The 55,759-nt window shown below is 60.6% G+C and carries 52 protein-coding genes, 1 pseudogene and 1 other annotated feature (2 of these 54 cut by a window edge); of the genes and pseudogenes, 33 read left to right on the top strand and 20 right to left on the bottom strand.

All coding sequences use genetic code 11. The features are described from left to right. From hemB to J3A65_RS07085, 5 genes and pseudogenes are all read left to right on the top strand, one after another. Positions 1 to 832: the 3' portion of a porphobilinogen synthase gene (gene hemB, locus J3A65_RS07105; RefSeq protein ID WP_244474015.1), read on the top strand. The gene continues 179 nt to the left of window position 1, outside the view; only the last 832 of its 1,011 coding nucleotides appear in the window; its start codon lies off the left edge, out of view; it ends in the stop codon at positions 830 to 832. A 76-nt stretch (positions 833 to 908) separates the two neighbouring features. After that, entirely contained in the window at positions 909 to 1,367 is a 459-nt protein-coding gene (locus J3A65_RS07100; protein ID WP_062453284.1) for an RDD family protein, read from the top strand. Between the two features lie 121 nt (positions 1,368 to 1,488). Next, positions 1,489 to 2,250 (top strand): arginyltransferase, encoded by a 762-nt coding sequence (locus tag J3A65_RS07095; protein ID WP_209900541.1) that lies wholly within the window; start codon positions 1,489 to 1,491, stop codon positions 2,248 to 2,250. A gap of 75 nt (positions 2,251 to 2,325) precedes the next feature. After that, positions 2,326 to 2,548, top strand: a pseudogene (locus tag J3A65_RS07090) (AbrB/MazE/SpoVT family DNA-binding domain-containing protein). Beyond that, positions 2,548 to 2,934 carry a type II toxin-antitoxin system death-on-curing family toxin gene (locus tag J3A65_RS07085; protein WP_092661935.1) on the top strand — a complete coding sequence of 129 codons (387 nt, stop codon included), beginning with the start codon at positions 2,548 to 2,550 and terminating at the stop codon, positions 2,932 to 2,934. Before J3A65_RS07090 ends, J3A65_RS07085 begins: the two are co-directional and overlap by 1 nt. 45 nt (positions 2,935 to 2,979) lie before the next feature. On the opposite strand, the gene parC is transcribed toward J3A65_RS07085, so the two are convergent. Continuing rightward, positions 2,980 to 5,247 carry a DNA topoisomerase IV subunit A gene (gene parC, locus J3A65_RS07080; RefSeq protein ID WP_062579939.1) on the bottom strand — a complete coding sequence of 756 codons (2,268 nt, stop codon included), beginning with the start codon at positions 5,245 to 5,247 and terminating at the stop codon, positions 2,980 to 2,982. A gap of 232 nt (positions 5,248 to 5,479) precedes the next feature. Between parC and J3A65_RS07075 the strand changes: the two genes are divergently transcribed. Further along, the gene (locus J3A65_RS07075) at positions 5,480 to 6,670 is read left to right on the top strand and encodes a hypothetical protein (RefSeq protein WP_209900539.1); all 1,191 of its coding nucleotides are present in this window, start codon (positions 5,480 to 5,482) and stop codon (positions 6,668 to 6,670) included. A gap of 82 nt (positions 6,671 to 6,752) precedes the next feature. Here J3A65_RS07075 and J3A65_RS07070 read toward each other — a convergent pair whose 3' ends face one another. From J3A65_RS07070 to aspS, 3 genes are all read right to left on the bottom strand, one after another. Next, positions 6,753 to 8,243 carry a SulP family inorganic anion transporter gene (locus J3A65_RS07070; RefSeq protein ID WP_062579937.1) on the bottom strand — a complete coding sequence of 497 codons (1,491 nt, stop codon included), beginning with the start codon at positions 8,241 to 8,243 and terminating at the stop codon, positions 6,753 to 6,755. 75 nt (positions 8,244 to 8,318) lie between these two features. Continuing rightward, positions 8,319 to 8,376 (bottom strand) — a sequence feature (sul1 is cis-regulatory element that is thought to sense ions involved in sulfur or methionine metabolism; They are found in Alphaproteobacteria). Between the two features lie 175 nt (positions 8,377 to 8,551). Next, positions 8,552 to 8,872, bottom strand: a complete 321-nt coding sequence (locus J3A65_RS07065) for a DUF1236 domain-containing protein (RefSeq protein ID WP_062579936.1) — start codon at positions 8,870 to 8,872, stop codon at positions 8,552 to 8,554. Positions 8,873 to 9,047: 175 nt separating this feature from the next. Continuing rightward, entirely contained in the window at positions 9,048 to 10,838 is a 1,791-nt protein-coding gene (aspS, locus tag J3A65_RS07060; RefSeq protein WP_209900536.1) for an aspartate--tRNA ligase, read from the bottom strand. A 260-nt stretch (positions 10,839 to 11,098) separates the two neighbouring features. Between aspS and J3A65_RS07055 the strand changes: the two genes are divergently transcribed. The 3 genes from J3A65_RS07055 (at position 11,099) to J3A65_RS07045 (ending at position 15,202) form a co-directional block, all read left to right on the top strand. Further along, a complete protein-coding gene (locus tag J3A65_RS07055) occupies positions 11,099 to 12,367 on the top strand; it encodes an MFS transporter (RefSeq protein WP_209900534.1) in 1,269 nt (422 codons plus the stop codon). Positions 12,368 to 12,457: 90 nt separating this feature from the next. Continuing rightward, positions 12,458 to 13,603, top strand: coding sequence for a ribonuclease D (rnd, locus tag J3A65_RS07050; protein ID WP_062453294.1), 1,146 nt, complete (start codon positions 12,458 to 12,460; stop codon positions 13,601 to 13,603). Positions 13,604 to 13,843: 240 nt separating this feature from the next. Next, the gene (locus J3A65_RS07045; protein ID WP_209900532.1) at positions 13,844 to 15,202 is read left to right on the top strand and encodes an esterase-like activity of phytase family protein; all 1,359 of its coding nucleotides are present in this window, start codon (positions 13,844 to 13,846) and stop codon (positions 15,200 to 15,202) included. 143 nt (positions 15,203 to 15,345) lie between these two features. On the opposite strand, the gene J3A65_RS07040 is transcribed toward J3A65_RS07045, so the two are convergent. The 5 genes from J3A65_RS07040 to J3A65_RS07020 form a co-directional block, all read right to left on the bottom strand. Beyond that, positions 15,346 to 16,632 (bottom strand): HEAT repeat domain-containing protein, encoded by a 1,287-nt coding sequence (locus J3A65_RS07040; protein ID WP_209900530.1) that lies wholly within the window; start codon positions 16,630 to 16,632, stop codon positions 15,346 to 15,348. Between the two features lie 118 nt (positions 16,633 to 16,750). Next, complete coding sequence (gene ppx, locus J3A65_RS07035; RefSeq protein ID WP_209900528.1) at positions 16,751 to 18,271, bottom strand: exopolyphosphatase; 1,521 nt, start codon at positions 18,269 to 18,271, stop codon at positions 16,751 to 16,753. A 29-nt stretch (positions 18,272 to 18,300) separates the two neighbouring features. Then, on the bottom strand, positions 18,301 to 20,514 hold the full coding sequence (locus tag J3A65_RS07030) for an RNA degradosome polyphosphate kinase (protein WP_062580250.1): 2,214 nt from the start codon (positions 20,512 to 20,514) through the stop codon (positions 18,301 to 18,303). A gap of 100 nt (positions 20,515 to 20,614) precedes the next feature. Next, positions 20,615 to 21,322: a DnaA regulatory inactivator HdaA gene (gene hdaA, locus J3A65_RS07025; RefSeq protein WP_113167306.1), complete on the bottom strand. Its 708-nt coding sequence runs from the start codon at positions 21,320 to 21,322 to the stop codon at positions 20,615 to 20,617. Positions 21,323 to 21,329: 7 nt separating this feature from the next. Further along, positions 21,330 to 22,508, bottom strand: a complete 1,179-nt coding sequence (locus J3A65_RS07020) for an AI-2E family transporter (protein ID WP_062453299.1) — start codon at positions 22,506 to 22,508, stop codon at positions 21,330 to 21,332. A gap of 247 nt (positions 22,509 to 22,755) precedes the next feature. Here J3A65_RS07020 and purM point away from each other — a divergent pair, with 247 nt between their 5' ends. Continuing rightward, entirely contained in the window at positions 22,756 to 23,829 is a 1,074-nt protein-coding gene (gene purM / locus J3A65_RS07015) for a phosphoribosylformylglycinamidine cyclo-ligase (RefSeq protein WP_209900526.1), read from the top strand. Then, positions 23,826 to 24,464, top strand: a complete 639-nt coding sequence (gene purN, locus J3A65_RS07010; protein WP_209900524.1) for a phosphoribosylglycinamide formyltransferase — start codon at positions 23,826 to 23,828, stop codon at positions 24,462 to 24,464. The genes purM and purN overlap by 4 nt, the downstream gene beginning before the upstream one ends. A 54-nt stretch (positions 24,465 to 24,518) precedes the next feature. Here purN and J3A65_RS07005 read toward each other — a convergent pair whose 3' ends face one another. Then, positions 24,519 to 25,346, bottom strand: a complete 828-nt coding sequence (locus J3A65_RS07005; protein ID WP_209900522.1) for an alpha/beta hydrolase — start codon at positions 25,344 to 25,346, stop codon at positions 24,519 to 24,521. 150 nt (positions 25,347 to 25,496) lie between these two features. On the opposite strand from J3A65_RS07005, the gene J3A65_RS07000 reads away from it, so the two are divergent. Beyond that, on the top strand, positions 25,497 to 25,772 hold the full coding sequence (locus J3A65_RS07000; protein WP_113167310.1) for a type II toxin-antitoxin system Phd/YefM family antitoxin: 276 nt from the start codon (positions 25,497 to 25,499) through the stop codon (positions 25,770 to 25,772). After that, positions 25,748 to 26,179: a type II toxin-antitoxin system VapC family toxin gene (locus J3A65_RS06995; RefSeq protein ID WP_209900519.1), complete on the top strand. Its 432-nt coding sequence runs from the start codon at positions 25,748 to 25,750 to the stop codon at positions 26,177 to 26,179. Before J3A65_RS07000 ends, J3A65_RS06995 begins: the two co-directional genes overlap by 25 nt. On the opposite strand, the gene J3A65_RS06990 is transcribed toward J3A65_RS06995, so the two are convergent. Next, positions 26,176 to 26,763, bottom strand: coding sequence for an NUDIX domain-containing protein (locus tag J3A65_RS06990; RefSeq protein WP_184654883.1), 588 nt, complete (start codon positions 26,761 to 26,763; stop codon positions 26,176 to 26,178). The two genes, J3A65_RS06995 and J3A65_RS06990, sit on opposite strands and share 4 nt — an antisense overlap. Beyond that, positions 26,760 to 28,898 carry a molybdopterin oxidoreductase family protein gene (locus tag J3A65_RS06985; protein ID WP_209900517.1) on the bottom strand — a complete coding sequence of 713 codons (2,139 nt, stop codon included), beginning with the start codon at positions 28,896 to 28,898 and terminating at the stop codon, positions 26,760 to 26,762. The genes J3A65_RS06990 and J3A65_RS06985 overlap by 4 nt, the downstream gene beginning before the upstream one ends. Positions 28,899 to 28,981: 83 nt before the next feature. Between J3A65_RS06985 and J3A65_RS06980 the strand changes: the two genes are divergently transcribed. From J3A65_RS06980 to J3A65_RS06965, 4 genes are all read left to right on the top strand, one after another. Then, positions 28,982 to 29,848, top strand: coding sequence for a 23S rRNA (adenine(2030)-N(6))-methyltransferase RlmJ (locus tag J3A65_RS06980; protein ID WP_209900515.1), 867 nt, complete (start codon positions 28,982 to 28,984; stop codon positions 29,846 to 29,848). A 113-nt stretch (positions 29,849 to 29,961) separates the two neighbouring features. Next, entirely contained in the window at positions 29,962 to 30,585 is a 624-nt protein-coding gene (locus J3A65_RS06975) for a ribonuclease (RefSeq protein WP_245341629.1), read from the top strand. A 57-nt stretch (positions 30,586 to 30,642) separates the two neighbouring features. After that, entirely contained in the window at positions 30,643 to 31,239 is a 597-nt protein-coding gene (locus J3A65_RS06970; RefSeq protein WP_209900510.1) for a glutathione S-transferase, read from the top strand. 181 nt (positions 31,240 to 31,420) lie between these two features. Continuing rightward, complete coding sequence (locus J3A65_RS06965; RefSeq protein WP_062579906.1) at positions 31,421 to 32,431, top strand: tripartite tricarboxylate transporter substrate binding protein; 1,011 nt, start codon at positions 31,421 to 31,423, stop codon at positions 32,429 to 32,431. Positions 32,432 to 32,532: 101 nt separating this feature from the next. On the opposite strand, the gene J3A65_RS06960 is transcribed toward J3A65_RS06965, so the two are convergent. Continuing rightward, positions 32,533 to 33,171 (bottom strand): outer membrane protein, encoded by a 639-nt coding sequence (locus J3A65_RS06960; RefSeq protein WP_062453311.1) that lies wholly within the window; start codon positions 33,169 to 33,171, stop codon positions 32,533 to 32,535. Between the two features lie 741 nt (positions 33,172 to 33,912). Here J3A65_RS06960 and uvrC point away from each other — a divergent pair. The 4 genes from uvrC (at position 33,913) to J3A65_RS06940 (ending at position 37,412) form a co-directional block, all read left to right on the top strand. After that, positions 33,913 to 35,967 carry an excinuclease ABC subunit UvrC gene (uvrC, locus tag J3A65_RS06955; protein ID WP_209900508.1) on the top strand — a complete coding sequence of 685 codons (2,055 nt, stop codon included), beginning with the start codon at positions 33,913 to 33,915 and terminating at the stop codon, positions 35,965 to 35,967. Between the two features lie 129 nt (positions 35,968 to 36,096). Beyond that, positions 36,097 to 36,687 carry a CDP-diacylglycerol--glycerol-3-phosphate 3-phosphatidyltransferase gene (gene pgsA, locus J3A65_RS06950; RefSeq protein ID WP_062453313.1) on the top strand — a complete coding sequence of 197 codons (591 nt, stop codon included), beginning with the start codon at positions 36,097 to 36,099 and terminating at the stop codon, positions 36,685 to 36,687. Continuing rightward, complete coding sequence (moaD, locus tag J3A65_RS06945) at positions 36,684 to 36,938, top strand: molybdopterin converting factor subunit 1 (RefSeq protein ID WP_184654879.1); 255 nt, start codon at positions 36,684 to 36,686, stop codon at positions 36,936 to 36,938. Before pgsA ends, moaD begins: the two co-directional genes overlap by 4 nt. 15 nt (positions 36,939 to 36,953) lie before the next feature. Next, positions 36,954 to 37,412, top strand: a complete 459-nt coding sequence (locus J3A65_RS06940; RefSeq protein WP_209900505.1) for a molybdenum cofactor biosynthesis protein MoaE — start codon at positions 36,954 to 36,956, stop codon at positions 37,410 to 37,412. A 3-nt stretch (positions 37,413 to 37,415) separates the two neighbouring features. On the opposite strand, the gene J3A65_RS06935 is transcribed toward J3A65_RS06940, so the two are convergent. After that, positions 37,416 to 38,312 (bottom strand): branched-chain amino acid ABC transporter permease, encoded by an 897-nt coding sequence (locus J3A65_RS06935; protein WP_209900503.1) that lies wholly within the window; start codon positions 38,310 to 38,312, stop codon positions 37,416 to 37,418. Between the two features lie 67 nt (positions 38,313 to 38,379). Here J3A65_RS06935 and J3A65_RS06930 point away from each other — a divergent pair, with 67 nt between their 5' ends. Beyond that, entirely contained in the window at positions 38,380 to 38,943 is a 564-nt protein-coding gene (locus tag J3A65_RS06930) for a CGNR zinc finger domain-containing protein (protein ID WP_209900501.1), read from the top strand. Beyond that, positions 38,940 to 39,458: a hypothetical protein gene (locus J3A65_RS06925; protein WP_209900499.1), complete on the top strand. Its 519-nt coding sequence runs from the start codon at positions 38,940 to 38,942 to the stop codon at positions 39,456 to 39,458. The genes J3A65_RS06930 and J3A65_RS06925 overlap by 4 nt, the downstream gene beginning before the upstream one ends. Positions 39,459 to 39,531: 73 nt before the next feature. On the opposite strand, the gene ndk is transcribed toward J3A65_RS06925, so the two are convergent. Both ndk and J3A65_RS06915 read right to left on the bottom strand, forming a co-directional pair. Next, on the bottom strand, positions 39,532 to 39,954 hold the full coding sequence (gene ndk / locus J3A65_RS06920; protein WP_062453319.1) for a nucleoside-diphosphate kinase: 423 nt from the start codon (positions 39,952 to 39,954) through the stop codon (positions 39,532 to 39,534). Positions 39,955 to 40,035: 81 nt separating this feature from the next. Then, complete coding sequence (locus tag J3A65_RS06915) at positions 40,036 to 40,725, bottom strand: glutathione S-transferase family protein (RefSeq protein WP_062454742.1); 690 nt, start codon at positions 40,723 to 40,725, stop codon at positions 40,036 to 40,038. Between the two features lie 152 nt (positions 40,726 to 40,877). Between J3A65_RS06915 and J3A65_RS06910 the strand changes: the two genes are divergently transcribed. After that, the gene (locus J3A65_RS06910; RefSeq protein WP_209900497.1) at positions 40,878 to 41,393 is read left to right on the top strand and encodes a DinB family protein; all 516 of its coding nucleotides are present in this window, start codon (positions 40,878 to 40,880) and stop codon (positions 41,391 to 41,393) included. A gap of 174 nt (positions 41,394 to 41,567) precedes the next feature. After that, the gene (locus tag J3A65_RS06905) at positions 41,568 to 42,617 is read left to right on the top strand and encodes a GGDEF domain-containing protein (protein ID WP_209900495.1); all 1,050 of its coding nucleotides are present in this window, start codon (positions 41,568 to 41,570) and stop codon (positions 42,615 to 42,617) included. A 91-nt stretch (positions 42,618 to 42,708) separates the two neighbouring features. On the opposite strand, the gene J3A65_RS06900 is transcribed toward J3A65_RS06905, so the two are convergent. Further along, complete coding sequence (locus J3A65_RS06900; RefSeq protein WP_062453322.1) at positions 42,709 to 43,431, bottom strand: hypothetical protein; 723 nt, start codon at positions 43,429 to 43,431, stop codon at positions 42,709 to 42,711. 206 nt (positions 43,432 to 43,637) lie between these two features. Between J3A65_RS06900 and J3A65_RS06895 the strand changes: the two genes are divergently transcribed. Next, positions 43,638 to 44,351 (top strand): Crp/Fnr family transcriptional regulator, encoded by a 714-nt coding sequence (locus tag J3A65_RS06895; protein WP_092661890.1) that lies wholly within the window; start codon positions 43,638 to 43,640, stop codon positions 44,349 to 44,351. A gap of 78 nt (positions 44,352 to 44,429) precedes the next feature. Here the strand turns inward: J3A65_RS06895 and J3A65_RS06890 are convergent, their stop codons facing one another. Continuing rightward, on the bottom strand, positions 44,430 to 45,272 hold the full coding sequence (locus J3A65_RS06890; RefSeq protein WP_209900493.1) for a hypothetical protein: 843 nt from the start codon (positions 45,270 to 45,272) through the stop codon (positions 44,430 to 44,432). A 242-nt stretch (positions 45,273 to 45,514) separates the two neighbouring features. On the opposite strand from J3A65_RS06890, the gene J3A65_RS06885 reads away from it, so the two are divergent. From J3A65_RS06885 to J3A65_RS06870, 4 genes are all read left to right on the top strand, one after another. After that, on the top strand, positions 45,515 to 47,398 hold the full coding sequence (locus J3A65_RS06885) for an ABC-F family ATP-binding cassette domain-containing protein (protein ID WP_209900491.1): 1,884 nt from the start codon (positions 45,515 to 45,517) through the stop codon (positions 47,396 to 47,398). Positions 47,399 to 47,469: 71 nt separating this feature from the next. Further along, positions 47,470 to 49,512 (top strand): prolyl oligopeptidase family serine peptidase, encoded by a 2,043-nt coding sequence (locus J3A65_RS06880; protein ID WP_209900489.1) that lies wholly within the window; start codon positions 47,470 to 47,472, stop codon positions 49,510 to 49,512. Positions 49,513 to 49,582: 70 nt separating this feature from the next. After that, entirely contained in the window at positions 49,583 to 49,885 is a 303-nt protein-coding gene (locus J3A65_RS06875; RefSeq protein ID WP_209900487.1) for a type II toxin-antitoxin system VapB family antitoxin, read from the top strand. Beyond that, on the top strand, positions 49,872 to 50,261 hold the full coding sequence (locus J3A65_RS06870; protein ID WP_174195936.1) for a type II toxin-antitoxin system VapC family toxin: 390 nt from the start codon (positions 49,872 to 49,874) through the stop codon (positions 50,259 to 50,261). Before J3A65_RS06875 ends, J3A65_RS06870 begins: the two co-directional genes overlap by 14 nt. Here J3A65_RS06870 and J3A65_RS06865 read toward each other — a convergent pair whose 3' ends face one another. Together J3A65_RS06865 and J3A65_RS06860 are read right to left on the bottom strand one after the other, a co-directional pair. Next, positions 50,262 to 50,711, bottom strand: coding sequence for a DNA polymerase III subunit chi (locus tag J3A65_RS06865; RefSeq protein ID WP_209900484.1), 450 nt, complete (start codon positions 50,709 to 50,711; stop codon positions 50,262 to 50,264). It abuts the gene before it with no gap. After that, entirely contained in the window at positions 50,711 to 52,204 is a 1,494-nt protein-coding gene (locus J3A65_RS06860) for a leucyl aminopeptidase (RefSeq protein ID WP_209900482.1), read from the bottom strand. The genes J3A65_RS06865 and J3A65_RS06860 overlap by 1 nt, the downstream gene beginning before the upstream one ends. 277 nt (positions 52,205 to 52,481) lie before the next feature. On the opposite strand from J3A65_RS06860, the gene J3A65_RS06855 reads away from it, so the two are divergent. The 3 genes in view from J3A65_RS06855 to J3A65_RS06845 are tightly spaced (each overlapping or abutting the next) and all read left to right on the top strand, a layout consistent with a single transcriptional unit that may run on beyond the window. After that, positions 52,482 to 53,663 (top strand): LptF/LptG family permease, encoded by a 1,182-nt coding sequence (locus J3A65_RS06855; RefSeq protein WP_062453329.1) that lies wholly within the window; start codon positions 52,482 to 52,484, stop codon positions 53,661 to 53,663. Continuing rightward, positions 53,660 to 54,748: an LPS export ABC transporter permease LptG gene (lptG, locus tag J3A65_RS06850; protein WP_062453330.1), complete on the top strand. Its 1,089-nt coding sequence runs from the start codon at positions 53,660 to 53,662 to the stop codon at positions 54,746 to 54,748. The genes J3A65_RS06855 and lptG overlap by 4 nt, the downstream gene beginning before the upstream one ends. Further along, positions 54,748 to 55,759 carry the 5' portion of an LPS-assembly protein LptD gene (locus tag J3A65_RS06845; protein WP_062453331.1) on the top strand. Its footprint extends 1,322 nt past the window's final position, so only the first 1,012 of its 2,334 coding nucleotides appear in the window; the start codon lies at positions 54,748 to 54,750; the stop codon falls past the right edge of the window. Before lptG ends, J3A65_RS06845 begins: the two co-directional genes overlap by 1 nt.

The following is a 55,759-nucleotide window of genomic DNA, read 5'->3' as shown; positions in this document are numbered from 1 at the left end:
GGTCAACCGGATGAGCGTCGACAAGGCGGTGGAAGCCATACGGGAAGCGGCCGATCTCGGCATTCCAGCTGTTGCGCCCTTCCCCGACATCGAGATGAACCTGCGCGATGAGACGGGATCAGCGATCCTCGATCCGAACAACCTCATCAACCAGTTCACCATCGCCGCGAAGAAAGCGGTGCCCAATATCGGCGTCATCACCGACGTGGCGCTCGATCCATTCACCAGCCATGGCCATGACGGCATCCTGCGTGAGGGCATCATCGTCAACGACGAGACGGTTGATCAGGTGATCAAGGCGGCGGTCCTGCAGGCGGATGCAGGTGCCGACATCATCGCGCCGTCCGAGATGATGGACGGTCGCATCGGCGCCATCCGCCGCGGGCTCGACGCTGCCGGTCACCAGGATGTCGGCATCATGTCCTATGCGACAAAGTTCTCCTCGGGATTTTACGGTCCGTACCGTGAGGCGATCAATACGAGCGGGCTCCTGAAGGGCGACAAGAACGCCTATTACATCTCGCCCGCCAACGGCACCGAAGCGATGCGCGACGCGGCACTCGACGTGGAAGAAGGCGCCGACATGCTGATGGTCAAGCCGGGTATCGCCTATCTCGACATCTGTTGGCGCGTGAAGGAAGCTTTCGGCCTGCCGACCTACGCCTATCAGGTCTCCGGCGAATATTCGCAGATCAAGGCGGCGGCGATGAACGGCTGGATCGACGGCGACCGGATCATGATGGAGACGCTGCTCTGCTTCAAGCGCGCCGGCTGCGACGGCATCCTGACCTACTTTGCGATCGAGGCCGCGAAGAAACTCGGCCGGGTTTAAAGCCTATGGTGGCAAACCTTGCTGTTGGGCTTGCCACCTCTTATATCGGGTTTGGTACAACTGGAGAACCACGCGAATGAGCTTCGAACCGAACCCGACCTATGCCGCACCGGACAATTGGCGCGCCTATAGCGGCGTTCTGTCACGCCGGATCTTCGCCTTCGTCATCGATTACCTGTTCGTTCTTCTGCTGTGCATCCCTGCAGCGGTGATCGTGTTCTTCTTGGGAATTCTGACGCTCGGGCTTGGCTTCATGCTCTATCCCGCGTTGTTCTTCATTGTCGCCCTCCTCTATTTCGGCCTGACGCTCGGTGGCGCCAGCCAGGGATCTCCGGGCATGCGCGCCATGGGGCTTGCCATGACACGGGTCGACGGGCGCCGGATGGATTTCCTGACTGCCATGGTTCACACGGTACTGTTCTGGGTGATCAATTCGGTACTGACGCCGCTGGTGCTCCTGGCCGGCCTGTTTATCGAGCGCTCGCGGCTGGTTCACGATCTCCTCCTCGGCACCGTCGTCGTCCGCAGGTCGTAAGACCGCAACAGTGATCCAGGGATGCGTCAACCGGCAAATGCGCCAGTTGACGTTTCCGCGTTATGCGCCATGCTAGGATCAGTAGCGCCACGAGCAAGACGACGGACCGGGCTGCACCTCCATGAACACACAGACAACGCCATCACCTCAGTTCTACCTGACGGCACCGGCGATTTGTCCGTATCTATCGGGTGAAATGGAACGCAAGGTGTTCACGCATCTCGTCGGTCCTCGCGCGGCGGAGATGAACGACCTATTGACCCAAGGCGGGTTTCGACGGTCCCAGAACATCGCCTACCGGCCAGCCTGCGAAGCGTGCCGTGCCTGCGTTTCTGTTCGAATCCTTGCAGGCGACTTCCAGCCGGCGAAGTCCATGAGGCGCGTTCTCGCGACCAACAGCGACATCATTGCGACCCTTGGTCCAGCGCAGCCGTCGACCGAACAGTTCTCCCTGTTCCGACGGTATCTCGACAGCCGTCACCAGCGCGGCGGGATGTCGGACATGTCCGCCCTCGACTACGCGATCATGGTCGAGGATTCGCACGTCAACACCCGCGTCATCGAATACCGCCGCCGCGAGCCGGGAGACGGTATCGCCGGCACGCCGAGGGGCGAATTGCTCGCCGTGGCGCTGACCGACATGATGAGCGACGGGCTGTCGATGGTCTATTCCTTCTTCAATCCCGATCTCGAAAAGCGCTCTCTCGGCACCTTCATGATCCTCGACCATATCAACCGCACGAAGACGCTCGGACTGCCGCATGTCTATCTCGGCTACTGGGTGAAGAACTCGCCCAAGATGGGCTACAAGACCCGCTACCAGCCTCAGGAACACCTGACGGCCCGCGGATGGGAACTTGCCGATCCGGCGCGCGACGTCTGACGCCCCCTCTCCCGACGGCATTGCAAATCGGCCATCCTCATGTTGTAACTCGCGTTGCAACACGAGGATACGCGCATCAAGACCACCATCCGCAAGATCGGCAATTCTGAAGGCATCATCATCCCGAAGGAGATTCTGGAGCGGATGGGGTTTGCGCGCGGGAGATAATATCGATCTTAGCGAAGAAGCAGGGAAGCTGGTCTTGAAGCCGCTCGATGACGATTTCAACCATCAGCTAGAGCATGCGGAGCGCTTCATGGACAGATACAAGGTTGCCCTCAAGAAGCTGGCCGAGTGATGGCCATCCAATTTCTTTCACGAGCGCTGGTTGAACGCCTCCACCTGCGCCAGATCGAAAGATTCGGTGGGGCTTATGGTTTGCGCGATGAGGGCGCGCTGGAATCTGCGCTGATGCTTGCCGTCAACAAGGTTGCATATGGATCGACAGACCTCATCGAGCTGGCGGTAGCGTATCTTTACGTTCTTGCAATGAACAATGCTTTTATCGACGGAAACAAGCGGATCGCGATCGTCTCAGCCGGTGTCTTCCTGATGGACAACGGGTATGCCATCGATACCGATGACGCCACGCTCTACCAATTCATCCTCTCCGTCGCAGCCGGCGAGATCGACGAGGATGGTGCAGCGCGGTTCCTTCGCGATCACACGGTCCCCTACCCCTGAACCGGTCCGCCCATCAGGGCGAACCGTCTCAATCCAAAGGCCTGATCAGCCGGCGAATTTGCCGCTGCGCGGAAAGCCCTTCGGAACGGTGCGGCCGGCGGAGGCGCGGTCACCCATCCATTCGAGAAGCTCATCCTTGCTGCGGTTGAAGGCGCGTCCGGCACTGTCTTCCCAGGCAAGCCCGGTATCGATTGCGAAACACTTGATGTCGGAGATGCCGCCGTCCTTGTAGCGCTGCAGGCGCACGCCCTTGCCGCGTGTCATTTCCGGCAACTGGTCGAGCGGAAAGACCAGCATCTTGCGGTTCTCGCCGACAATCGCGACGTGATCGCCCTTGACCTGAACGACAAGCTTTGCCTCGTCCGGCATCGAGACGTTCATGACTTGCTTGCCCTTGCGGGTGTTGGCCACCATCTCGCTTTCGGCAATGACAAAGCCATAGCCCGCTGTCGACGCGATCACCATCTTGCGGCTGGCGTCGTGGACGAAGGCGGTCAGGATGTCCTGGTCGTTCTCCATGTCGACGATGATGCGGATCGGCTCGCCATGGCCGCGGCCGCCCGGCAGCTTATCGGCGCCGAGCGTGTAGGCCTTGCCGCCTGTTGTCACCAGCAGCAGCTTGTCGGTCGTCTGCGCCGTGAACGCGATCTTCGGTCCGTCTCCTTCCTTGAAGACGAGGCCCGACGTATCGGTCACATGCCCCTTCAAAGCGCGGATCCAGCCCTTCTGCGAAATCACGACGGTGATCGGTTCCTTTTCGATCATCGCCTGTTGGATTGCTTCCAGATTGGCTTCCGGCGCATTGGCGAACTGGGTGCGCCGGCGGCCGAGCTCGGTCGCCTTGGCATACTGTTTCTTGACCTCCTGGATCTCCCAGGCGACGGTCTTCCACTGCTGTTCGTCGGAGGCGAGAAGCGCTTCGATCTCGCCCTTTTCCTTGGTCAGATTATCGTGCTCGGTGCGGATCTCGAACTCTTCGAGCTTGCGCAAATTGCGCAGCCGCATGTTGAGGATCGATTCCACCTGCAGGTCGGTCAGAGACCAGCGCGCCACCATGACAGGCTTCGGCTCGTCCTCCTCGCGGATGATGCGGATCACCTCGTCGATGTTGAGGTAGGCGATCAGCAGGCCGCCGAGGATTTCCAGCCGCCGGTCGATTGCTGCCAGACGGTAGCGGGAGCGGCGAACCAGCACGTCCTTGCGATGCGCCAGCCATTCGAGCAGCACCTCGTTCAGCGCCATCACCCGCGGCACGCGCCCCATCGAGAGCAAGTTCATGTTGAGCGGAATGCGGTTTTCAAGCTCGGTCAGCTTGAACATCGATTCCATCAGCAGCGTCGCATCGACCGTGCGGTTCTTCGGCACGATGATGATGCGGACGTCTTCGGCGGATTCGTCGCGGATGTCGTCGAGCAGCGGCAGCCTGCGGGCAATCAGCAGTTCGGCGATCTTTTCGATCAGGCGCGACTTCTGCACCTGGTAGGGAATTTCGGTGACGACGATCTGATAGCCGCCGCGGCCGAGATCCTCGATCTCCCACTTGGCGCGGACGCGGAAGCCGCCGCGACCTGTCTTGTAGCTCTCGAGGATCGACTCGCGGTTATCGATGATGATGCCGCCGGTCGGAAGATCCGGACCCGGCATGAACTCGAGCAGCTTTTCGACGCTGGCATCCGGATGGGCGATGAGATGCAGCGCCGCGTCGCAGACTTCATGGGCATTGTGCGACGGGATCGACGTCGCCATGCCGACCGCGATCCCGGAGGCGCCGTTGGCCAGCAGGTTCGGGAAGGCACCGGGCAGAACCGTCGGTTCGGAGTTGCTCTCGTCATAGGTATCGCGAAAGTCGACCGCATCCTCGCCGATTCCCTGCAGCAGCAGTTCGGCAACGGCAGTCATCTTCGATTCGGTGTAACGCATCGCGGCGGGGCTATCGCCGTCGATATTGCCGAAATTGCCCTGGCCGTTGACCAGCGGATAGCGCTGCGAGAAATCCTGCGCGAGACGGGCAAGCGCATCGTAGATCGATTGGTCGCCGTGCGGATGGTAGTTACCCATCACTTCACCGACGATCTTCGCGCATTTGCGGAAGGCCGAGTTGGGGCGAAGGCCCATCTCGTTCATCGCGTAGACGATACGGCGATGGACGGGTTTCAGACCGTCGCGCACATCAGGCAGAGCACGGTGCATGATCGTGGAAAGAGCGTAGGCAAGATAGCGCTCTTCGAGCGCTGCCTTCAGGTCAACCGCCTGAATGTGGTCGCCGCCGCCGTCTCCCGAGCCGTCGCCAGGTGGAGTTACAATTTTTCCCATGGCACTTGACTATAGAAATCCCTGATTCCCGGCAAGAAACCTATCCAAACGCCCTGTGGATGATCGGGCCGATGACACAAGTTTTCACTGTTTGGCGACAAACATTTACGCTGCCGCAATTATGCCGAAGCGAATGGACACTACGGCATGGACGTTTTGCACCGTCCGCCTTAACTCTTGCCTCAGCCAGACTGTAATTGATCCCGGGCCGTGCCGCCCGCCAGGAGGACCTATGACCCACTTTTCCACCACGGCGCGCCTGCTTGCCGCCGCCACAGCGCTGTCGGTGTTTGCCGGGCCGGCCTTGGCTCTCGACGGCAACGATCTTCTGAAGAAGATCAACGCCGCGCTCGTCATCCAGGGCGGCGCGCTCGAAGCTCAGTCGGTTGCCGTCGACGGGTCGAAGGTGACGCTGACAGGCGCAACCTACAATCCCTCAGGGGCTCCGCAGAAGATGCCGATCGGCACTGTGACGATGGATGGCGTCGAAGAAGCCGAGGGTGGCTACACGATCGACAAGGTGACCTTCCCCAACATCAACGTTTCGCATGAAGCCACCACCATCAGCGCGTCCGACATCACGATGAGCGGCGTCACGGTACCGGCGGACGCCACGAAGAACACAATCGAGTCGCTCCTGCTCTACGAGGAAGCCAAGACCGGCGCCACGACCGTCGCAGTCGGCGGCAAGACCGTTCTCACAGTCGGCCCGAGCAGCGTCACGACGGAGGTTGCGGACGACAATTCCGGTATCGACTTCGATATGGCGCTGAACGAAATCAAGGCGGATCTCAGCATCATCGACGACCCGCAGTCGCGCGAGGCAATCCAGGCGCTTGGGGTCAACACTCTGGATGGCAGCATCAACCTCAACGGCACATGGACGCAGAACGACGGTACTGTCGCCGTCGAGGAATATGCGATCGACTTCGACAAGGTTGGCCGCCTCGACCTGTCCTTCAGCTTTTCCGGCTATACGATCGACTTCCTGAAGTCCGCGCAGGAAACCGCAAAGGCGCTGGAAGCCAACCCGAACAAGCAGGAAGCGCAGCAGGCGGCAAACCTTGCCATGCTCGGCCTGATGCAGCGGCTCACGTTCAACGCCGCCCAGATCCGCTTCGAGGATGACGGCGTGACGGCGAAGGCGCTGGATTATGCCGGCAAGAAGCAGGGTTCGAACGGCCCGCAGATGGCACAGATGATCAAGGCGATGACGCCGATCGTGCTGTCGCAGTACAACATTCCGGAACTGCAGAACATGCTGAGCCAGGCCGTCAACACCTATCTCGACAAGCCCGAGAACCTGACGATCACAGCAGAGCCGGCAAACCCTGTTCCGTTCCCGATGATCATGGGCGCAGCGATGGGCGCACCGAACACGCTGCCCAACGTGCTGGGCGTCAAGGTCTTCGCGAACGACTGATCGCTTCCCTCTACGGAATGAATGAAAAAGCCCCGGCAAGCGATTGCCGGGGCTTTGTTTTGTTCAGGATAGGTGCGCCGCTTCAGTGTCCGGGGGTTGCCGAAAGGGCTGCGTGTTCCTTGTCGTGCAGCGCGAACCGGTCGATCATCGAGGCGCTTGCCTCGTTGGCACCGATCACCTCGACGGCGATGCCGCGGCTACGGAATTTCATCACTGCACGGTCGAGTGCACCGACGGCCGAGATATCCCAGAGGTGCGCACGGCGAACGTCGATCGTGACGCGCTCCAGGCTTTCGGCGAAATCGAAGGCATCAACGAGAGCGTCTGCCGAGGCGAAGAAGACCTGTCCTTCAACCGCATAGGTTCTTGCCTTGCCGTCTTCGGAAAGGCTGGAGGACACGCGCACCATCCTGGCCACCTTGCCCGCAAAGAACACACCCGACAGAAGCACGCCGACGATGACGCCCTTCGACAGATCGTGCGTTGCCAGAACAACCGCGACGGTTGAGAGCATGACGATTGAGGATGTACCGGGATGCCGCTTGAGATCGATCACCGACTTCCAAGAGAACGTGCCGATCGCCACCATGATCATGACGGCCACGAGTGCTGCAACCGGCACAATGCGCAGGATATCATCAAGTACCAGAAGCAGGATCAGCAGGTATATGCCGGAGGCAAAGGTCGAAAGCCGGCCTCGCCCGCCTGACGTGACGTTGATCACCGATTGGCCGATCATGGCGCAGCCGCCCATGCCGCCGAACAGGGCTGCAACGATGTTGCCGCTGCCCTGACCGAAACATTCTTTTGTCTTGCTGCTGGTCGTGTCTGTCATTTCGTCGACGATCTGTGCGGTCAGCAGCGATTCCAGAAGACCGACGGCTGCGAGTGCCAGCGAATACGGAAAGATGATCCGCAGCGTCTCGAAGGTCAGTGGTACGTCCGGCAACAGGAAGTCCGGAAGCGCCGTCGGCATCGCGCCGAGATCGGCAACGGTCGGAACCTCTATGCCGAAGGAGAGCGCCAGAATGGTAACGGCAGCGATCGCCACAAGGGGTGACGGAATGGCTTTTGTTACATAGGGAAACAGATAGATGATGCCGAGCGCCAATGCGATGAGCAGGTAGGTTACTTCGGGAACGTTGATGAGCTGCGGAAGCTGAGCCAAAAAAATCAGGATCGCCAGTGAGTTGACGAAGCCGGTCATGACCGATTTCGACACGAACCGCATCAGGCGACCGAGTTTCAGCATGCCGGCGAAGATCTGCAGGATGCCCATCAGGATGGTTGCGGCAAACAGGTACTGGATGCCGTGATCGCGTACAAGGGGCCCCATCAGCACCGCAGTGGCAGCTGTGGCGGCCGAAATCATGGCCGGGCGGCCACCGGTAATCGCGGTGGTGCAGGCAATGGCGACCGAGGCGAACAGGCCGACCTTTGGATCAACGCCGGCAATGATGGAAAAACCGACAGCTTCGGGGATGAGCGCGAGCGCAACGACGATGCCGGCAAGGAGATCGCCGCGAATGTTCGAAAACCATTCGCGCCGATAGGCGGAAATTGACTGTGTCATGTATTGGAAACTTCGCAAATGAAGCGCATCCGCCGGGAGGTATCCTCCAGGGTGAGAAAGACGGCTGATGCTTTGCGTTGTCCGGCGGATCGGCGGCCGGAAGAGCCACTCGGGAGTTTCACCTGAGTCCTTGTGATGGGCGACCTATAGCGGAGAGAATTGCAGATGCCAAGCGTGGTACGGGAATATCTGCGAGACGGCGACGGTAGCGGCCCCGAAGCGATACGGACTAAAAGCTCCAACGCAAAAAGACCGGAGCTGCGGTGGCAGCCCCGGTCTCTTAAATCCTATCCGAAATCAGACAGGTCCTATTCCAGGACCTGAATAACCGTGCGTGTCTGCGGGTCAACGATAACGCGGCGATCGTTTACGACCGTGTAACCGTAGGAGTCATATCCCTGCACAGGACGAACCTGAACGGCTTCCGGCAGCACGCGGCCGACCAGAACGTCGCCTTCGTACGGCACGGATTCAACCGGCTGCTCCATCACGTAGGTGCGGACTTCGCCTGGCATGACAACCGTTGCGGGTGCCATTGCTGGTTCCTGCGTGATGATCGTCGTCTGGGCGAAGGCTGCACTCGAAAGCGCCATGAATGCCGCCGAAGCGGTCAGTACGATCTTGCGCATAGTCTTACTCCATTTGTTTATTCTGCCTCTACAACTCGAAGTACGCGACGATGGTTCCGTCCGACCAAGGTCTGATCGCTGCACTGCAACCAAGCCCTGCCCTGCTGAAACGGGAAAGCCCGGTGTCTTTCGAGCGCCGGGCTTTCCAATCTCGTCACAGAAATAGAACCGAAGATCAGTCCTTCTTGACCGCCGGGATCGGGCGGATCGCCAGTTCGCGCAGCTGCGCCGGGCTCGCTTCCGAAGGCGCTCCCATCAGGAGATCCTGGGCCTGCTGGTTCATCGGGAACAGCGTGATCTCGCGCAGGTTCTTGGCACCGGTCAGAAGCATGACGACGCGGTCGACGCCGGCTGCCATGCCGCCATGCGGCGGTGCGCCGTACTGGAATGCGCGGTAGAGGCCGCCGAAGCGATCTTCCACGTCCTGCTGCGAAAGACCGACCATTTCGAAGGCCTTGACCATGACTTCCGGCAGCTGGTTACGGATCGAGCCAGACGCGATTTCGAAGCCGTTGCAGACCATGTCGTACTGGTAGGCCTTGATTGTCAGCGGATCCTGGTTTTCCAGCGCGTCGAGGCCGCCCTGCGGCATCGAGAACGGGTTGTGGGCGAAGTCGATCTTCTTGTCTTCCTCGTTGTATTCGAAGAACGGGAAGTCGACGATCCAGCACAGGGCGAACTGGTTCTTGTCGGAAAGGTTCAGTTCGTCGGCAGCGCGGTTACGGGCTTCGCCGGCAAACTTGTAGAACTTGTCCGGATCGCCAGCGACGAAGAAGCAGGCATCGCCCGCTTCGAGGCCGAGCTGGGTGCGAACGGCTTCGGTGCGCTCCTCGCCGATGTTCTTGGCGAGCGGACCGGAGCCCGCGATCTTGCCGTCTTCTTCCTTCCAGAAGATGTAGCCGAGACCCGGCTGGCCCTGGCCCTGCGCCCAGGCGTTCATACGGTCGCAGAACGCTCTTGAGCCGCCGGTCTTGGCCGGGATCGCCCAGACTTCGACCTTCGGGTTGGACGCGATCATGTTTGCGAACACTTTGAAGCCGGAGCCGGCGAAATGCTCGGTGACGGCTTCCATCTCGATCGGGTTGCGCAGGTCCGGCTTGTCGGAACCGTATTTGCGCAGCGCGACGTCGTAAGGGATCCGCGGGAATTCCTTGGTGACCGGCTTGCCTTCAGCAAACTCCTCGAAGATGCCGCGCATGACCGGCTCCATCGTCTCCCAGACTTCTTCCTGGGTAACGAAGCTCATTTCCATGTCGAGCTGATAGAATTCGCCCGGCAGGCGGTCGGCACGCGGGTCTTCGTCGCGGAAGCAGGGCGCGATCTGGAAGTAACGGTCAAAGCCCGCCACCATCATCAGCTGCTTGTACTGCTGCGGCGCCTGCGGCAACGCGAAGAACTTGCCGGGATGGATACGGCTCGGAACCAGGAAGTCGCGCGCGCCTTCGGGCGACGATGCGGTCAGGATCGGCGTCGAATATTCGGTAAAACCGCCCGACGCCATTTCGCGGCGCATGGCCGCAATGATCTGCGTGCGCTTGACGATGTTCTTGTGCAGCGTTTCGCGGCGAAGATCGAGGAAGCGGTACTTGAGGCGCACGTCTTCCGGATATTCAGGCTCGCCGAACACCGGCAGCGGCAGTTCCTTGGCAGCGGAGAGAACTTCGATCTCCTGGGCGTAGAGTTCGATCTCGCCAGTCGCCATGGTCTTGTTGACGGTCTCGTCGGAACGCGCCTTGACGGTGCCGTCGATGCGGATGACCCATTCGCCACGCACGACTTCGGCCGACTTGAAGGCCGGGCTGTCCGGGTCGGCAACGACCTGGGTCATGCCATAATGGTCGCGAAGGTCGATGAACAGAACGCCGCCATGGTCACGGACGCGATGAACCCAGCCGGAGATACGGACATTGGAGCCGACGTCCGACTTGCGGAGGGCTGCACAGGTGTGGCTGCGGTAACGATGCATTGTCTTTTATCCTGGACTGATGCTGAAAGCGGCTTCATCGGCGCGCGAAGCACAGCCGTACGAACCCATGAAAATCGGCCGGAAAAGCGCATGGTGGGCCTGCTTTGTCAAGACTTGTCACAGTCTCTCGCGGCGCTCGAGCCCTTTCCCCCGCTTTTACGGCTAGAGTTGCATAGGAGGATGTCATAACCAGAATGGGTCGATACGGCCAGCGCGCTGGCTGAGTCTCTGCGCCTGCCGACCATGCCCGAAAGCATCCGATGAACCAGATCCGCCCGCTGATACCGCTTCTGATCACCGCAGGGATCCTGATCGGCGGCAACGGGCTCCAGGGCACCTATATCGCGCTGCGCGGTTCGGCCGAGGGTTTTTCGCCGTCAGTCATCGGCTTGATCGGTGCCGGCTACAGTGTCGGCTTTGCGATCGGCTGCATCTATGTGGCGCGGCTGCTGCGCTCGATCGGCCATATCCGCACCTTTGCGGCCATGGCGGCGATCGCTGCGTCCGCCTCGATCGCCCTATCGATGGTCATCGATCCCGTCTTCTGGTTCGCCATGCGCTTCCTGATCGGCATCACCATCGCCAGCCTGTTTGCCACCGTCGAGAGCTGGATCAACTCGCAAGTGACCAACGAGAACCGCGCGCGGACGCTGTCGATCTACCGTTTCGTCGATCTCGGCTCGGTCACGATCGCGCAATACCTGATCCCGACCTTCGGCATCGACGGACCTGTCATCTTCAACATCATCGCCATCGCGCTCACCCTGTCGCTTGTGCCGATATCCATCGCCGACAAGTCGGGGCCGACGCCACCGGCCTCGATTTCCTTTGATCTGAGAACCGTATGGCGCATTTCGCCGCTCGCTGTGGTGGGCGTCGTGGCGGTCGGCCTGTCGATGGCGGCCTTTCGCAATATCGGGCCGATCTACGCCAAGGAGATCGGCATGAGTATCACGTCGATCGCGACCTTCATGAGTGCCGGCATCATCGGCGGCGTGGTACTGCAATATCCGCTCGGCGTCTATTCGGACAAGCTCGACCGGCGGCGCGTCATCCTGTGGACGACGATCGGGTCCGTCATCACCGGCGCCTATCTGTCGTTCGGCGCGGGCAGCAACGAGACGGCCAATATCATCAGCGTCTTCCTGTTCGGCGCCTTTTCGATGCCGCTCTATTCGCTCTGCTCGGCGCATGGCAACGACCACGCCAAGCCCGGCGAACACGCGGTGATCGCGGCAGGCCTCCTGTTCTTCTGGTCGGTCGGCGCCACGTTCGGACCGCTGCTTGCCGCAGCGCTCCTGGAACTCTACGGCCCGCGCGCCTTCTTCCTCTACACGTCCTTCATCTTTGCCGGTTTTGCGATCTACACGCTGCGCCGGATGCGGGTGCGGGCACCGGTGCCGCCGCAGCAGCGCAACTCGCGATTTCGGGCGCTCTTGCGCACGTCGGCTTATTTCAACCGGCTTGCAGACCCTGCGGACCGGGCTAGCGACAAGGACAGGGACGCTGACGGCAACAACAGGAAATAGCCGCCCGCTTCCGGGAAAGGCTGGCCGTTTGTCTTGACATCTGCGGCGGGAAGGGAAAGGAAGGTTGACCACCTGCACGTGAATGAGACGATGATCGAAACAACAATTGCCCTTCAGGAAGCCTGCGAAAAGCTGGCTCAGTCAGACTTCATCACCATCGATACGGAGTTCTTGAGAGAGACGACCTTCTGGCCGGAACTCTGCCTGATCCAGATGGCGAGCCCGACAGTCGAAGTTCTCGTCGATCCGCTGGCAAAAGGGCTCGACCTCAAGCCCTTCTTCGAGCTGATGGCGAATACGGCGGTCACCAAGGTGTTTCATGCCGCCCGCCAGGATATCGAGATCATCCATCATCTCGGCAATCTCGTGCCGCATCCGATCTTCGATACGCAGGTCGCCGCCATGGTCTGCGGCTTCGGCGACAGCGTCTCCTACGACCAGCTGGTCAACCGCATCAAGGGCGTGCAGATCGACAAGTCGTCGCGCTTTACCGACTGGAGCCGCCGGCCGCTGTCGGAAAAGCAGCTCGACTATGCGCTGGCCGACGTCACCCATCTGCGCGACGTTTATCTGTCTCTGAAAGAACAGCTGGAACGTGAAGGCCGTGCCCTCTGGCTGACGGAGGAAATGGCGGTTCTCGAGAGCGCGTCGACCTATGACCTGCATCCCGACGATGCCTGGCTTCGTCTGAAGTCGCGTCTGCGGAAGCCGAGCGAGTTGGCAATCCTGAAATTCGTCGCCGCATGGCGCGAACGTGAGGCGCGCAGCCGCAACGTACCGCGCTCGCGCGTGCTCAAGGACGACGCGATTTACGAGATTGCCCAGCAGCAGCCGAAGGATACCGAAGCGCTCGGACGTCTGCGCACCGTGCCGAAAGGCTGGGAGCGCTCGTCCTCGGGCGCCGCAATCGTCGAGGCTGTCAATACGGCGCTGGCGCTGCCGAAGACCGAGATGCCGCATGCGCCGAAGCATGTTCACCTGCCGGAAGGCACGGGCGCTGCCGTCGAACTCTTGAAGGTTCTGCTGAAGCTCATTTCCGACAAGCAGGGCGTTGCCGCCAAGGTGCTTGCCAATACCGACGATCTGGAAAAGATTGCTGCCGAAGGCGAGTTGGCCGAAGTGGCCGCCCTTTCCGGCTGGCGTCGCGAACTGTTCGGCGACACGGCGCTCAAGCTGATCCAAGGCGGCGTGGCGCTGCGCTTCGTCAATAAGAAGGTCGAGGCGGTCGAGCTGTAAGGCTCGCCCCCACCGTCTCCAAACATCCAAGGGATCGGCCACCGTGGCGCGATCCCTTTTCGCTTAAATCCCAGACATTTCCGGCGTTTCTGCCCTGCTCAGCGATGCTGCTGATGGGTGCTTTAGCGTGTCAAGAAACAGACGTAAAACCTTCATCCAAGCGTCAAGCGATCATCACCTCACCGTCATGCGTGCCGCCTATCGACGTCGCGTGTTCTTCTCAATCGAACAGGTGATTTGATGACCAAGACCTTTTTAGCCTCCGTCTTCGTAAGTGCCCTCCTCGCCGGCACGGCATTGGCCGACGACAAGGAGTTTCCCGCAAAGCTCGCGGGCCAGGCAATCCTGCCGGCCAATACGGTGACTGCTGCTCCGACCGATGCGCCTGAATTTCTCAAGACATCGGGCAAGTTCACCACGCCGGACCGCAAGCGCACGGAAAAGCTTGGCTCGATCGACGGCAAGGACGGTGTTCGCGTCACCGACGTCAAGCTGCCGTTCAACGGTCAGCCGATCCAGGGCTTTTCCGGGATCAAGGCCATGGCCGACGGCACGTTCTGGACGCTCTCCGACAACGGCTTCGGCTCTAAGGCCAATTCCTCCGATGCGATGCTGTTCCTGCATCAGGTGAAGTTCGACTGGGCGACCAACAAGGTCGATGTCGTCAAGAACATCTTCCTGTCTGACCCGAACAAGATCGCCCCCTTCCCGATCGCCATGGAAGGCAGCGACAAGCGCTACCTGACCGGCGCCGATTTCGACATCGAATCGATCCAGCCCGTCGCAGACGGTTTCTGGCTCGGCGAGGAATTCGGGCCTTACCTCATCAAGGTCGACATGCTCGGCCAGCTGACTGACGTCGTTGCCACCACCGTCGACGGCAAGAAAGTCACCTCGCCCGACAACCCGACGCTGTCCATGCCGGCCAACCCCGCCGCCAAGATGCCGGTCTTCAACCTGAAGCGTTCGGGTGGCTATGAAGGCATGGCACTATCGAAGGATGGGCAGAAGCTCTACGGCCTGCTGGAAGGCCCGCTCTTCCTCGACGACGGCAAGGTCGAACAGGCCGATGGCCGCACCGCGCTGCGCGTCATCGAATTCGACGTCGCTTCGAAAAGCTGGACCGGTCGTTCCTGGCTCTATCCGCTGTCTGAAAAGGGTGTCGCGATCGGCGATTTCAACATGCTGGACGCCACGACCGCACTCGTCATCGAACGCGACAACGGCGCCGGCACCAAGGACAAGGCCTGCGCCGATCCGAAGCAGCCGAAACCGGATTGCTTCGATGCGCCGGCCGAACTGAAGCGCGTCTACAAGATCGAGATGACCGACGCCAATGTCGGCGCGGCCGTCCGCAAGATCGGCTATATCGACCTTCTGAACATCAAGGACCCCGACAGCAAGAAGATGGCTGGCTCGAAGGACGGCATCTACGACATGCCGTTCGTGACGATCGAGAATGTCGACCAGATCGACGCGACACACCTGATCATCGGCAATGACAACAACCTGCCCTTCTCGGCCGGTCGCGCCGTCAACAAGGCTGATGACAACGAGTTCAGCCTGATCGAAGCCGCCGAGTTCCTCAACGCGAAGTAAAGCAGTGAGGCGGTGATCGGCAGGCCTCTAGAGCCCGGACATCACCACGACGAAACAGAAAAGGGTATCTGCATCAGCAGGTACCCTTTTCGACTCCATGACACCTCGAACCTGGACGTATTAAAGCTCAGGTATCGCCAGGATTACCATTTCAGGACGTCGTTAAGCGATGATGGCGCTTTCAAGCTTCTGTTCAAGTTCGTCGAAGGATCATTGAGCTGACGGACGATGTCGCTCTTTTGCGACGAGGAAAGATTGCTCCCCGACTGCCGCAGGATCAGGATCTGGTTATTGGCCACACCCTGATCTGTCGTATCCTTGGCAGCGTTTACGCTCAGCTCCACGGCCCGCGGATCCTGCAGGCGGTACAGAAAATCTGCTGCCTGGTAGCGAATGGTCTTGTCCGGATCTGCGGCCGCCTGAATCAGCAACGGAAAATCCTCAGCGGCCAGCTTTTGCGACAGAGACGACGCCAGATTGGGGTCGGAGCGGATCATTTCTGCCAGGGCATAGACCACGCCGAGCTTGACGCGGTAATCGTCCGGCGATGCGTGCAGCGCAGACAGCATCATGGGCACTGCGACAACTCCGGCAGAGACCAGAAAGTCGCGGGAATTGCGCCTCAGGAACGTATCCTCGTTCCGTAGGCCGGCAAGCGCCTTCTGAATTTGGTCGACCGATGCTTCCGGCCGAACCGCCGCCTGAGCGAACGCGCTCAGATCCCACCATGCACCTGTCGTGCTGCCGCTAACCTCCGCTGTCGGCCCAGGTGAAAGCGTATCCAGTTCGGACAGGAGAACCAGCGAGCCGTTCTTGACCTGCCGCGCATCATAGTCGAAGCGCCACTGGACCGGCCGGCCTTCGGCGAAAATTGCCCGGATTTTCTGGGCATCGCCGATAAGCTCGAAATACTCTTTGCCAGCTTCCTTTTCGATTGTATCGACCTGCATCCGCATCTGCGTGCTTTGTAGCGATGTACCGAGGCCAAGAAACTTGATCCGTCGGACCATGGCATCCTTGTAGATGTAGAGCGGCTCGTCATCGATTATGCGGATATCGGCGACATGCGAGAAGTCGCCGCTGATCTCGCCTTTAAACAGCGCCGGCGTGCCAGGCGGCGTAAATTGCTGGAGCATTAGAAACAGAACGACTGCCATGGCGCCGGCCCCGGTCACCGACCAGCCGGCCCAGTTCCCTGCAACCTTTGCACCGAACGCCGCAAGCACCAGCCCGAAACCGACGCAGATGGTCAGCGAGGAGGCGGTCTGGCTGCGTCCCAAGAGAAGGATCGCAGTACCCAGCAGCACGAGAAAGAGCCCGACGGCCACGCCGGCAACAAAGTATTTTTCCGGAAAATTGTTCTCGGGCGCCAGCGCGTTATTGGCCCCACGGTCCGCATGATTGTTCGCGCCTTGATCTGCCACTGCCATGTTCGAGCCCCCCTCGAAGCCAACACCAACATAAGGCATGCCCGTTCAACCGAAGATAAGCCGAAGCCCGCTCGGTTGCAACCGTCTAGATCTGATGCATCTGTTCTCGCAACAGCTGCTATTCGAACACGAAGGCGAGCTTCTTGCCGGTCAGCTTGGCAAGCTGCTGCAGCCGACCTTCCAGCCGCTCGCCAGCGAAGTTGCGGTAAGCGTGCGGCACGACGAATTCCATGTCGAGATCCGGCGAACTCGACTGGCGGAAAGTCAGGTTATTGACGATGCCGGGCATCGAAGCCGAGAACAGATAAACCACCCGCAAAAGCCCGCCGAGCAGTTTGGCGAGCTCCAGCAGCCGCGGTGTCGCAATCGTCGAGAGCGGGCCGGTGGCACCGTCGTCGCTCAAACCCTCGAACCGGTAGTAGTTGGCGAGCGCCAGGTAGGCGCGGCCCGCATGGGTAATGCCGACGAAGGACGAGTGGGCGATGACGTTAAGTGCCTGGGCGCCGCGGTAATCGGGATGCGCACGCCAGCTGATATCGGCCAGCAGGCAGGCAGCCCTGCGATAGCGGCTTTCTTCCTCGGTCTCGGTAATGCCGAAGAACGGCACCATGCGGCCGGTCCAATCGGCAAGCTCGCGCGCATGTTCCGGCGAACGCGCGCGCAGGATGGCGAGTTGATCGGCAGCCACGACCAGCGGATCGGCCTGCTTTTCCTCATCCGGCATCAGATGATAGAGATAGCCTTCCCGCACGCCCTGCGCCGAAAAGCTGACGACCGACGGCTTCATGACGGAGAGCACTTCCTGCAGGGCCACGGCGCCGAAGGGCAGAAGCGAACGACGGCTTTTCGAGACGGCCTGCCAGGCAGGATCCTTCGAATCCTTGGCATCGATCACGTCTTCGAGAAATTTCTGGATTTCCTCGAAGGTCAGCTCGTAGCCCTGCATCATGTGCAGCGGATATTTGGTGATTTCCATGTGCAGCTTGGCGATGTTGCGCCACGTGCCGCCGACCGCATAGAAGGTGCGGCCCTCGCCCTTTTCCAGAAAGCGGGCGGTATTGACCTGCTTGCGGGCAAAAGTCCGCGCCTTGGAAATGGAACCACCTGACGATTCCGACAGCCGCAGGCCGCCGAGAGGCAGGGTGATCCCCTTGCCGAACTCGTCTCCCTTGATGTCGATCAGTTCAAGCGATCCGCCACCAAGATCACCGGCGACGCCGTCGACCTCGTGAAAGCCGCTGATGACGCCGAGCGCCGAATATTTGGCTTCTTCCTCGCCGGACAGGAGCTGGATTTCCTGGCCGAGGATTTCCTCCGCCTTGGCGATGAAATCAGGGCCGTTGGAGGCTTCGCGGGCGGCGGCTGTTGCAAGGACGTAGATTTCCGTCGCCTGCGCCTGGTCGGACAGCGCCTTGAACCGTCTGAGAGCGGCGAGCGCGCGCAACACGCCCTCGTCGTCCATCCGGCCGTTCGAGCCGAGCCCCTTGCCAAGACCGCACAGAACCTTCTCGTTGAAGAGAACGGTCGGTGCCCTGGTCAGGCCTTCGTAAATCACCACGCGAACCGAGTTCGAGCCAATGTCGATGACGGAAACAGGGGCGATGCCAGGCAGGCGCCCTTGAGCTTCAGATCGTACCATGCTGCCTATTTCTTGACTGTTCTTGCCGGCTACTTTTTGCGTCCGGACATGACGCCGGCAATCAGTTTCGGAGCGCTGGATTTCAGGGCTTCACCACGCCCCGAGAGGCTAGGATTGGTCATGAAATAATGCTGCGCGTTGAACGGTTCTTCACCCTTGCGCACTTCCATGCGCCTTGACGTACCGTCCGCCAATATCTCGTAGCTCTGCTGATTGTCAATGAGATTGCCCAGCATGATCTGTGAAAGAACCTGCTCGTGCACGGTCGGATTGAGCAGCGGCACCAGCGTTTCGACGCGGCGATCGAGGTTGCGGGGCATCATGTCGGCGGACCCGATGTAGAGCAAAGCCTTGTCCGAAGGCAGGCCGTAACCGTTGCCGAAGCAGAAGATGCGGCTGTGTTCGAGGAAGCGCCCGACGATCGATTTGACGCGGATATTGTCGGAAAGACCCGGCACCTGCGGGCGCAGGCAGCAGATGCCGCGGATGACCAGATCGATTTCGACGCCGGCGCGGCTGGCGCGATAAAGCGCGTCGATAATCTCCGGATCGACCAGTGAATTCATCTTCATCCAGATCGCGGCCGGAGCTCCCGCCTTCGCGTGCGCGATCTCTTCCTCGATGTGTTTGAGAATGCGCGGTCGCAGCGTGTAGGGCGACATGGCGATCTTGGTGCTTTCCTTCGGCTCGCCGTAACCGGTGATAAAGTTGAAGATATTCGCCATGTCGTGGGCGATCTTCGGGTTGCAGGTGAAGAAGGAAAGGTCCGTGTAGATCTTTGCGGTGATCGGATGGTAGTTGCCGGTACCAAGGTGGCAGTAGGTTCTCAGCTTGCCGTCCTCACGGCGCACGACCATCGACATCTTCGAATGTGTCTTGAGCTCGATAAAGCCGAACACGACCTGCACGCCAGCTCGCTCCAGGTCTCGCGCCCAGCGGATGTTGGCCTCTTCGTCGAAGCGTGCCTTCAACTCGACCAGCGCCGTCACCGACTTGCCGGCCTCGGCCGCATCGATCAGGGCTCGGACGATGGGGCTGTCGTTGGAGGTTCTGTAGAGGGTCTGCTTGATGGCGAGGACGTCGGGGTCACGGGCTGCCTGAAGAAGAAACTGCACCACAACGTCGAAACTCTCGTACGGGTGGTGGACCACCATGTCCTTTTCGCGGATGGCGGCGAGGCAGTCTCCGGCGTGTTCGCGGACGCGTTCGGGAAATCGGGCGTTGTAGCTTTCGAACCGCAGATCGTCGCGCGGCGCCTTGGTGATTTCCGACAGCGTGTTGAGTGCCAGAAGACCCGGCAAGACCGCGACGCGGTTGTCCGGAACGCCGAGTTCCTGCACCACAAACTGGCGCAGTTCCGCCGGCATTTCCGAATCGGTCTCGATGCGGATGACCTTGCCGCGGCGGCGGCGCTTGAGCGCAGTCTCGAAGAAGCGGACCAAATCCTCGGCTTCTTCCTCGACTTCGAGATCGCTGTCGCGGATGATGCGGAACGTACCGCCGCCCTTAACCTCGTAACCGGGGAAAAGCCGGTCGGTAAACATGGCGACCGCATCTTCGAGCGTGATGTAGCGGATCGTGTTTGCGTCGTCGGGCAGACGGATGAAGCGGTCAAGCGTCGTCGGCAGGCGCAGAAGACCCGTCATCGGCTCCTTGCCGTTCAGGCTGTGCAATTGCAGCCCCATCGAGAAGCCAAGATTGGGGATGAACGGGAACGGATGCGCCGGATCTATCGAAAGCGGTGTCAGGATCGGGAACAGCTCGTCGTCGAACGTCCCGGACAGCCAGTTACGGTCTTCGTCCGAAAGTGCTGCCGGACGGACGATCAAAATCTCTTCCTGCGCCAGATACTGCTGTAACACGGCGAGCGAGGCCTGCTGCTCCATCTGCAGATTGTCGATTTCCTGCAGGATCGCATCCAGCTGTTCTGCCGGCGTCTTGCCATCGGGGCTCTTGATGACGATGCCCTGGCGGACTTGCCCCTCAAGACCGGCAACGCGCACCATGAAGAATTCGTCGAGATTTGCAGCCGAGATCGACAGGAAGCGGATGCGCTCCAGAAGCGGATGCGACGCGTTCAGCGTTTCCTCGAGAACGCGGCGGTTGAACTGCAGCCAGGAAAACTCGCGGTTGATGAACCGCTCGGGGCTGGAAAGCAGCGCCTCACCCATATCCACCGCTTCGTCCCTGCTGGCTGCCTCGCCCTTTTTGGGCTGCTCAATCTCGGTCGTCATCGATTCCATCTTCATCCATCCCAGAGCCAGCCCCATAACCGGTATGCGTGGGGCCGTGCGATACGTTTGACGACGCGACCGTCATAGTCAATTGCCGGCGCAGACGTTGCTAATCATTCGGTCCGGCACTGCCGAAATCCTTGAGGACTTCGGTTGCCAGAGGACGGGTGATCCGGGTCCCGCGCGCCAATGCCAACCGGTCCAGCCGGTCGACGATGGTCTGCGCAGCGCCCAAAGATCGCTCCATCCGGTTGACGATGTAACTGAGAAGTTTGTCATCAATATAAAGCTGACGGTCGGCAAACAGTTTTACCATCACCTGGGCCAGCAGTTCCTCATCGGGCTCGCCGATTTCCACCACGGTCGCAGCCTTCAGCCGTGATTTGAGGTCCGGCAGCGTCACGGACCAGGACATGGGCCACAGCCGCGATGTCATCAACAAAGTGCGGCCATGCTGGCGCACGGCATTGATGACGTGGAAAAGCGTGGTCTCGTCGAAGTCGCGCCGATCGGCGTCCTCAAACAGCACCGGCCCATCCGCTGCGACAGTTGCTGCATTCGAACCCGAGATCGGATGGATCTCGGCAGCCCCTGCCCGCTCCCGCCAGATATGGGCGAGATGCGACTTGCCGGAACCGACGGGACCCGCAAGGATCACGACCGGCGATGGCCAGGCCGGCCACTCGTCGACGATAGAGACGGCGGCGGCCAGCCGTTCGGAGACCAGGAGATCGTCCCGGCTCTGCGCGGAATCATGGGTGAATTGCAGCGGAAGCTGTTCGCTTCTGCGCTGGTCGCGTTCGCTCGATCCGGTCATTCGCTTTTCAGATGTCTTTCTGGTCGCTCTTGGGAGCATCGAGACGCTGCATGCCGGTATTTTCATTGACCACGGCCTGTGGCGCCCCTTCCCACGGCAGATCTACCGATCGGCCGTAATAGAGATCGCTGTCAAGATACCGTGAGATCGCGAACCGGACAAGCACGCCGACGACTGCCGCTGCGGGCACGGCGAGAAGAAGACCGACAAAGCCGAACATGGCACCGAAAGCAAACAGCGCAAACATCAGCCAGACCGGATGCAGACCGACGCTTTCGCCGACCAGCTTCGGCTGCAGTATATTGCCTTCCAGGAACTGGCCGGAGAAGAACACGGCAGCGACCGCCATGATCCACAGATAGTCCGGCCAGAACTGTACGAGCGCCACACCGATCGCCATGATCAGCCCGATCATCGAACCGATATAGGGAATGAACGAAATCATGCCGGCGACGAAGCCGATCAGCAGGCCGAAATTCAGGCCCACCAGCGACAGACCGACGGCATAGTAGATGCCGAGGATGAGGCAGAGTGATCCCTGCCCGCGAATAAAGCCGGCGACGGATCCATCCATGTCGCGGGCGATGTCGCGCACTGTCTGGACCTGATCGCGCGGGATCCAGCTATCGACTTTCGACACCATGCGGTCCCAGTCCAGCAGCAGATAGAAGGCGACGACCGGGGTAACGATCAGGAGCGACACGACGTCGACGATCGCCTTGCCGGAGTTCCAGATCTGCGCAAACAGGGTACCGATGAAGCCGGCGCCCTGGCTCAGCACTTCAGAGAAATTCTGTTTGACGGTCTCGATCTGGCTGGAGACCCAGCTCGGCAGGAACGAGTTCTCCGGGTTGGAAATGATCTGCTGCAACTGGGTGATGTAACCGGGCAAAGCGGCGGCGAACTGGGTGAACTGGGTGACGATGATCGGGATGACCAGCATCAGCGACAGCGCGAACACCGTGACGAACGAGACCAGGATCAGCACGGAAGCCATCATCCGGCTTAGTCCGCGGCGCTGCAGCCAGTCTGCGACAGGATCGAGGAAATAGGCGAGCGCCATGCCTGCGACGAAGGGAAGAAGGATGGAGCTGAAAAACCACAGAAACAGCGCGAAGATGAAAAGAACGGCTGCCCAGAAGAAGACATGGCGGCGCAGGCTCGCTCCGCTGATATGATAGGGCATCTTTACGTCCTTTTTGCACTGCATTCCCGGTATCACGCATATGAGCCCGGACCGGGTAAGGTCAAGATCGGCATCGACTTCGCCGCGTCGCCGGAGGCCGGGCCTGTGAAAAGCCTTGAAAGCCCACGCTTCTGCTTGCATCCTCCGCCTTGTCATGCAATGGCGGGCCGGAGATTTTTGCGCAGCCGCACCACGCCGAAAGGTCTCGATCTTCGGTTCGCGCGGCATGTCCCAACGGAGAATTACGATGAGCGAGACGGGCAAGAACGGTCTCACCTATAGCGATGCCGGCGTCGATATCGACGCGGGCAACCTGATGGTCGAGAAGATCAAGCCGGCGGTACGCTCAACCCGCCGTCCCGGCGCAGACGGCGAAATCGGTGGCTTCGGCGGCCTGTTCGACCTGAAAGCTGCAGGCTTTACCGATCCGATCCTGGTGGCTGCCAATGACGGCGTCGGCACCAAGCTGAAAATCGCGATCGATGCCAATTTCCACGACACTGTCGGCATCGATCTCGTCGCCATGTGCGTCAACGACCTCGTCGTGCAGGGCGCAGAGCCGCTGCTGTTTCTTGACTACTTCGCCACCGGCAAGCTTGATCCGGACCAGGGCGCTGCCATCGTCAAGGGGATCGCTGCGGGCTGCGTCGATGCAGGCTGCGCGCTGATCGGCGGCGAGACGGCGGAAATGCCGGGCATGTATTCCGATGGCGACTACGACCTTGCCGGCTTTGCCGTGGGTGCAGCCGAACGTGGCCAGCTTCTACCGGTCGGCGATCTCGCAGCTGGCGACGTCATTCTCGGCCTGACCTCCTCGGGCGTGCATTCCAACGGTTTCTCGCTGGTGCGCAAGATCGTCTCGATCTCGGGCCTTGGCTGGGATGCGCCTGCCCCGTTCTTCGACGGCAAGTCGCTCGGCGAAGCGCTTTTGACGCCGACCCGCATCTATGTAAAGCCACTGTTGAAGGCGATCCGCGAAACCGGGGCCCTCAAGGCGCTCGCCCACATTACCGGCGGCGGCTTTCCCGAAAACATTCCGCGCGTGCTGCCGAAGAACCTGGCCGCAGAAGTCGATCTCGACTCGATCCCTGTTCCGCCCGTGTTCTCGTGGCTGGCAAAGACCGGCGGTGTCGAGCCGAAGGAAATGCTGCGCACGTTCAACTGCGGCATCGGCATGATCGTCGTCGTTTCGGCTGAGAATGCGCAGATGGTGACGGATGTGCTGACCCGCGAAGGTGAAATCGTCGTTCCGCTCGGCCGCATGATCGACCGTGCGGAAGGCGACGCCGGCGTCGTCTACAAGGGCACGCTCGGTCTATGAGCGGAGCACTCGCCAGCGTGCAGAAGAAGCGCGTCGTCGTGTTCATTTCCGGCGGCGGCTCCAACATGCTGTCGCTGGCGGACGCTTGCGAAAGCCCCGACTTCCCAGCCGAGATCGTTGCCGTCATCTCCGACAAACCGCAAGCCGGCGGGCTTGCAAAGGCGAACGCGCGCGGCATCCAGACACTCGCCTTCGAGCGCAAGTCCTATGCCGGCAAGGCCGAACACGAGGCGGCAATCCTGGCGGCTCTATCGGGTATTCAGCCGGATATTATCTGTCTTGCGGGTTATATGCGGCTGATTTCGGGAGAGTTCATTTCCCGCTACGAGGGCCGGATGCTTAACATCCACCCGTCGATCCTGCCGTTGTTTCCGGGTCTGCACACGCATCAGCGCGCGCTCGATGCCGGGATGAGGGTCGCCGGTTGTACGGTGCATTTCGTGACCGAAGGCATGGACGAAGGCCCGATTGTCGCGCAGGACTGCGTGCCCGTTCATATCGACGACACGCCTGATACGCTCGCCGCACGGGTACTGACCGTCGAACACCGGCTTTACCCGGAAGCGCTTGCGCTTCTGGCAACGGGAGGCGTCAGACTCAAGGCCGGCAGGGCAAAATTCGACCCAGAGGGTTAGTACACTTCCGCGCCGCACGCCGGCGATAACCATCCGGCGTGCAGCGTTCATCACTTAGCTACGCAGGAACGCCATCAGGTCGTCCGTCAGCTGCTGCTTGTTCGAGGCAAACAGCCCGTGGGGCGCGCCGTCGTATTCGATCAGCGTCGCGCCGGGGATCGCGGCAGCGGCGGCACGGCCGGACGTCTCGATCGGCACGGTCTGGTCGCCTGTTCCGTGGATGATCAGCGTCGGCACCTTGAAGCTCGGCAGGTCCGGACGAAAATCCGTCGAGGAGAAGGCCTTTGCGCAAGCAAGCGTTGGCCGAAGACCCGCCATCATCGTCTGCTGGAACGACCAGTCGAGCACGGCTTCGCTCACCGACCCGGTGAACACGCCGACGCCGTAGAAGCTTTTCAAAAAGCCGTGGAAGAAATGCGCCCGGTCTTCCTTCATGCCGGCCGTCATCTCGTCGAACACCGACTGCGGCACACCATCAGGGTTGTCGGGCGTCTGCGCCATATAGGGCACGACCGACGCGATCAGCGCGGCCTTGGAAACGCCCTTGCCGCCGTGGCGCGACATGTAGCGGGCAACCTCGCCACCGCCCATGGAAAAGCCGAACAGTGCCGCATCATACGCGCCGGTCGCCTCGATGACATCGGCAAGATCGTCGGCCAGCGTATCGTACTCATAACCGTCCCACGGCTGCTCGGAGCGGCCGAACCCGCGTCGGTCATAGGAAATGGCACGGAAACCGGCGTCTGCTGCCACCACCGCGAAGTCGTCCCAGGTGTCCGACGTCAGCGGCCAACCGTGCATCATGATAACGGGACGGCCGGTCTTCGGACCCCAGTCCTTGACATAAAGCTGCGTTCCGTCGCGGGTGGTGATCATGGTCATCTTTGCATCCCTTCTTCTGGCAATGGAACCAGTCTAACGGGAGGTCTCTGGCAATTGTTCCCCGACGTGGAAGCGATGCATCCTCCCAACGACCAGCCATTTGACGGCCGGCTTGGCGCGGACTACCTTGGATTGAACCGGAGGTGTGAGATGACGATCACGGTCAAGCTGGGTGATGCGAAAACCGAACTTTCCGAGCTCCTGCCCCTCGTCGAAGCCGGCCAGGAGGTGGTGATTGCGCGTGGCGAAACACCGGTCGCGCGGCTCAGCCCGATCGCGGCCACGCCCGGTATGAATGCTGAGTTCACCGAAGAACAACTCGCGCGGCGGCGGGCCCTTATTGAGACGATCATATCTGAGCGCGACGCTCGAATGTCCGCCACTGCCGAAGAAATCGACGAATGGAAAAAAGAAGGTCGGCGTTAGTGCAGACTTTCGTGGTTGATGCCTCGGTTGCAGCCGGCTGGTTCATAGCTGATGAGGCCAATCCATATTCGAACCATGTCTTGAAAGCCTCAATGGCGTTGGGCGCAGTTGTGCCTGACCTTTTCTGGCACGAAATGCGCAGCCTGCTAACTATCGCCGCTCGAAGGAAGCGGATCGTCTTGGAAGATGTTGCTACATCGATGACACGCTTGCGAGAGCTGGAAATTACGACCGTCACAGGGCAAGAGGACGGGCGTATCCTCGAGCTGATAGCCCGTTACCACCTATCCGCCTACGACGCCGCCTATCTTGCGCTGTCGCTCGAGGAAAACCTCGAACTCGCAACGCTCGACAAGCAGTTGATCGCGGCAGCCCCGTCGGCCGGGTGCAGCCTCGTGCGGGCCTAAAGCGCCGCCCGGTTAAGCACGGCCCACTGCAGCAGCATGATTGTCTTGGCATCGATGATCTCGCCGTCGGCGATCATCGTGACGGCCTTGTCGAGCGGAAACTCCAGCACTTCTAGATCCTCGTGCTCGTCGGCGAGCCCGCCACCCTCGTTGATCCGGTCGGAAAGATCGATCGAGGCGTGGAAGAAGTGGATGACCTCGGTCACGGAGCCCGGCGACGTCAGTGCCTTGAAGACGAAACGCACGTCGCGGATCCGGTAGCCGGTCTCCTCCATCGCCTCGCGGCGGATCGCGTCTTCGGCGTCTTCGCCATCAAGAAGGCCGGCCGGGACCTCGATCATGAAGGACGGCTCGCCGATGAGATGCGCGGGCAGCCGGAACTGTTTGACGAGGACGACGATATCGCGTTCGCGGTCATGTAGCAGGATGCAGGCGGCCGGCGTGCGATGGAAAACCTCGCGCTTGATCCGCTGCGTCTCGCCGTTGCGATCAGTATAGTCGAGTTGATAATCGGAAAGCCGCGTCCAGCCCTGCGACAGCGTCGTATCGCTGACGATCTTCACCCGGTCATTCACGTCGCTCATGCGACTTCCCTGCGTAGCCAGACCTTGTTGTCGTGCACGGCAGCACCTCCGAAAGGCGCCACCGGATCGGCGCCGGTGAGGACGTTGATGCCCTCGCCGTCGAGATGCGCGTCGTTGGGCCACAGTCCTTCGGCGATCAGCACGCCCGGTTTCGCGCCGGCCACGAGTCTCGCATGCAGACGGATCTTGCCCCGACTGTTGCCGAGCGTGACTATATCGCCGTCAACGATGCCGAGACGTGCGGCGTCCGTCGGATCGATCATCACGTCCGGCCGCCCTTCCTTCTCCACCGAGCTTTTGGTCTCGGCAAAGGATGAATTGAGGAAGCTGCGCGACGGCGAGGTCGCGAGGCGGAACGGATGCTCGGCGTCGGCTGTCTCAATCACATCGACATGATCGGGAAAACGCGGCAACTGCGCGTGTGGCCCGAGCGGGCCGACGCTGTCGGGCGTCCGATCCGGCGATGGGCCGTTGACCCAATCGGGGCTGAAGCGGAATTTGCCGTCCGGATAGCCGAAACCGTTGATGTAGTGCGCGGTGTCGAAATCCGGTTGCGCATCGATCCACTTGTCGGCCTTCAGCGCGTCATAGGAACCCCAGCCGCTGGCAGTCAGGATACGATCGATATGCGTGCGTTCGTCCATGCCGAACCCGGCAAACCCGTCGATACCAAGACGCTTTGCCAGTTCCTCGATGACGAAAAGGTTGGTGCGCACCGTTGCCGGCGGTTCAACGAGTTTCGGGCCGAGCAGGATATGCTGGTGCCCGCCGCCGCGATAAAGGTCGTCATGCTCGAGGAACATGGTCGCGGGCAGAACGATATCGGCGACCTTGGCCGTATCGGTCATGAACTGCTCGTGGACGGCGGTGAAAAGATCGTCGCGCAGAAAGCCTTCGCGCACGAGCCGCTGTTCCGGCGCAACGTTCATCGGGTTGGTGTTCTGGATCAATAGCGCCGTCACCGGTCCGCGATGACGCAGCGCTTCGGCGTCGCCGGTCAGCACGCGGCCGATCTGGGACTGGTCGAGCATGCGGATGTCCGGATCCTTGTAGGCCGTGCCCATCAGCTCGGCCTTGTTGAACCGATAGATCTCGCCGTTGTTGTGGAAGGCACCGCCGCCCTCATGCTTCCAGGAGCCGAGCACCGTCGAGATCGACAGCGCCGCATGCATCGCCGCCGTACCGTTGCGCTGACGGGAAAAGCCGTAGCCCAAACGGAAGAAACTCTTCGGCGTGGTGCCGACGAGCTTGGCAAAGCCCTCGATCTCCTCGACGGTGAGGCCTGTGATCGCCGACGCCCATTCTGGCGTGCGGCTTTTCAGATGCGCTTCAAGGCCTGCGGGATCATCGGCATATTTCGCCATATAGGCGCGGTCTGCATAGCCGTCGCGGAAGGCGATATGCATCACGGCGCAGGCGAGTGCTGCATCCGTGCCGGGGCGCAGCACCAGCTTGACGTCGGCCTGCTTCATCGTCGGATTGTCGTAGATGTCGATGACGACGATCTTGGCGCCGCGCTGTTTGCGGGCCTTGATCGCATGGGTCATCACATTGACCTGGGTGGAGACGGCGTTGGTGCCCCAGATCACGACGCAATCGGATTTCGCGATCTCGCGCGGGTCCGGACCACGCAGGGCGCCGGTGCCCATCACATAGCCGGTCCAGGCCATGTTGGTGCAGATCGTCCCCATGAAGCCGGAATATTTCTTGGCATGGCGAAGGCGCTCGATCGAATCGCGCTGCACCTGCCCCATCGTTCCCGCGTAGAAATAGGGCCAGACCGCTTCGGACCCGTGCTTCGCTTCGGCGTTGACGAAAGCGTCGGCGATCTCGTCAAGCGCCGCTTCCCAGGAGATCTCCTGCCAGAGCCCTTCGCCCTTGGCACCCATACGGCGCTGTGGCACCATCAGGCGGCCGGGATGATAGATGCGCTCGGTATAGCGCGCGACCTTGGCGCAGATGACGCCGGCCGTGTAGGAATTGTCGGAGGAACCGCGGACACGACCGATCCTGCCATCCGCAGTCAGATCGACATCCAGCGCACAGGCGCTCGGACAGTCATGCGGACAGACGGTATGGCCGACGGAATTGTGACCGACGACGGGGCTTTCGGGAATGGGGGTCGCAACGTTCATGGCTTTTCTATATGGCATGGCGACGGATGCAAAAAGCGCCATTTGCAGTGCATCAATTTTATTCAAGCGAGACACAAGCTGAGATGAACTATCGGCACATCTACCACGCAGGCAATTTCGCCGACGTCCTCAAGCACGTCGTTCTTTCGCGGCTTGTTCTCTATGCGCAGAACAAGGACAAGGCGTTCCGCTTCCTCGATACGCATGCGGGCATCGGGCTCTACGACTTATCCTCGGAAGAAGCGCAGAAGACCGGCGAATGGCTCGATGGCATCGGCAAGCTTGTTGATGCGGAGTTTTCTCCCGAAGTGGCCGAAATCCTTGCGCCCTATCTCGGTGCCGTGAAGGAGCTGAACCCGAAGGGCGGCGTCAAGTTCTATCCCGGCTCGCCAAAACTTGCGCGCATGCTGTTTCGCCCCCAGGACCGTCTCTCGGCAATGGAACTGCACCCGGAAGACTTTGCCCGCCTATCGCGGCTGTTCGAAGGTGACTACCAGGCCCGCGTGACCGAACTCGACGGCTGGCTGGCGCTCGGTGCGCATCTGCCGCCGAAGGAAAAGCGCGGCATCGTGCTGATCGATCCACCTTTCGAGGAAGAAGGCGAGTACGACCGGATGGTCAGGGGTCTCGCCAACGCCTATCGCAAGTTTTCAGGCGGTACCTATTGCCTCTGGTACCCGATGAAAAAGGGCGCGCCGATCAAGGACTTCCACGAGCGCCTGAACGCGCTGGATATCCCCAAAATGCTTTGCGTCGAGCTGACCGTGAAAAGCGACCGGGATCTTGTCGGTCTTAACGGCTCGGGCCTCGTCATCGTCAACCCGCCTTTCACGCTCAAGGATGAGCTGCATACGATCCTGCCCCCGATAAAGACGGCGCTGGCACAGGATCGTTACGCCTCGCAGCGATGCTTCTGGATAAGAGGTGAACACACCGACGCCGAGGCTTGACCCGTCGTCGCATCCCTTTCATGGTGCGGCGCGACAGGAGGCCGCCCACCATGAAACGCTTGTTCGCCGCCCTTTCAGGCCTCGTCGTCCTACTCGCCCTTGCCACCACGTCGATGGCACAGGAACGGCCGCGCATCAGAGGCGGGCAAAGTTCCGAGGACCGAGCGGGAACATTCGATTTCTACGTTCTCGCCCTGTCCTGGTCGCCAACCTTCTGCGCATCCGATGACGGAGGCCGCAACCGGCAGCAATGCGGCACCGACAAGCGTTTCCGGTTCGTCGTGCACGGGCTCTGGCCGCAATACGAAACCGGCTTTCCGGATTTCTGCCGCTCCTCGGAGCCTGACCGCGTGCCGCGCCAGCTTGGTGAAAAGCTGTTCGACATCATGCCGTCTATGGGTCTGATCGGCCACCAGTGGCGCAAGCATGGAAGCTGCAGCGGGCTCGACCAGCCCACCTATTTCGACACCGTTCGCAAGGCCTATGAGCACGTAAAACTGCCGACGGAGATTGCCGGCGGGCAAAATCCGCTGAAGCTTTCGCCTGAAGCCATCGAGCAGGCCTTCATGTCCGTCAATCCGGGCCTTTCCCGCCGCGGGATCGCTGCGAGCTGCGAGGGTGAAAAGCTCGATGAAATCCGTATCTGCCTCACCAAGGATCTGCAGTTTCGCGATTGCGCAGAGGTCGACCGCCGTGGCTGCCGGATCGGCCAGGTCACGCTTCCTCCGCCCCGATGACATCCGCTTGCGCAAGATGACATCAGCGGCCTCCGATATCAGAACAAGGAAACACCGATGAAGTTACTCTATTCCCCGGCATCGCCCTATTCCGGCAAGGTCCGCATGGCTGCCCGCCATCTCGGCATCGATGTCACCGATGTAAAGACCGACACCAATGCGGCGCCGGCAGAGCTCACCGAGAACAATCCTCTCGGAAAAATCCCGGTTCTGATCCGCGAGGGCGAGCCGTCGGTCTATGACAGCGTCGCGATCATGCACTTCCTTGACCGTCACTCCGGCGGCAAGCTCTATCCGAAGAAGGACGTGAAGCGCACCGAGGCGGAAGTGCTCGAAGCACTCTGCGATGGCATTACCGATAGCCTTCTCGCGATCGTTTACGAGCGTCGCTCGCGCGATGAGGACAAGGTCCATCAGCCTTGGATCGACAAGCAGTGGGACAAGGTCGTGCGGGGCCTCGACTATCTCGAAAAGAACCTGCCGAAGACCGGCAAGAAGCTGCATGGCGGCCATTTCGCGATGGCTGCGATGATCGGTTACCTCGACCTGCGCTTCAACGGCCAGTGGGCCGAAGGTCGTCCGGAACTCGCCTCCTGGCCTGACACGTTCTCCAAGCGCTTTCCGGCCTATATGGAAATGAAGCCCTACGCCTGAACCGAATGAGGTCCGCGGCCGCCCTAGAACTCTTGGGTTGCCGCGGATCCCGGCACAACCTGCCGGTCGTTCGAGACCTTCTTCCATTTGCACAAGCAATTGAAACGCTTGCCCTCCGGTTTTCCTCCGCTACTATGACGAGAACGGCGGGAGGCCGTTTGAAGCAATTCGGAGGAATTTCATGAAGCGATCAGCGTTGACGCGGCGAACCGCCCTGCGCCTTTCCGTAGTCCTTGCAGGCTCGGCCCTGTCCCTGATGTCACTGGGACTGTCAGCCACCGGGGCTGCGGCCCAGTCGTTTCCCGACCAGACGATCACCCTCGTCGTGCCGTTCGCAGCCGGCGGATCGACTGATGTTGTCGGTCGAGTCGTGGCGCAGAAGATGGGCGATATCCTCGGCCAGCAGATCGTGGTCGAAAACGTCGCTGGCGCCGGTGGCAATCTCGGCGCCGACCGCGTCGCGCGTGCGGAGCCGGACGGTTACACGATCCTGATGGGCACGGTTGCGACCCACGCGCTCAACCCGCTGATCCTGAAGCAGAAGCCCTACGACCCCGAGAAGGATTTTGCGCCTGTCTCGCTACTGGTCATCGTGCCGAACGTTCTGGTCATCAATCCGAAACTGCCGGTCAACACGGTGGCGGAACTGGTGGAGCTCCTCAAGAAGGAGCCGGAGAAATATTCTTACGCGTCGTCGGGCAACGGCACGCCCCTGCATCTCTCGGGCGAATTGTTCAAGGCGATGACCGGCGTCAAGATGGAGCATGTTCCATACAAGGGTGCGGGTCCTGCTCTCAACGACCTGATCGGCAACCAGATCTCGATCATGTTCGACAACCTGCCCTCCTCGTCTCCGCATATCAAGGCGGGAACTCTGAAGGCACTGGGCGTCACCACTGCCGAGCGGGCAGCTTCGTTCCCGGACGTGCCGACGATTGCCGAGACGGTACCGGGTTACGAGACCTACACCTGGAACGCCCTGTTCGCACCGGCCGGCACGCCGCCTGAAGTGGTCGCAAAACTGAACGACGCCGCCAACAAGGCGCTACAGGACCCGGCAGTTGTCGCGAGGATGAAGGATTTCAGCGCCAAGATCGTCGGGTCTACCCCGGAGGAACTCGGCAAACACGTGACAGCCGAACTCGCAAAATGGACCCCGGTCGTCAAGAACGCCAATATCCAGATGGACTGACCGTTATACCGACCGAAAACCGCGCATGAAAAAAGCCCGTTGGTGACAACGGGCTTTTAGATGAGAAGCCGGGAAACGCTCCCGGCTTTTTGTTGTTCTTATTAGAACTTTACGCCGATACCGACCTTAACGCTGTGGTCGTCGAAGCCCTTGGAGACGTTGCCGCTGTCGAGGCTGTAGTCCTTGGCTGCGAAGTCCGTGTAGCGATATTCGATACGGGTCGTGATGTTGCTGGTGACGAATGCTTCAGCACCGACGCCGACCGTGTAACCAACGGATGTCTTGTCGTCAGACGACGTTGCATCCTTGAGTTCGTTGTTCTGCAGCGCGACACCAGCCGTACCGTAGATCAGGAAGGGGTTGAGGTCGTAACCGACGCGGCCGCGGACCGAACCGTCCCAGCCAGCTTCGCCACGGTAACCGCCGGAAGTTCTGCCGTCCTGGCCGTTGTAGCCGACGTCAGCTTCGATACCGTACACAACCTGGCCACTCTGCCAGTTGTAACCGGTGTAAGCACCGCCGCCTGCACCCTTGGCATTGTAGTCGCCACCGCCGAAACGGCCCCAGTCGTAGGAACCGGTGGCGCCGAGGTAGAAGCCCTGCCACGTAGCGGCCGGTGCGACTTCTTCAACAGCCATAGGAGCTGCAGGGATCTGGTCGACGGCGTCAGCAGCGCTGGCCGAGGAAATTGCAATAAAGCTGGCAGCCGAGGCCATCAGAGTCGCGACGAGAATACGCATACCTTTTTCTCCGTTTGGCGCATCGGCTCAAAAACCACTTCGGGTTTCGGAAGGTCCGACACGAGTATTCCTAATTGCTACAACGTCCCTGCGCACCCTTTCGGGTATCGGCGCTGTAGGCTGCCGGGCAAGTGTCACATCAACAGAGTTGACGACAGCTTTGTTCCCTGCTGGCTGAGGACGAATTTGGGGGGCAATTGAGGAATTGAAAGAGCCGAAATGTGAATTGTTTGTGGCAGCTAGACGGCTAAATTTCGATGTTGCTTCATCGCCACAGGTATATCGTTAAGGATAATGAGACGTTAATCGCACTATAGAGCATTTTACATTTCTTGACCGTTTCTTAACATTGCAAACAAACGCTGTCAAACAGCCTCGATACATATCACGACTCCGAGAGGCGCGAGATTTAGCCTCCTTTATTCGAGTTTAACTCAAATTTAGCCGAGCAACGCATCAACGCCATCACAGCAACCTGCAGAACTCCTACTTGCAATTCGTCATTTCCGGTCGAAACGAGGCCGAATTCCTGCCGTATTCGCTTCCAAGACCCCGCGAGCACGTTTGCTGAGAGAGAAATGCAGGCGTGGTGGCACGCTTCCAAAGCCGCCGGCAAAACACTATCTGTTGGCAAACAGCTTCAGCCCCGAGTCGCCGATATCTTCGGGTTGGATGATCACAAAGACGAGATGAGCCCGCAGAAATAGTCGTCTGGACTGATTCTGCCGGCGGAGACATGCGATGAACGCGAAGAATGTGCCCGATGGCGGCGTTCTTTATGACGGAAACGAAGACGACGACGACGATGCCCTGGCACCGGAAGCGGTCGCTGCGGCTATCACCACGTCCATCGACTGGAACGAGGCGGTCCGCCACGACACGGGCCTCAAGGGCGCCGACCTGATCGCCGAGTTCGTCAAGCACCTTCCGAACGCGCCGGGTGTCTACCGGATGTTCAACGAGGCCGGCGACGTGATGTATGTCGGCAAGGCGAAGAGCCTCAAGAAACGCGTCAGCAATTATGCGCAGGGCCGACTGCATTCCAACCGCCTCACCCGCATGGTGCGCGAAACCACGCATATGGAATTCGTCACGACGCGGACGGAGACCGAGGCGCTGCTGCTCGAGGCGAACCTCATCAAGCGGTTACGTCCGCGGTTCAACGTTCTGCTGCGCGACGACAAGTCGTTTCCGTATATTCTCATCAGCGGCGATCACCGTGCCCCTGCCCTGATGAAACACAGAGGCGCCCGCGCCCGCAAAGGCCAGTATTTCGGACCGTTCGCATCGGCCTCTGCCGTCGGCCGAACGATCAACTCGCTACAGCGTGCGTTCCTGCTGCGCACCTGCACAGACAGCGTGTTCGAGAGCCGCACGCGTCCCTGTCTTCTTTATCAGATCAAACGCTGTTCCGGCCCCTGCACCCATGAAGTCAGCGACGAGGGCTATGCCGAGCTCGTCAAGGAAGCCTCGGACTTTCTTTCGGGCCAGAGCCAGAACGTGAAGACCGTCATCGCCAGGCAGATGTCGGAAGCCTCCGAAGACATGGATTTCGAGCGCGCCGCGATCTATCGCGATCGGCTTGCAGCGCTCAGCCACGTCCAGAGCCACCAGGGCATCAATCCGGCCGGCGTCGAGGAAGCCGATATCTTCGCCATCCAACACGAAGGCGGGCTTACCTGCATCCAGGTGTTCTTCTTCCGCACCGGCCAGAACTGGGGCAACCGCGCCTATTTCCCGAAGGCCGATCCTCAGATGGCAGGAGCCGAGGTCCTCAACGCGTTTCTCGCGCAGTTCTATGACGACAAGCCGGTTCCCAAGCAGATTCTGCTGTCGGAAACGGTCGAGGAGCAGGAACTGCTGGCGCTCGCGTTTTCCGAAAAGGCGGGACACAAGGTCTCGATCCTGGTGCCGCAGCGTGGCGAAAAGCGCGATCTTGTCGATCACGTCGCTGCCAATGCGCGCGAAGCACATGGCCGCAAGCTGGCCGAAACATCGTCGCAGGCGCGCCTTCTCAAGGGTCTCGCCGAAACCTTCAGCCTGCCCTACCAGCCCCGGCGCATCGAGATCTACGATAACTCGCATATGATGGGCACCAATGCCGTCGGCGGCATGGTCGTCGCGGGTCCGGAAGGATTTGTGAAGGGCCAGTACCGCAAGTTCAACATCAAATCGACCGACATCACCCCCGGCGACGACTTCGGCATGATGCGAGAGGTCATGACCCGGCGCTTCTCGCGACTGATCAAGGAAGAAGGCATTCCTGATCGCAGCATCTCGACGCCGAAACCCGTCGAGGCGACCAGCGAAGACATCAACGATGCCGCGTTTCCGGCCTGGCCCGATGTCATCCTGATTGATGGCGGCCAGGGCCAGATGACGGCTGTGCGCACCATCCTCGACGAACTCGGCATCCGAGACGTGGTGACGGCGATCGGGGTGGCCAAAGGTGTCGACCGCGATGCCGGCCGCGAACGCTTCTTTGCCGATGGCCGCAGCGATTTTTCTCTGCCGCCACGCGATCCCGTCCTCTACTTCGTCCAGCGCATGCGCGACGAAGCGCACCGGTTCGCGATCGGCTCGCACCGGGCCCGGCGCAAAAAGGAAATGATCAAGAACCCGCTCGACGAAATCGCGGGCATCGGGCCGGGCCGAAAGCGCAAGCTGCTGCAGCATTTCGGCACCGCAAAGGCCGTGTCCCGCGCAGGTCTCAACGATCTGATGGCGGTCGAAGGAATTTCCGAAGCGGTGGCAAAACAGGTCTATAATCACTTCCACGAGAGCCGAAGTGGATGACGATGAACGACATGCATGGGTCATCAAAACAGCGTATGCATCTCAACCAACTGTAAAAAAGCCGCGAAAACTGTTGACGCTGGCGTCTCGAAACCTCAACTAGAGGCAACCCTCAAGCACAGGTCCATCATGGCTTCCCGCGCGTACAACATTCCCAATCTTCTGACCTATGCGCGCATCCTTGCCGTACCGGTGATCGTTCTGTGCTTCTTCATCGAAGGAAAGCTGGAAAGTTCGGATTTTGCCCGCTGGGCCGGATTCTGGATCTTCGTCGTGGCGTCGCTGACCGACTATCTGGATGGCTATCTGGCCCGTATCTGGAACCAGACCTCGAATATCGGCCGCATGCTGGATCCGATCGCCGACAAGCTTCTGGTTGCCGCCGTGCTTCTGCTGCTTGCTGCCGACCAGACGATTGCCGGCTGGTCGCTGTGGGCTGCAATCACGATCCTCTGCCGCGAAATTCTCGTCTCGGGCCTGCGTGAATATCTGGCGGCGCTCAAGGTATCGGTGCCGGTGACCCGCATCGCCAAGTGGAAGACGACGATCCAGATGGTGTCGATCGCCTTCCTGCTGGCCGGACCTGCCGGCGACAAGTTCCTGCCGTTCACGACGCAGATCGGCATCGGCCTTCTGTGGGTCGCAGCGGCCCTCACCTTCTACAGCGGCTACGACTATTTCCGCGCCGGTCTCAAGCATCTCGTGGATGACGAGGGATGACAAAACTCGTCTATTTCGCCTGGGTGCGCGAGAGAATCGGGAAAACCGAGGAAGATCTCGACCTGCCGCCTGAGGTCCTTACCGCGCGTGATCTCCTCAATCACCTGAAGACGCTCGGCGAGGAATACGAGAACGCGCTGCAATATCCCGAGGTCATTCGCGTCGCGATTGACCAGGAGCATGTGGAGCATTTTGAAAAGATCGCCGGAGCACGCGAGATCGGCATTTTCCCCCCAATGACAGGCGGGTAAACGGAAACCATTCTGATGACCATGCCCACGATCCGCGTACAGGCCGACGATTTCGATCTGCAGTCGGAGATCGATCTCCTCACTGCCGGCCGCATGGATATCGGCGCGGTGGTCAGCTTCTGCGGTCTTTGCCGTGACGAGCAGGGAGCGCTCTCGGCGCTGGAGCTCGAGCATTATCCGGGCATGGCGGAAGCCGAGATGAACCGCATCGCCCTCCTTGCCATCGACCGCTTTTCGCTTCTCGGACTGACCGCCATCCACCGCTACGGCAAGATTGCCCCCGGGGCCAACATCGTCCTGGTCATTGCCGTCGCCTCGCATCGCCAGGCAGCCTTCGACGGCGCCAATTTCGTAATGGATTTTCTGAAGACATCGGCGCCGTTCTGGAAAAAGGAACACGCGGCTGATGGTTCGCCCCGGTCCTGGGTCGATGCCAAAGACGCCGACGATACCGCACGCGACCGTTGGCGCTGAGGTTTACAGGACCACCCTTTCCCGCCGGCTGATGACAAGAACCGCAACCAGCACCAGGCCGATGGCGAAATCCCGCCACAGGACCGGACCGTAACCGCTCCACAGCGTTTCAGCGAAGCCGATAGCGGCGGCACCGGCTGCCGACCGCAGCGGATGCGAATGGCCTCCGGCTGCAGCAATCAGGACGATCTTGATGCTGATCGGCAACCCGGCGCCGAAGTCCATCGTTCCATAATACGAGGTCGCCAACACGCCGGCGACGGAGGCGTACAGAGATGCTGCCGCGTAGGCGAGGACGAATACCAGACGGGAACTGATGCCGCAGAGTTGGGCCGCAATCTTGTCGTCGGCCACCGCCCGCCAGATGCGCCCAAGTCTTGTACGATCGATTACCAGCCAGCCGGCCGCGATCATTGCCAGCATCAGGCCTGAATTGAGCAACTGGATCAGCGTCAGGGTTACCGCGAAACCGTGACCCGCCCAGAGCGGAACGGCACGGTTCAGAAACGGCGACAGCCAGATCTCCCGGGAACCGGAGGCAAGCCGAGCGCCCTCCATCAGCACCAGCAGCACGCCCAGCGCGGCGACGATCGGCGCGTTGCGGGCATGCCTTTCAATCAACCGCAGGGTCAGCCCGCCGACCGCGATCCCGGTCGCGACGCCGCCGACGATCGCCGCGCCCGCCCCCATCGCCAGTGCCGCCGGCAGGACAAGCCAGAACTCGTCCCAGCCGAGCTGCGCGAACAACACGTAGAGATGGCCGGAAAAAGCAAAGATGGCGCCATAGGCGATGTCTGCGCGCTTCGTCAGCGCAAAGCCGATCACGTAGCCGAAGGCAAGCGTTGCGTAGAGTACCGACAGCGGCACAGCATTCGCCAATTGCTGGAGCAGATAGGCCATCGGCAAACCCCAAAAGGATGACACGAATATAACTGGTAAACCGCGTTACACCAGTTATAATTCTGGGATGGATTTCACCTGGACCCCGCATCGTTTCGTCGGTGGCGCCTTGGCGCTCGATGTCGCCAACAGCGTCATCCTGCGCATCGATCCGTCACGCCGCGTTGATCGCTTCGCCTTACCGCAGCAGATGGATGCCTTTCCCGAGGCGGCCGGAGAATTCTCGGCGGACCGGGCGTTGTTTAGAGAAGTGACGCCAGTCGCCGCGGAAAGACGCGCCGATTTCCTCGTGCTTCGGGAGGCGATCGACCGGTATTTCCGTGCTCGAGCGGATGGCGAGGATGACCCGCACAAACTGGCGGATCTGCTTGGCGCTGCGGCTGTGGCGTTGCGCGGATCCGGCATCGGCTCACTTGAGGCTGCCACAGCCCGCTCGGCCCTGCGTCTTCTTGGCGACGATCAGATTTCCCGCCTGAAGACCTGCCGCAATTGCGGCTGGCTGTTTATCGACCGAAGCCGCAACCGCAGCAGAAGCTGGTGCGACATGACCGTCTGCGGCAACCGCGTGAAGGCGAACCGCCACTATCGCCGCAGCCGCGATGGCGGACCTTCGGCTGGAGACCCGTCATGACGTGGAGGGCAGCGATATCAGCCGGGCTCTGCATGATGGGCCTGATTGTGACTGGCTGCCAGCGACCGTCGGAAGGCATGTATTTCGAACTGTCCGGCCGGATTTTCGTCTTCAACTACCGGGTGGCCACCGCTAACTACCTCGTCACGCTTCGAAAGGTCGCCGGCACCCCAAAGGAAAGCCGCGCCAGAGCGGAATTCGAAGATCCGCAGGGCGGACCGGCGCTTTTCACTGAAGAAAGAGTGCTCGATGTCGACGATGTCCTCACGCTTGCCAGCCCGTTCGTCCAGTGCGTCCGGAAGGACAGGCCCTACCGCGTGGCCATCACGCTGACAGGCGCGTCCGGCGAGGTGCTGCAGGTGATCGAAACCACCGTGACGTCGGATGTCGATCAGTCTGTGATACCGGCGGCACCGCTGGTCGTCGGCCCGGCCTACACACCCAACCCCGACATGTTCAAGGCCGATGGCTCGACCGACTTCTCCGGGCGAACCGGCTGCCCGGCGACTCCATGACCTTGCCGCAGACAGCAAAAAAGGCCGGAGCGAATGCCCCGGCCTTTTGTAGATCAAACCGATCCGTCAGCAATCAGCCGACGATTTCGGTTTCGGCGAACCAGTAAGCGATTTCCTGGGCAGCGGTTTCCGGAGCATCCGAACCGTGAACCGAATTTTCGCCGATCGACAGGGCGAACTGCTTGCGGATCGTGCCCTCGTCGGCGTTGGCCGGGTTGGTCGCGCCCATGATTTCGCGGTTCTTCAGGATGGCGCCTTCGCCTTCGAGAACCTGAACGATGGTCGGGCCAGACGTCATGCCGTCGACGAGTTCGCCGAAGAAAGGACGTTCCTTGTGAACGGCGTAGAAGCCTTCAGCTTCGCGCTTGCTCATCCAGACGCGCTTGGATGCGATGATGCGCAGGCCGTTGTCTTCAAATACCTTGGTGATGGCGCCGGTCAGGTTGCGCTTCGTTGCGTCCGGCTTGATCATCGAAAACGTGCGTTCAATCGCCATTGGTCTCATCCTTTGTTTCCACGGAAAGTGGGCGGTGTTTAACCGCCCCTTTCGCGGGAAACAAGGGGGATGGGCCTAATTTCACGCAGCCGTCACAACGCGTCCTGCGCTGTCATGAAGGTCGAGCAGACGCTCGAACCACGAAGCCAGCAGGCCGTCCTTGCCCAGCACGTCGGCACCATCCGTCACCCGCAGCCACTGCAGCGCGCCGAACAGAATGTAGTCGGCAAACAGCGGCGCCTCGCCGCCAAGGAAAGGCTGGAATTTCAGCGTGTGCGTAACCGGCTTCAGTTTCTCGGCGAAGGTGTCGATTTCCCTCTGCCGGTCGGCGGCGACCTCTTCCAGCGACCGGCCGAATATGGCCTCGCGGCTGCTGCGGAAATAGGCCTGGTCGGCCGGCCCCAGCGTATCGTGCACGCTCTTGATTGCGATCCTCGCGATTGCGCCGTGTACCACCGTCTGCGAAAAGCCCTCGACAAACCGGGAGAGCGCCTTGCCGCCTTCCCCGCCGAACAGGGTCGGACGGTCGGGATAGCGCTCGTCCAGATAGACCGCGATGTCGAAACTGTCACGGATCAGTTCGTTTCCGTCCCGCAGGATCGGTACGGTCTTGGAAAACCCGTTCTCCAGGTTGGGGATCTGCGTAAACGGTGTCGGCTGCTCCGTGTATTCGAGCCCCTTGTGTTTGAGCGCCATTACCACTTTCCACGCATGCGGCGAAAATGGCCGGTGCGCGTCAGCGCCGCAGAGGGAATAGAGAATGCGTGTCATCATGGGCTCCTGATCTGTCACTCACCTCACATGATGGGATGGCAAGCCCCACAAATCCAGTCAGGAAATTTCATGGGTGGTATCAACCCCTGCCCCTCGGGTTGGCCGACAAATCCGGTATGATTACACGTGAACAACCGGAGACGTTTTGAATGCTGCGCCATTTCCAGATGCTTGCCGCTTACAATTCCTGGGCAAATTCACAGGTCTACGATGCCTGTGCCGCGCTGACGGACGCCGAATACCGCGAAGATCGTGGCGCCTTCTTCGGATCAGTCCACCGCACGCTCAACCACATCCTCGTTGCCGACCGCATCTGGATGCGCCGCCTGACCGGAGACGGCACGGCGCCGACGGATCTGGGGGCCGTTCTGTTCGAGGATTTCTCTGACCTGCGCACGGCGCGTGACGCTGAAGATGTCCGTATCACGAACTATCTCGGGTCTCTGACCGATAACGCGCTCAGCACCACCGTCACCTATACGCCGGTGACCGTTCCGACGGAGGTCACCGAACCAGTGGCGCCTGTTCTCGCCCATCTCTTCAACCACCAGACCCACCACCGGGGACAGGTGCACGCCATCCTCACCTCGCTCGGCAAGCCCTCCGTAGTGCTCGATATGATCGCCTTCCTGCGCGGGCATGGAAAACAGTGGATGCAGGTTTAATGTAATACGGCTTTAGGACAAACAGGGGTTGTGAACTCAGCCTTAACCGTATTCGCAACGAGACGTCTTCAAACGCCTGACAAAAGCCAACGTTTCAGGCGTTCTTAACCCTCCGTCTCGCGTACTGTTTTCCTGAAACGAGACAGTAACGAGACCCTGAGGAATAGGTGGATCATGTCGGCGGACAATGCACGGCAATCGCGTGACAGGAGCCTGGCTGTGGTGGCGCAGCAGATGGCAAAGCAGGACGTTGCCGGTCTTCCACGCAATTACACGCTGTTCCACGAAGCGCTGTCGGGGTCCGATCCGGCGCTTACCCGCGACGTCGCCACGCTTCCGGCCGGCGCTACCCAGGCCCAGATCGACGAGATTGGCCTGCGCTACCAGCTTCCCGGCTTCGTGGTTCTATCGATCGCCAACCGGGACGAGGAAACGAGACGCGTTCTCGATCTCGTCGGCACGATTGCCCAGGCCACGCTGAAGAAGCAGAATTTCGTGCGTGCGCTGGAGACGGCGGCCGAAAGCCTTCGGAGCGGAAGTGCCAGCGGTCTCGCCGACATCCAGGCCGAGCTCGATCATCTGCAGGCGAACCTCAGCGAAACGCTCTCCGCCGAGATCGGTCTCACCAAATCTCTGGAGCTTGCCGCCGACCGGCTGCTGATGTCGAGCAATCTGGCGGAAGCGGCCCGAACCAATTCTCTGTCCGACCGGCTGACCGGGCTTCCGAACCATGTGGCGCTGGCCGAAAAGCTGGATCTCCTCTACGCGCCGGCCGCCGAGCACCGCGCGGCCGCCCTTTTCGTGGTCCGGCTCGTCGATCTCGGCGAGTTGGCGCAGACCTATGGCCAGGTGACTGCCGGCCGGATCGTCAAGCGTGCCGCCGCGATCTTCCGCAAGGCGATCAAGAAGAACGACTTTCTGGCCCGGACCGCCACCGACAGCTTTGCGTTTCTGTTCGACGATGTCGATCGGAGCGGCGCAAAAGCGATTGCCGATCGGCTCGTGGCTTCAATCGCGGACAGCCTCGTGTTTGCAGGTTCCGGTGAAGGTCATCACCCCCACATGCGGCTGTCGATCGGCGTGGCGCTCTCGACCGAGGCATTCTCGCCGCAGCAGATCAAGCTGCATGCGGCGACCGCACTCGAAAGCCTTCGCGTCCAGGGTTCCGGTGCCGGAACCGACACCGTGGCGATCTTCGGCGATCCAAGCCGTCGCGTTTCCTGAACGCATCGACCGATCCCCCATACGACAGTGACGCGGCGGCCCGTCCGGGCGCCGCGTCCTGCATTTCAGCAAAAAGTCGATCGCGTCGGCGTCAGGCGGGAACGAACTGGTTTTCCTGCGTGAAGCGGATCGTCTTTCTGGTCACGCCCTGCGCGAACTGGACCGGAAACGCTGCAGACGAGATGGCCGTATCGATCACCTGTCCCTCGATGAACGAGCCGGCGATGATGAAATAGCTCGGCTTCGGTGTGAACGTGTAGTCAAGGTTTGGCTCGAGCTGCACGGCGACGGCCGGTTTGCCGCCCATCGCAAGACCCACGTTCAGCGACATCCGGACACTGGCCTGCTGCAGAACCGACGGGATCAGGTTGTTCGCCCGCACGAGAAAGACACCTGCGGGGCCGCTGGTCGGATTTGTAGGAAACGCCGGAGCACCGTTCGGGAACGCGCCCTGATAGGTTACGGCGACGTTGTTCAGGCCATCGAGAACCACGTCACATTTGCTGGCGGTAGCAAATGCCCGCGGGTTGAGTGTCGAACCCAGTTCCTGGATGTAACCGGCGCTGATCGAGTAGTCGATCGTCCAGCTGAATACCGACGTGCTCGGGTTTTCCGGGCTGCCCGAGGCCGCGTTGCCGATCATCCATGCCAGAGACAACGGGCTCTGCGACGCGCCGACCACGTCCGGTATCGTCTGGAACAACGCATAACTCTGGAACTTCGGGTTCTCGTTCATGACCGTAAGCGTATAGGGCGTCCCCAGATCCTGTTTCTCGAAGATCTCGATCGATTCCCTTCCCATCATAACACGCATGCTGACCTCTCCTCTTTGACATTCTTGCCGCCGCGACATGCGGACCGGACCGAACGGCCCGTTCGGCTACCAACGGCAATTCCTGCCGTGAGTACAACCTAAAATGATTTATCGCTGGAGAATGTCACGCATGTAACAACTTTTGATTGCATTTATTCGTATCACGGCTCAGACGGCAAGCGACACCTCAGCGTCCGAGTGGGTTTATGACATCGAACCTTATCTCCAAGATCAACAACGACATCCGACATTCCGCGTGGTTCGACGATCTCGACGACGACACGTACTCGCGTCTCGTGTCGGGGTCGGCGAGCCGCCTCTATAGGGACGGCCAGACGCTGTTTTTCAGCGGTCAGGCCTGCGACGCGCTGTCGATCATCGTGTCCGGTTGCGTGCACCTCTATTTCATCTCGGAGGATGGGCATGAAGTGATCTTCGCCGAGCTCGGCGCTGGCGACGTTCTGGGGGATGTCGAACTCACCCTCGGCTGCACCCACTTCGCGAACGCGGTCGCGGCCGGTGAGACCCGCGTGATGGTGGTCCGTCGCAGCGCATTCAGTGAGATCACCCGCATGCCCCAGATGTCGGCTTTTCTGATGAAGACATTCGCACGCAAGCTCAGAAAGACGATGGCCTTTGCCGAAGGCATGGCACTGCATACGCTGCAGACCAGGCTTGCGCGTCTTCTCGTCGATCTCGCCCGCCTGCACGGCCGCAGCACAGCGGAGGGGCTGCTGATCGACAGAGCGATATCGCAGGAGAAAATGGGGCAACTGATCAATGCCAGCCGCCCACGAGTGAACGCGCAGCTTCAGGCTTGGAAGGGCGACGGCGTGCTCGGCATGCGGCGCGGCCGCCTGATCATCCTCGACTACCGATCGCTGAAGATCATGTCGCGCGAGGGGGCGACCGACAATTGACAGGGTGGTCCAAGGCGCGACGCCGAGCGCGACGGATTTTAAGGTCCGTCGCGCAGGTCGCCTGCCCTTTTGCGATTGCTACTTGCAGCCACCCTTGACGTACTCGATCATTTCCTCGGTCTCATGCGTGAAATGCGGCCCCTTGACGTTACTAGGGCTGCCATTCGACACGACGCTGAAGATTTCGAAAGCCTTATTCTCAGCCGGCAGGAACCACGCGCCGCCACTGGCACCGCCGCCGTACATCGGATGCGGCTTTGCCTCGTAAGCCGTCGCATCGCTGACGCTGATCGACGGGTCCTCCATGAACATGTACTCGCCACCATCCAGCCGTCCGGGATATCCCATCAGGGTGAGTTCGGTTTTCTCAGGCACCTTAGCGAGACGCAGCTGAAATTTTCCAGACGTCGAGGCTTTGGTACTGCGCATGACCGCGTAATCGACTGCGGCCGCAGCAAGGCCCGGAACTTGCGGTATCTTCGTCCACGCCGTCAGGACGGACGCCATTTCGATAGGATAAGCCTCGCCCGGCGCTCCGTCATAACCCGGATAGAACACTACGTTGCTGGCCTGGTCTCCATTCAGCCACATGGCGTGTGCCGCCCCGATAATGATCTTGTCGTCGGAGACGAACTGGGCGCTGGCCGCTTGATCGATTCCGCCCAGGCTAAAGAACAGCTTGCCACCGAACTTGAACGGAGCCTCCTTGATCGGTGCCAGCTTGACCTCGGTCCCTTCGAGGGAATGTACGTCGCCACCTGGCATGCCGCTCTCCGGCAGTAGGCCGGGAGCGGGGATTGCATTGCGACGGCGCTCGTCCGTCCAGTAGTCTGCGGTAAAGGCCGCCTGCGCCGCGGTCGGTGCCCAGCAGGTGAACCGGTCATCGGCGAATGCGCCTGTCGGTGCAAAGGAAACCGACACCAAAAGTGTCAGGCATGACGCTTTTCAGGACTTCATCTCTCAACCCTCCTTGTTCGAACATCCGTCAGGGATGCTTCGGCCGAGTGGCCAGGGACGAACCTAGATGGGCGTGGTCTGGAGGGCTGTTCCCGGAGGAACAGGGGGAGATCCTTGAGAGATTGTCCCTTCGCAGCGCACAATGCCCGCAAATCGCGACGGCCGCCGTCTTGCCTTCACGCCCGGTTTCGGCCAAAACCGCGGCCATGATTACCATTACCGACCTTTCCGCCCGTATTGCCGGGCGCCTTCTCCTCGACCATGCCAGCGTGACGCTGCCCGCCGGCACCAAAGCCGGGCTTGTGGGCCGCAACGGTGCGGGCAAATCGACGCTGTTCAAGCTGATTACCGGCGAGCTCAGCTCGGAGACCGGCTCGGTCTCCTATCCGAAGAGCGCCAAGCTCGGACAGGTGGCGCAGGAAGCGCCCGGCACCGAGGATTCGCTGCTGGAAATCGTGCTCGCCGCCGACAAGGAACGCGCAGCGCTGATGGCAGAGTCGGAAACGGCCACCGATCCGGACAGAATTGCCGACATCCAGATGCGCCTCGTCGACATCGACGCCCATTCGGCGGAAGCGCGCGCCGCCAGCATTCTCGCGGGCCTCGGCTTTTCGCAGGAAGCCCAGCTTCGGCCTGCCTCGTCATTTTCCGGCGGCTGGCGCATGCGTGTGGCGCTTGCTTCGGTTCTGTTTGCCGAGCCGGACCTGCTTTTGCTCGACGAGCCGACCAACTATCTCGATCTTGAAGGCACGCTCTGGCTGGAAGATTACGTGCGCCGCTATCCGCACACGGTGATCGTCATCAGCCATGACCGCGACATGCTCAACAATGCGGTCACGTCGATTGTCCATCTCGACCAGAAGAAGCTCACCTTCTATCGCGGCGGCTATGACCAGTTCGAACGCCAGAAGGCGGAAAACGACGAGCTGCAGACCAAGGCCAAGGTGAAGAACGATGCGGCCCGCAAGCATTTGCAGACCTTCATCGACCGCTTCAAGGCCAAGGCCTCCAAGGCCAAGCAGGCGCAGAGCCGCGTCAAGGCGCTGGAGCGGATGGGAACGGTCGCCTCTGTTATCGAGGATCATGTCCAGCCGATCACCTTCCCCGAGCCCGAAAAGCAACCCGCCTCGCCGATCATCTCGGTGCAGAACGGTGCCGTCGGGTACGAGCCGGGCAAGCCGATCCTCAAGAACATCACGCTCCGGATCGACCATGACGACCGCATCGCCCTCCTCGGCTCGAACGGCAACGGCAAGTCGACCTTCGCCAAGTTCATCGCCGGCCGGCTTGCCGCCGAAAGCGGCGAACTGAAGCTCGCGCCAAGCCTGAAGATCGGCTTCTTCGCACAGCACCAGCTCGACGACCTCGTCCCGGGTGATTCTCCCGTGGAGCACGTGCGCCGCCTGATGCCGTCAGTCCCGGAAGGCAAGGTACGCGCCCGCGTCGCCCAGATGGGGCTTGCGACAGAAAAGATGTCGACGCCTGCAAAGGATCTGTCGGGCGGCGAAAAGGCGCGCCTGCTGATGGGGCTTGCCGCCTTCCACGCGCCCAACCTCCTCATCCTCGACGAGCCGACCAACCATCTGGACATCGACAGCCGAAGAGCCCTGATCGAGGCGCTCAACGACTATCAGGGCGCGGTCATTCTTATCTCCCATGATCGGCATCTGATCGAGGCGACGGTCGATCGTCTCTGGCTCGTCAACAACGGCACGGTGCAAACCTTCGAGGGAGATCTCGAAGAATACCGCGACCTGATTGTCAGTTCCGGTAAAAAAAAAGAAGAAAAACCGCAGCTGATTGACGATGCGGCATCGAAGGTCGAACAGCGCAAGGCGAGCGCGGAAAGGCGTGCCTCGCTCGCCCCGTTGCGCAAAAAGATCAACGATACCGAGGCCTTGACGGCCAAGCTTGAGAAGCTGATTCAGGCGCTTGATAAAGAGCTTGCGGACCCGGCGCTCTATGAAAAGACGCCGGCAAAGGCCGCAAGCAAGGCCAAGGAACGGGGCGAAGCCGCGGCCAAACTCTCGGCTGCCGAAGAGCAATGGCTGATGCTGTCTTCGGAATACGAAGAAGCGATGGTCGGCTGAGTTTCGACATCCCGGTTGCCCCGGCCGGTCTGCATGCCTAGCTAAGTGGCTGCAGCCAGAGGAGGCCTTCGATGGATCTTTATCTCGAAACCGACGACGACGCCCGCACGCTCGCCTTTATCGCCGAGCAGAACGCGATCTCGGCGGACGCCCTGGAAACACCCCAATTCGAAGCGGACCGCGACACGCTGAAGGCGATGTTTGAGCGCGAGGACCGGCTGATCGTGCCGGCGCGGCGCGGACGCTGGCAGTTCGACTTTCATCGCACCAAGGACAATCCGCTCGGTCTCTGGCGCCGACTGCCGGCGACGGAGGAGCCGCGCCACGATGCAGCCTGGGAAACCATTTTCGATTTCGATGCCTTTTGCGTTACCGAAGGCAAGCGCTGGATCTACAGCGGCGCCGTCACCTCCCCTTACGAGCCGACCCGCGTTCTCGTCATCCTGTCCGACGGCGGATCCGACCAGATGCGATTGCTGGAGTTCGACACGGAGGCGAAGGCGGTCGTCGAGGGCGGTTTCGACACGCCGGTGGCGCGAGCCCATGCAAGCTGGATCGGCCCGGACGAGATTGCCTATTTCGGGTCGATCGACGAGAACTCCGCCACCCGCTCAGGCTGGCCCCGCGTCGGCCGCCGGCTGAAGCGCGGCATGGATCCGAAAGATGCACCGATCCTGTTCGAGGCGGGCCCGGACGACGTTCAGGCGACCGGCGGGATCATCGATCCACTGTTCTGGAACGGCGGACCGGACGAGCAGCCGATCGAGTTCTTTACCGTCATCCACGAGATCGACCGGATGAGCGTCCATGTCCGCGATGGACAAGGTGCGCTCCGGCGTCTCGATCTGCCCGACAGGATCGATGTCACCGCCAACCATCGCCAACTGCTTTGGCGGGCCAAGAGTGACGAGCGCTATCCAACCGGCAGCCTCGTCCTGCAGGAATTCATCCCGTTTTCGGATGAACCTCTGGGCGCGGCCCGTGTCATCTTCGCTCCAGAACACGGCCAGACCGTCACCCAGTTCTCGCTGTTCAAGACCTGGGGCGCATTCGTCGTCAGCGACGTGATGGTGCCGCGGTTATTCCTGATCGACCTCACGAAACCGGATGCGCAGCCGCAGGAACTGCAGCTGCCGTCCACTCTGCAGACCGTCGGATTCCGCACGCTCGATGCCGACCTCACGCGCGGCGAGGAAATCCTGACCGTCATCGGCCAGGGCTTCCTGCAGCCTTACGGGACATGGCGTCTCGACCTGACGGATCGCTCGCATGCACCCGAACTGGTTCCAACCGGCGTCTCACCCGCCTATTTCGATGCGCAGGGAATGCAGTCCGAGCTTCTGCAGGCCACGTCCGAAGACGGGACGAAAATTCCCTATCACATCGTCTATCCAAAGACCTGGGACCGAGGCGAACTGCCGGTCCTGATGTATGGCTATGGTGGTTTCGGCTGGCCGCTTACTCCCTACTACTCGGGCAATACCGGCGTCTGGCTCGAGCATGGCGGCGCCTATGTACAGGCCTACATCCGCGGCGGCGCGGAATTCGGCCCCGACTGGCACACGGTCGCCAAGGGCAAGGGCCGTCACAAGGCGTTCGAGGATTTCGTCGCAGTCTCCCGCGATCTTGTCGCCCGTGGAATCACAAAACCGTCGCGCATCGCCTGCCATGGCGGCAGCAATGGCGGACTTCTGACCGCTGTCATGGCAACGCGATACCCACAAGATTTCGGCGCGATCTGGACCTCCGTCCCCGTCATCGACATGTCGCGCTTCCACGTCTTCCCAGCCGGCAAGGCCTGGATGGACGAATACGGCAACCCTGACGTCGCGGAAGAGCTTGCCGCGATGCTGACCTATTCGCCGCTCCACAATATCGACCCCGCGGCTGAGGTGACCTATCCGCCGATCTACATCGAAAGCTCGACCAACGACGACCGCGTGCATCCATCGCATGCCCGCCGTTTCGCCAAGCGACTGATCGACGCCGGGCATCTTCCTCTGTTTCACGAATACGGCTCGGGCGGCCACGGCGGCGCCGGCGATACGCTTGAACAGGCCGCGCGATTGGCGATGGGCTACAGTTTCCTGCGCGAAACGATCATGAAAGCGTGAGCGGTAGCCATCGGTTGTGCCAAATCCGCGGATACACTATCGTTCATTCGCAACCCCGTGAGGCATGACCATGACGCTTCATATCACCGACCCGGTTCTCGACGCGCTTGCCGAACAGACGCAGAGAATTCTGAATGCTCCGAGCAAGGAGGATGCGGTCCGGCAGGCGCTGGTTCGCGTGGTGGGAGAGGTTCATCAACAAACTGAACCTGTCTCCGACAACACGACACGAAGCGAACGACTGCAGGCTTTGCGAGACCGGTTGGAGCGGCTGAGGCAAGATTTCAACATGCCACCCAATGAGTCGCTGCCCCCGTTTGATGAAAAGGCTTATCTCGACGAGATGTGGGGCGAGAACGATGTTCATCGATAGCTCGGTCTCCGTTGAAATCCTGATCGACGGCGACAGGGCAAACGAGCTTCTGGGGCGCATGGCAGAGAGCCGGTCGATTTGCACGGGACCGACCGTGATCTACGAATCGGCGACTGTGCTGGCGACCCGGCTTGGCAGGCAACCCGAAGAAACAAAGCTGCTGGTACAGCGCTTCGTCGAACGCTTCGAGATTTCTGTCCTGCCAGCATCCTACGAAGTCGCGTCTGCCGCCATAGACGCCTTCGCCCGTTACGGCAAGGGCCGCCATCCGGCAAAGCTTAATTTCGGGGATTGCTTTTCCTATGCCGGTGCGCGCCAGTCCGGACTGCCGCTTCTCTACGTCGGCGGAGATTTTGCGCGGACCGACCTTGCCTGATCAGGCCTTCTTCACCCAGCGTCCCTTGGGCGATTGCTGCCAGTAGGTCAGCGCATGTCCATCGCCCTTCAGCTTCTTCCACTGGGCGCGCGCGCCTTCCAGCTGAAGCTGATCGTAGCCATCGAACATGAAGACGACGCGCTCATAGGGGTCGAGCGGCGGCGGCTCGGCGCCGTCGACAACGAAACGTACGGTAGCGGAATTCTGGTTCTCTGCCGTCGCGGTCAGCAGAACCGGTTGCTCCTGCGGCATCGGCGCTGCATCCGTGCCGTGCGGCAGAAAACTGTCATCGCGAAACGTCCACAAATGTGCGTCGAGAAAATCCCGACGCACGTCTTCGGCTGTCTGAACGACCACCTTCCAGCCGCGCTCGATGCTTTTCTCGAGAAGCGCCGGCAGCGCATCCTCAAGCTTCGATTCGGTCAGGTGATAGAACAGTACTTCGGTCATCAGTTCTCGTAGTTCCTGCGGACAAGTTCGTCCAGCAGGCGTACGCCGTAACCGGATGCCCAGGACTGGTTGATCTCGTTCTGCGGCGAATTGAGCGCCGTTGCCGCGATGTCGAGATGCGCCCAGGGCGTATCGCCGACGAAACGCTTGAGGAACTGCGCCGCGGTGATCGAGCCGGCCTGCCTGCCGCCGCTGTTCTTCATGTCGGCAAAGCGGCTGTCGATCATCTTGTCGTAGTCCTTGGAAAGCGGCATGCGCCAAAGCTTCTCGCCGCTTGTCTCGCCCGCCTGCGTCAGTTCGTCCGCCAGCGCGTCATCGTTGGAAAACAGTCCGGCATGGAGGTTGCCGAGTGCGACGACGATGGCGCCGGTCAGCGTCGCGAGATCGATCATGAAGCGAGGCTTGAAGCGTTCCTTGCAGTACCAGAGCGCATCGCCCAGCACGAGACGGCCTTCCGCATCGGTATTGACGATCTCGATCGTCTGGCCGGACATCGAGGTGACGATATCGCCGGGTCTCTGGGCGTTGCCGTCAGGCATGTTTTCGACCAGGCCGATAATGCCGATCACGTTCGCCTTGGCCTTGCGAGCGGCGAGTGTGTGCATCAGGCCGGTCACGGCGGCAGCTCCGCCCATGTCGCCCTTCATGTCTTCCATGCCGAGGCTCGGCTTGATCGAGATGCCGCCGGTATCGAAAACGACACCCTTGCCGACAAAGGCGACCGGCTGATCTCCCGGCGTGCCGCCGTTCCAGGTCATGATCGCCAGCCGCGGTGGCCGGGAAGAGCCCTGGGCGACGCCGAGCAGAGCGCCCATGCCGAGTTCCGTCATCTCGGTCTCGGTCAGGATCTCCACGTCAACGCCAAGCGATTCCAGATCCTTCGCCTTCTGCGCAAACTCGATCGGGCCAAGCACGTTGGGCGGCAGATTGACCAGGTCGCGGGCAAGAATCACACCCTCGGCAATGGCCTTCGCCGAGACGAATTGCTCAGTCGCCGCATCGGCTTTTGCGGTTACGATGGTGACGGTCACCGTCTTCGGCGACTTGTCCTCGTCGTCGTCCTTCTTCTTGGTCTTGTAGGTATCGAACTTGTAGGCGCGCAGCAGCATGCCGGTCGCGAAATCCGCAGCTTCGGCCGCGCCGACGTCGGCACCGGGTGCATCGAGGAACACCGTCACCTTCTCCATCGTCTTGACCGCAGCGGCCGCGACGCCACCCGCCTTCAGCCAGTCGTAGGCTGTCAGCTTGTCGGCCTTGCCGAGACCCAGCACGATAAGCCGATCGGCCTTCGATCCGGCCGGGGCCAGAATATCAAGCGTCGACAACGCCTTGCCTTTGAACTTGGCGATGCCCGCCGCCCTTACCGCAACAGCCTGCGGATCGACTTCGGCGACACCGGCGGCTACGGCATCTCCCGAAAGCTTGAGCTGAATCGCAAGTCCTCCATCGATGACGGCGGAGGCGGAAAAGGCGATATCGAATTTCATGGACATTACAGCTCCAGGCATTGTGGTGCGGAAGAAAGGCCCGATCTTCACCCTTTCGGTCGCGAACGCAAGCGCGCAGGATCGAACTTCGTGCCTTCCTAAAGCCCGTATTGATGTCCAATCCACTGTTTCCAAATGTCACAACGCCGAAGAAAACCGGGGTTGCCAACATTTTGTGACAGGGGCCCTGTCGCAATGCCGTTCCCAATCGCTTAGATAGGCGCGGCTACCATCGATCGAATGCGGGACGAAAGCCCCTTAGGACCTGAGGCATAATGCGGGAATGAAGCTTCTCGAACTCTACATATTGCGCCGAATCCTGCAGATGTTCCTGGTGGCACTCGTTCCGGTGCTCACGATCATCTGGACGATTCAGGTGCTCGGCCGCATCAACCTGGTCACCGACACCGGCCAGTCGATGGGCTCGTTTATGCAGCTCGCAAGCTATATCCTGCCGACCATCATTCCGGTTGTCCTGCCCTTCGCCTTTGTCATCGGCATCACCCAGACGCTGACGGCGATGAACAACGATTCGGAACTGCCTGTGATCGACGCGGCCGGTGCGGCCCGCAGCATCATCTACAAGCCGGTGATCCTGCTCGCGGTCGCGCTCAGCCTCGTCTCCTTCACCATCACCAATTTCATCGAACCCAAATCACGGCTCGGCGCGCGCGAAATGGTCGCAGCTGCCTATGCTGACCTTCTATCTTCCGTGATCGAGGAAAAGACCTTTCGCAGCATCGAGGACGGGCTTTACGTCCAGATCTCCGAGCGCCATTCAGGCCGGGTGCTGAAAGGCCTTTTCATCGTCGATTACCGCGATCCGAATTTCGGCCTGATCTATTATGCCCGCGAAGGATCGGTCGATCCTGGCGGCACATCGCTTACCATGCGCGATGGCGAAGTGCATCGCAAAGGCCCGGACGGCCGGATCTCGATCGTCAAGTTCGCGTCCTATGCGTTCGATCTGTCAGCGATGACCCAATCGGATGAGGGCGGCCTGCCGCTTTACTCCGGTGACCGGCCGCTGAGCTTCCTGCTCAACCCCGACAAGACCGATCCCGCCTATCAGAAAAAGCCCGAGAGCTTCCGCAGCGAACTGCATCGTCGCCTGTCCGACTGGCTGTTCCCGATCACCTTCGCGCTGGTGTCTCTGCTTGTCGCCGGCAACACGCGGTCGCACCGGTCGGCACGGCTGCATCCGATGATCTATGTGCTGCTTTTCGCCTTCCTGCTGCGCTGGCTGGGCTTCTCGGCCACCAATCTGACGGAACGCAACGCGGCCTACGTGCCGCTGGTCTACGCGATTCCGCTGGTGACCTGCCTGGTGACGGGCTTCATGCTGGCCACCAACCGGCAGATCCAGATGCCTCGCCTGTTCAGCCGCAGCATCACGAAAGCGACAACCGTCGTGCAGAAGCGCTTGTCGCCGACGGGACGCGGAACCACGGGAGAAGTGAAATGATCTTCTCCACTCTCGGCCGCTATTTCTTCAAGCGCTATATCAGCACCGCATTCTGGTTCCTGCTCGGTGTCAGCGCCATTATCTTTCTCGCCGATTTCAGCGAGACGAGCCGTCGCCTCTCGGGCCTCAACGGCTACAGCCTCTACGGCGCGCTGGCGATGACGGCGTTGCGCGTGCCGCAGATCCTGCAGCAGGCCATCCCGACGCTGAGCCTGTTTATCGGCATGACGGTGCTGATCGCGCTCAACCGTCGCTACGAACTGGTCGTCACCCGTGCAGCCGGAATTTCCGTCTGGCAGTTCGTCGCACCGTTCATTGTTGGATCGTTTCTGCTCGGTCTCTTCACGCTGTTCGTCGTCAACCCGATCGGCGCCTGGGGCCAGCGCGAATCAATCTCGCTCGAGACCACATGGCGGCAGGCTAGCAACAAGTCCAAGTCGTCCAAGTTCGTGCCGTGGATCCGCCAGCTGTCCGGCGATGAAGACGTGATCATCGGTGCCAAGACCTATCGCGAGAGCGGAACCGAGCTCCTCGACGTGGTGGTTTTCCACTTCGACAAGGACGACGTCATCACCATGCGGCAGGACGCCAAGACGGCTAAGTTGGAAGATGGTTACTGGCTTCTTAACGACGTTCTGGAGAATCGGCCGGGCGAAATTCCGACCCGTCTCGAGACGGCACAGGTCAAAACCAATTTGAGACGAGAGTATCTCCAGGAGAGCCTTGCTCAGCCGGAAACCGTTGCGTTTCTTGGTCTTTCCCGAAAGATCGAGATAGGCAAATCCTTTGGAATCTCGACAAAGGCGCTGGAAACCCAGTTTCACTCCCTGCTTTCACTGCCGCTGCTGCTCGTCGCCATGACGATGATTGCGGCAACAGTGTCGTTAAAATTCAGTCGCTTCGCACAGTCCAGGTCGATGATTCTGGGTGGAATAGTTTCGGGCTTCGTGCTTTATGTCGTCTCGGTGCTTGTGAAGGCATTCGGGAGCAGCGGGGCGATTCCTCCTTTCGTGGCGGTCTGGATTCCAGTCGTCGTCGCGACTGCCCTGGGCGCTACGATCTTGCTTCATCAGGAGGATGGCTAGTGGCGGTAAGTAACCGCGGAAATATCAGTCGGCTCGCCGCCGCCCTGCTGACCGGTGTGTCTGTATGTGTCTCTGGCGTCGCTGCATTGACGGGCGGCGCGTATGCGCAGGGCCTCGTGCCGGCTGCTGAAGACGGTGCGAAGATGCTTCTGCGCGCCAACGAACTGACCTACAATCAGGACAACAAGCGCGTCACCGCGACCGGTGGCGTCCAGATCTATTACAACCGTTACCGCATGGTCGCGCAGCGCGTTGAATATGATCAGAACACCGGCCGCGTCATGGCGACCGGCAATATCGAGTTCATTGAACCGTCGGGCAGCCGCGTCTACGCGGAAGAGCTCGACGTGACCGACGATTTCGGCCAGGGCTTCATCAATGCCCTGCGCGTGGAAACCACTGACAATACCCGCCTTGCGGCTGAAAGCGCCGAGCGCCAGACCGGCGATATCATGGTGCTCAACAACACCGTGTACACCGCCTGCCTTCCATGCGCCGCCACACCCGGCAAGGCGCCTCTTTGGCAAGTCAAGGCGCAGCGCGTCATTCGCAACGGACAGAAGCATACGATTCGCCTCGAAAATGCACAGTTCGAGTTGTTCGGCTTTTCGCTTGGAAAACTGCCCTTCCCGATCGAAGTTCCCGACGAGACTGTCGAGCGCAAGTCCGGCGTGCTGTTTCCGAAGTTCATCGTCAGCGACAACCTCGGGTTCGGCGTCACCGTCCCCTATTACCATGTCTTCTCGCCAAGCATGGATGCGACGATCAGCCCGACCTACTATTCGAGCCAGGGACTTCTGGTCGAAGGCGAAGTGCGCAACCGGTTCGACAACGGCGACCACACGTTCCGTTTTGCCGGCATCGATCAGCGCGATCCCGGCTCGTTCGACGCTGGCACAAGCGACCGCGAGCAGAACAGCCGCTTCATGGCCGCCTCCAAGGGCGAGTTCCAGATCAACCCGCGCTGGGCCTTCGGCTGGAACGTCATGGCCCAGACGGACGCGAACTTCT

It is taken from the genome of Rhizobium sp. PvP014, from assembly GCF_017876855.1.
Lineage (GTDB): Bacteria > Pseudomonadota > Alphaproteobacteria > Rhizobiales > Rhizobiaceae > Neorhizobium > Neorhizobium soli.
Note: the sequence above shows the minus strand (reverse complement) of the source record. Positions and strands in the feature narration are given on the sequence as shown.

Excerpts from the sequence above, each read along its gene's own strand:
- J3A65_RS07100 (WP_062453284.1), top strand. The coding sequence starts at position 909 with ATGAGCTTCGAACCGAACCCGACCTATGCCGCACCGGACAATTGGCGC.
- J3A65_RS07095 (WP_209900541.1), top strand. The coding sequence starts at position 1,489 with ATGAACACACAGACAACGCCATCACCTCAGTTCTACCTGACGGCACCG.
- J3A65_RS07085 (WP_092661935.1), top strand. The coding sequence starts at position 2,548 with ATGGCCATCCAATTTCTTTCACGAGCGCTGGTTGAACGCCTCCACCTG.
- parC (WP_062579939.1), bottom strand. The coding sequence starts at position 5,247 with ATGGGAAAAATTGTAACTCCACCTGGCGACGGCTCGGGAGACGGCGGC.
- J3A65_RS07075 (WP_209900539.1), top strand. The coding sequence starts at position 5,480 with ATGACCCACTTTTCCACCACGGCGCGCCTGCTTGCCGCCGCCACAGCG.
- J3A65_RS07070 (WP_062579937.1), bottom strand. The coding sequence starts at position 8,243 with ATGACACAGTCAATTTCCGCCTATCGGCGCGAATGGTTTTCGAACATT.
- J3A65_RS07065 (WP_062579936.1), bottom strand. The coding sequence starts at position 8,872 with ATGCGCAAGATCGTACTGACCGCTTCGGCGGCATTCATGGCGCTTTCG.
- aspS (WP_209900536.1), bottom strand. The coding sequence starts at position 10,838 with ATGCATCGTTACCGCAGCCACACCTGTGCAGCCCTCCGCAAGTCGGAC.
- J3A65_RS07055 (WP_209900534.1), top strand. The coding sequence starts at position 11,099 with ATGAACCAGATCCGCCCGCTGATACCGCTTCTGATCACCGCAGGGATC.
- rnd (WP_062453294.1), top strand. The coding sequence starts at position 12,458 with ATGATCGAAACAACAATTGCCCTTCAGGAAGCCTGCGAAAAGCTGGCT.
- J3A65_RS07045 (WP_209900532.1), top strand. The coding sequence starts at position 13,844 with ATGACCAAGACCTTTTTAGCCTCCGTCTTCGTAAGTGCCCTCCTCGCC.
- J3A65_RS07040 (WP_209900530.1), bottom strand. The coding sequence starts at position 16,632 with ATGGCAGTGGCAGATCAAGGCGCGAACAATCATGCGGACCGTGGGGCC.
- ppx (WP_209900528.1), bottom strand. The coding sequence starts at position 18,271 with ATGGTACGATCTGAAGCTCAAGGGCGCCTGCCTGGCATCGCCCCTGTT.
- J3A65_RS07030 (WP_062580250.1), bottom strand. The coding sequence starts at position 20,514 with ATGGAATCGATGACGACCGAGATTGAGCAGCCCAAAAAGGGCGAGGCA.
- hdaA (WP_113167306.1), bottom strand. The coding sequence starts at position 21,322 with ATGACCGGATCGAGCGAACGCGACCAGCGCAGAAGCGAACAGCTTCCG.
- J3A65_RS07020 (WP_062453299.1), bottom strand. The coding sequence starts at position 22,508 with ATGCCCTATCATATCAGCGGAGCGAGCCTGCGCCGCCATGTCTTCTTC.
- purM (WP_209900526.1), top strand. The coding sequence starts at position 22,756 with ATGAGCGAGACGGGCAAGAACGGTCTCACCTATAGCGATGCCGGCGTC.
- purN (WP_209900524.1), top strand. The coding sequence starts at position 23,826 with ATGAGCGGAGCACTCGCCAGCGTGCAGAAGAAGCGCGTCGTCGTGTTC.
- J3A65_RS07005 (WP_209900522.1), bottom strand. The coding sequence starts at position 25,346 with ATGACCATGATCACCACCCGCGACGGAACGCAGCTTTATGTCAAGGAC.
- J3A65_RS07000 (WP_113167310.1), top strand. The coding sequence starts at position 25,497 with ATGACGATCACGGTCAAGCTGGGTGATGCGAAAACCGAACTTTCCGAG.
- J3A65_RS06995 (WP_209900519.1), top strand. The coding sequence starts at position 25,748 with ATGGAAAAAAGAAGGTCGGCGTTAGTGCAGACTTTCGTGGTTGATGCC.
- J3A65_RS06990 (WP_184654883.1), bottom strand. The coding sequence starts at position 26,763 with ATGAGCGACGTGAATGACCGGGTGAAGATCGTCAGCGATACGACGCTG.
- J3A65_RS06985 (WP_209900517.1), bottom strand. The coding sequence starts at position 28,898 with ATGAACGTTGCGACCCCCATTCCCGAAAGCCCCGTCGTCGGTCACAAT.
- J3A65_RS06980 (WP_209900515.1), top strand. The coding sequence starts at position 28,982 with ATGAACTATCGGCACATCTACCACGCAGGCAATTTCGCCGACGTCCTC.
- J3A65_RS06975 (WP_245341629.1), top strand. The coding sequence starts at position 29,962 with ATGGCACAGGAACGGCCGCGCATCAGAGGCGGGCAAAGTTCCGAGGAC.
- J3A65_RS06970 (WP_209900510.1), top strand. The coding sequence starts at position 30,643 with ATGAAGTTACTCTATTCCCCGGCATCGCCCTATTCCGGCAAGGTCCGC.
- J3A65_RS06965 (WP_062579906.1), top strand. The coding sequence starts at position 31,421 with ATGAAGCGATCAGCGTTGACGCGGCGAACCGCCCTGCGCCTTTCCGTA.
- J3A65_RS06960 (WP_062453311.1), bottom strand. The coding sequence starts at position 33,171 with ATGCGTATTCTCGTCGCGACTCTGATGGCCTCGGCTGCCAGCTTTATT.
- uvrC (WP_209900508.1), top strand. The coding sequence starts at position 33,913 with ATGAACGCGAAGAATGTGCCCGATGGCGGCGTTCTTTATGACGGAAAC.
- pgsA (WP_062453313.1), top strand. The coding sequence starts at position 36,097 with ATGGCTTCCCGCGCGTACAACATTCCCAATCTTCTGACCTATGCGCGC.
- moaD (WP_184654879.1), top strand. The coding sequence starts at position 36,684 with ATGACAAAACTCGTCTATTTCGCCTGGGTGCGCGAGAGAATCGGGAAA.
- J3A65_RS06940 (WP_209900505.1), top strand. The coding sequence starts at position 36,954 with ATGACCATGCCCACGATCCGCGTACAGGCCGACGATTTCGATCTGCAG.
- J3A65_RS06935 (WP_209900503.1), bottom strand. The coding sequence starts at position 38,312 with ATGGCCTATCTGCTCCAGCAATTGGCGAATGCTGTGCCGCTGTCGGTA.
- J3A65_RS06930 (WP_209900501.1), top strand. The coding sequence starts at position 38,380 with ATGGATTTCACCTGGACCCCGCATCGTTTCGTCGGTGGCGCCTTGGCG.
- J3A65_RS06925 (WP_209900499.1), top strand. The coding sequence starts at position 38,940 with ATGACGTGGAGGGCAGCGATATCAGCCGGGCTCTGCATGATGGGCCTG.
- ndk (WP_062453319.1), bottom strand. The coding sequence starts at position 39,954 with ATGGCGATTGAACGCACGTTTTCGATGATCAAGCCGGACGCAACGAAG.
- J3A65_RS06915 (WP_062454742.1), bottom strand. The coding sequence starts at position 40,725 with ATGACACGCATTCTCTATTCCCTCTGCGGCGCTGACGCGCACCGGCCA.
- J3A65_RS06910 (WP_209900497.1), top strand. The coding sequence starts at position 40,878 with ATGCTGCGCCATTTCCAGATGCTTGCCGCTTACAATTCCTGGGCAAAT.
- J3A65_RS06905 (WP_209900495.1), top strand. The coding sequence starts at position 41,568 with ATGTCGGCGGACAATGCACGGCAATCGCGTGACAGGAGCCTGGCTGTG.
- J3A65_RS06900 (WP_062453322.1), bottom strand. The coding sequence starts at position 43,431 with ATGCGTGTTATGATGGGAAGGGAATCGATCGAGATCTTCGAGAAACAG.
- J3A65_RS06895 (WP_092661890.1), top strand. The coding sequence starts at position 43,638 with ATGACATCGAACCTTATCTCCAAGATCAACAACGACATCCGACATTCC.
- J3A65_RS06885 (WP_209900491.1), top strand. The coding sequence starts at position 45,515 with ATGATTACCATTACCGACCTTTCCGCCCGTATTGCCGGGCGCCTTCTC.
- J3A65_RS06880 (WP_209900489.1), top strand. The coding sequence starts at position 47,470 with ATGGATCTTTATCTCGAAACCGACGACGACGCCCGCACGCTCGCCTTT.
- J3A65_RS06875 (WP_209900487.1), top strand. The coding sequence starts at position 49,583 with ATGACGCTTCATATCACCGACCCGGTTCTCGACGCGCTTGCCGAACAG.
- J3A65_RS06870 (WP_174195936.1), top strand. The coding sequence starts at position 49,872 with ATGTTCATCGATAGCTCGGTCTCCGTTGAAATCCTGATCGACGGCGAC.
- J3A65_RS06865 (WP_209900484.1), bottom strand. The coding sequence starts at position 50,711 with ATGACCGAAGTACTGTTCTATCACCTGACCGAATCGAAGCTTGAGGAT.
- J3A65_RS06860 (WP_209900482.1), bottom strand. The coding sequence starts at position 52,204 with ATGTCCATGAAATTCGATATCGCCTTTTCCGCCTCCGCCGTCATCGAT.
- J3A65_RS06855 (WP_062453329.1), top strand. The coding sequence starts at position 52,482 with ATGAAGCTTCTCGAACTCTACATATTGCGCCGAATCCTGCAGATGTTC.
- lptG (WP_062453330.1), top strand. The coding sequence starts at position 53,660 with ATGATCTTCTCCACTCTCGGCCGCTATTTCTTCAAGCGCTATATCAGC.